Below are 48,745 nucleotides of genomic sequence, written 5' to 3' on the forward strand. Positions count from 1 at the left end.
GCAGCTGGCGTGCGGGGCGCCCCGGGGCGCCGATGCAAGAGATGTTCTGGTTGCCGAAGCGGTCGATCTGGCTCGCGCCCATCATCACGTGACGGCGCCCGCCGGTGACCGCCGTCAGATGCCGGCGATAGGGCAGCCAGCCCTCGGGCGTGCCGTCGGGGCCGACGAGCATGGCCTCGCCGTCGGTGAGCAGCAGGTCGGGCGAGAAGGTGCGCCGGGCGAGGCGGGCGGCGATGGAGGGGATCAGGCCCATGGGGCTGGCGAGCACCTCGCCGTCGCCCCGCCAGGCCTCGGCGCAGGCGATCACGCAGTACTCGGCGCGGGTCGTCCTCACGGGGTCCCTTCCTTCTGCCAGGCCTGGACGGCGCGTTGATAGGCGTGTTCGTCGCCGCTCAGGAAGCGCTCGGCGAACTCGGCGTGCCCGGTGGTCGCGTACAGCTTCTGGAAGGCCTCGTCGCGTCCGTAGTCGGGGGCGCAGGAGGTGAAGTGCGCGCCGTTCGGCGTCTCCACGACGCCCGTCACGCTCGACCGCCGGAGCAGCAGCGTCTGCGGGGCGGCCTCCTTGACGAGGTCCGCCGTGTCGACGATCCGCTCGCAGGAGACGTACGCCGCGTCCGCCGCCTCGCAGAACAGGTCGTCGAAGTACGGGTCGGGGCCCAGATACTGGCCGTTGCCCAGGCGGTCCGCGCGATTCATGTGGACCAGGGCCGCGTCGAGGCGCAGCGCGGGCATGGCGACGAACTCCTCGCGCACTCCCGTGGACGGGTCGGCGTACGGCGAGGTGACCGTCCGCAGGTCCCCGTCGACGCGCAGGACGTCCGAGCCGAGGCCCGCCCGCACCGGCAGGAACGGCAGCCGGTTCGCGGCGGCGTGCAGCCCCCACATGAACATCGCCTCGTCGACCTCCGTCAGCTCGACGGCGCCGCTCTCCCGCACCGCGCGGTAGTGCGGTTCGAGGGGGATCGAGTCGAGGGTGACGAAGGCGGTGACGAGCTTGCGGATGCGTCCGGCGGCGGCCAGCAGGCCCACGTCCGGGCCGCCGTACGACACGACGGTGAGGTCCGTGACCTCGGTACGGAGCAGGGCTCTGACCAGAGCCATCGGCTTGCGGCGTGCGCCCCAGCCGCCGATGCCCAGGGTCATCCCGCTCTCCAGACGGGCGACGGCCTGATCCGCGGACATGGTCTTGTCGGTCACTGGACGGCCTCCTTGCCGAAGGTGCCGCGGACGCGGTCGGCCACCCCGCTCAGATTGGCCTCGAAGGTGAAGCCCTGCTCGAAGCGGTAGCTGCGGCGCACGTCGACGGGGTCGATGCCGTTGATCGCGGCCTTGGCGAGGCGGATGAGCCGGCCGTCCTTGGCGGCTATCTCGCGGGCCAGCTCCAGCGCGGCGGCACGCAGCCGCTCCCGCCCGACGACCCGCCACACGGAGCCGTGCGCGTGCAGTTCGGCTGCGCTCGCCGTGCGCGAGGTGTAGTACAGCGCGCGCATGAGGTGCTGCGGGACCAGCCGGGCCAGATGCGTGGCCGCGCCGAGCGCGCCCCGGTCCAGCTCGGGGAGACCGAAGGTGGCGTCCTCGCTGGCCACGATCGCGTCCGCATTCCCCACGAGGCCTATGCCGCCGCCCAGGCAGAAGCCGTGCACCGCCGCCACGACCGGGACCTCGCACTCGTACACCGCGGCGAAGGCCTCCGCGCAGCCGCTGTTGGCGCCGAGGAGTGCGCTGTGGCCGTCCTGGTCGCGCTGCATCTCCTTGATGTCGACTCCCGCGTTGAACCCGCGTCCCTCGGCCGCCAGCACCACACAGCGATGGCCGGGGTCGCGGCCCGCCGCGCGGATCGCGTCGGCCAGGGCGAACCAGCCGCTGACCGGCAGCGCGTTCACCGGCGGGAAGTCGACCGTGACGACGGAAATCCCCTTTTCCGGGGACGAGGTGGAGACACCCATGGGCGCATCAGCTACCTTTCCACCAAACGTTTGTTAGGTGCAATCTCGAAGCTAGCAGCGAATGCATCCGCGCGGGAGGCCCTGTGGACAACCTGGATCGCGACGGCAGGACGGTCGTCGTCACCGGCGGCACCCGTGGTGTCGGGGCCGGGATCGCGCGGGCCTTCGCACGGACCGGCGCGCGGGTCGTGGTCTGCGCCCGCAGACCGCCCGAGGTCCCGCTGGAGGGCGCCGACTTCGTCCCCGTCGACCTGCGCGACACGGCCGCCGTCCACGCCTTCTTCGACGCCCTGCCGCGGCTCGACGTGCTGGTCAACAACGCGGGCGGCGCCCCCTATCGGCCGCTGGCACGAGCGGACGCGGCACGGCACGCCCGGGTGATCGAGCTCAACCTCACCGTGCCGCTCACCGCCTCGCTCGCCGCGTACGAGCACCTCAGGCGGTCCGGGGGCTCCATCGTGATGATCGGCAGCGTGAGCGGGACACGGCCGTCACCCGGCTCGGCGGCGTACGGCGCGGCCAAGGCGGGTCTGGAGAACCTCGCCCGCTCGATGGCCGTCGAATGGGCCCCCGACGTCCGGGTCAACACACTGGTCGTCGGCATGGTCCGCACCGAGCTGGCCCATCTGCACTACGGCGGTGAGGACGGGGTCGCTGCCGTCGCCGGCACCGTCCCGCTGGGCCGCCTCGCCCGGCCGTCGGACGTCGGGGAGGCCGCCGTCTTCCTCGCGTCGGACGCCGCCTCGTACATCAGCGGGGCCTCGCTCCTCGTCCACGGGGGCGGGGAGCGGCCGGCGTTCCTGGACGCCGCGACGGTCAACAAGGAGAAGGGAGACGCGCGATGAGCGAACGGCCGCTGTGCGAAGGGCGGGTCGTCGTCGTCACGGGAGCGGGCCGCGGGCTCGGGAGGGCGCACGCCCTCGCGTTCGCCGCCGAGGGTGCCCGGATCGTGGTGAACGACCTCGGAGTCGGCCTCGACGGCACACCGGGGGAGGGGGGCCCGGCCGCGCGGGTGGCCGAGGAGATCCGTGCGGCGGGCGGCGAAGCGGTGGCGCACGGCGGCGACATCGCGACCGCAGAGGGCGCCGCGTCGCTGGTCCGCACCGCCCTGGAGGCGTACGGCCGCCTCGACACCCTCGTCAACAACGCCGGGTTCCTGCGCGACCGGATGCTCGTCAACCTCGAAGAGGACGACTGGGACGCCGTGATGCGCGTCCACCTGAAGGGGCACTTCCTGCCGTTGAAGCACGCGGCGGCGTACTGGCGCACCGAGGCCAAGGCGGGACGGACCCCGTCGGCCCGCGTCGTCAACACCAGCAGCGGAGCCGGGCTGCTGGGCTCGGTCGGGCAGGGCAACTACAGCGCGGCCAAGGCGGGGATCGTCGGGCTGACCCTGGTCGCCGCCGCGGAGCTGGGGCGCTACGGCGTCCAGGTCAACGCGATCGCCCCGGCGGCCCGTACGCGGATGACCGAGCGGACGTTCGCCGAGACCATGGCCGCGCCCGGGACCGGGTTCGACGCCATGGCCCCCGAGAACGTCTCGCCGCTCGTCGTCTGGCTGGGCTCGGCCGCCGGCGCCGGGGTCACCGGCCGGGTCTTCGAGACCGAAGGCGGACGGATCACCGTGATGGAGGGCTGGCGGCCGGGCCCGAGCGCGGACAAGGGCGCGCGCCGCACCCCGTCGGAGGCGGGCGAGACGGCGCTGAAACTGCTGGCGGCGGCGGAGACGCCCGGCGCGGTGTACGGAGCGTCCTAGCCGCCCCGCGAACGCACCGCCGCCTGGGCGCGCCGCGGCCCGGTTCCCGCGGCGCGGATCCTCGCTGTCGCCCGCTACGGCCCTTCCAGGAGGGCGGCGATCTCCGCGTGGCCCGTCTCGCGGTCGTCGCCGGCGAAGGGGTGGCCCTGCGCGTCGAGGAGCTGGACCTCGACGACCGTCCGGCCGTCCTGCCGTGAGAGGTGGGTGGTGGACGGGTGTCCCGCGCCGTGGGTCAGGGTCAGCCCCGCGAGGAGCTCGGCCGCCACGTCCAGGGTGAGCTGTCGGCGGGCCTCCGCCAGCGCCTCGCGCCTGGCCCCCGCGCCTCGCGCGAGAAGGGCGCGGACGCAGCCGGGAGAGCCCCGGTGGGCGGCGGCCACCAGCGGCGCCTCGCCCTGGGGGCCGGGCCGGTCCGGGTCGGAGCCCGCGGCGAGGAGGGCCTCGGCCACCGCGGTGTGGCCGCGCCTGAGCGCCCAGGTGAGGGCGGTGAATCCGAAGGCCTCCACCGTGTCGGGCCCGGCCCCGGCCGCGAGCAGGGCGCGCGCCACCTCGGTGTGCCCGCCGCAGGCCGCGCCGCACAGCGGGGCGTCGGTGCCCTGGCTCAGCCGGTCGGGGTCGGCCCCGGCCACGAGCAGCAGCCGTACGATGCCGGGCTGGTCGCTCACCGCCGCCAGGTACAGGGCCGTCTGACCGTCCTCGTCCACAGACTCGGGGCTCGCTCCGGAGCGCAGCGACCGTACGACCGCGTCCTCGTCACCCTCGTACACAGCGGTGAAGAGACGCGCCGCGGGGTCGTTCGTGCTCATCCTTCGACCCTCGCGCGCGAAGGAGGCGCGAGGCAAAGGCTTTTGAGGTGTTCTGTCTCACCTCTCGCTCTTCCTCGCATGCGACTCACCCGTCACGTGTCGCACTCCAGCACCGTCCTGCACAGCGTGCAGCGGGCCCGTACCCGGCCGCGTACCGGGACCCTGATCCGCTGGTGGCAGGTCGGGCAGGGGAAGGAGACGCGCAGGGGACCCCGGCTGTCGGGCGTGAAGGAGTAGGGGGCGCCGGGCCGGTGGGCCGAGGAGTGGTGGTCCTGGGCGTAGCGGCGGTCCTTCGCGTAGCGGTGGCGGCCCGCCCAGCCGGCCGCGGTCAGCGGCGGCTGCTGCTCGTCGCGGCGGGCCTGCGCCATGCCCTTGGTGTACGCCGTGTAGGCCTGCGGGCTGGTGAACCAGACGGAGGGGTCCTCGCCGAAGAGGAGGGCGCGTTTGGCGAGGACGTACCCGAACTCCTCCGGGGTGAGGTAGCCGAGCTTCTGCGAGGACGCCGCGTCCTCGCGGTAGGCGTCGAGGAGGAGCCAGCCCGCGCCCAGGTAGGCCGCGGCCGTGTCGGTGAGGATCTCGTTGTCGCGGGTGCCGGGGAAGGAGAGGTCGAGACGGTGCAGATAGACGTGCATCACCTCGTGGGCGAGCGCGGCCCCGATGTCCCTGCGGTGGGTGCGGAAGCGGTCGTTGAGGTCGACGAAGTACTCGGGTCCCGCGGCGAGCTCGACGTTCGCCGCGTGGGTCATCTCGCGGAAGCCGATGATCATCCGGGCGTCGGGCAGCCGGTAGTGCCGGACCATCTCGCGGGCCACGCGCTGCGCGCCGAGGTGCAGGTCGTCGGTGTCGGCGAAGGCGACGTCCGCGGGGGCGACGCTGGCCGCGAACGTGTGGATCGTGTCGTACGAGAGCCGTCTGTAGAGCGCGGTGATCGACGCCCGCACCGTGTCCAGATGCGGGTATCCGTGCTCGACGGGACCGCCGTTCGCCACGTCCGCACCCCCTGAAGACGCCGGAACCGACTTCCACTCTAAGCGGGGTCTCCTCCCGGTGACGTGGGGTGCGCGGGCGCCCGGCGCCGTGTCTGGCCGGAATCCGGCCCTTGCCCCCGCCGTGCCCGGGTCCTCATAATCCGCACAGCTTGGCAGGAGCATGCCAGGACATTTCGGCGTGCCTTCCGCCCGGCGTTCAACCCCCCACGAAAGGAAGCGCGTTGAAGTCTCTCAAGAAGCACGGCGTCATCAGAAGACTGCTCGCCGTCGCCGCGGTGGCGCTCGCCGCCGCGTCCCTCCAGCCGCTGTCCGCCCAGGCCGCCCCCGCGCCCGTGGTCGGCGGGACCCGCGCCGCCCAGGGCGAGTTCCCGTTCATGGTCCGCCTGTCCATGGGCTGCGGCGGCGCCCTGTACACCAAGAGCATCGTCCTGACCGCCGCGCACTGCGTGGACGGCTCGGGCAACAACACCTCCATCACCGCCACCGCCGGGGTCGTCGACCTGCAGAGCAGCAGCGCGATCAAGGTCAAGTCGACGAAGGTGCTCCAGGCACCCGGCTACAACGGCAAGGGCAAGGACTGGGCCCTCATCAAGCTCGCCAGGCCGATCGAGCAGCCCACCCTGAAGATCGCCACCACCACGGCGTACAACAACGGGAACTTCACCGTCGCGGGCTGGGGCGCCACCCGCGAGGGCGGCGCCCAGCAGCGCTACCTGCGCAAGGCCACCGTCCCCTTCGTCGACGACGCCACCTGTCAGCGGGCGTACGGCAGCGATCTCGTCCCCGGTGACGAGATCTGTGCCGGGTTCGTCCAGCAGGGCGGGGTCGACACCTGCCAGGGCGACTCCGGCGGGCCCATGTTCCGCAAGGACGACACGGGCGCGTACATCCAGGTCGGGATCGTCAGCTGGGGCCAGGGCTGCGCGGAGCCGGGCTACCCCGGCGTCTACAGCGAGGTCTCCACGTTCGCGGCCGACATAGCCCGCGCGGCATCCGGGCTGTAACCGTCGTCGCACCTCGTGCGGTGCGGGCGCCCGTGACCAGGTCGCGGGCGCCCGTCCGGGAGCGAAAAGCGTTCGGCCGCCGCCCCCTCGCGCTGCGATACTCCCGGTCATGACCGCCCAGCAGCCCACCGGCCCCGCCCAGCAGCCCACCGCCACCGCCGCCGCGTCATTGGAGGTGGGAGCCAAGGACGCGGCCCTGGAACAGCGGCTCGACGACGAACTCACCGCGTTCAACGCGGAGGCGACCGGAGCCGGCACACCCCAGCCGCTCTCGGTCCGCGTCACCGACGAGGCGGGGGACCTGGCCGGCGGACTGACCGCCTGGGTCTGGGGAAGCTGCTGCGCCGTCGACATGCTCTGGGTGCGCGAGGACCAGCGGCACGCCGGCTGGGGCAGCGAGCTGCTGAGGGCCGCCGAGGAGGAGAGCGCGCGACGCGGCTGCACCGAAGTGATCGTCTCCTCCTTCACCTTCCAGGCCCCCGACTTCTACCGCGGGCACGGCTACCGCGAGACGGGCCGCACGGAAGGCATCCCGGGAGGCCATCAGGACGTGCACTTCCACAAGGTGCTGAAGGCGCCGATCGGTTAGTCCAACTCCTCTCCCTCCTTTGTCCATGGGCACGTTCACCTCACCCGGCGCAGGCTGACGGCACCGATCGCAGCCCCCAGGAGGAGTGCCTTGCAGCCCTCAGCCATGCCCTCGCCCGCATTCGCCCCCACGCGCCGCGCGGTCGTCGCGGCGGGCGCCGCCGCCGGAGTCGGGGCCGCACTCGGCGCGGCCGGACCGGCCTCCGCCGAGGCCGCCGCCCCCGGTGCGGACCTCGTCCTGCGCTCCCGCGCCCTCGACGTCCGGGTCGCCGCCGGATTCCCGCGGATCGTCTCCTACACCGACCGCGCGACCGGGGCCGTCCTGCACGCCCAGGAGGACGAGGTCACCTCCGTCCTCGTCGACGGCACCGAGCGGATCCCGACGGTCACCGCCACGGCCGGCGGGGACGCGGTCGCGTACCGCCTCGTCTTCGACGGCGGCACCACGATCGACGCCGAGATCGCCGTCACGGACCGGCGGGTGACCTGGCGGATCACGAAGATCACCGAAACCGCCGCGCTGCCCGTCGGCACCCTGCGCATCCCCGGCCTCGCCCTGCTCTCCGTCCGCAGCGATCAGCCCGGCGCACAACTCCTCGCCGCCAGGATCCAGTTGGACAAGTCCAAGAGCGGCGACACGCTCGTCACCCCGGCCCGCGACACCCCGGCGGAGGCGGCGACCGGATGCGCGTACGCCGTCGTCGCGCACCAGGGCCTCGCGGGCGCCGTCGAGACCAACACGGTCTACGACAAGCCCGACAGCACCAGTTCGTGGGAGAACGGCCGGCTGTGGCGGCAGACCGTCCGCAAGGAACCTGCGGACGGAGCCGACGGCTACGTCAAGGCCCAGCTGGTCCCCGGCGAGTGGACCCACCGGGCCGCGACGGCGACCGACACCGAGCCCCTCCCGTACGCCACCGTGATCGTCACCGGCGACCGCAACGGCGACGGCGTGATCGACTGGCAGGACGCCGCGATCGCCTTCCGGGACATCATGGTCGACCCGCTCGGTGCCGACGGCACGTACCGCCGCGTCGTGCCGCACATCCCGTTCAACTTCGCCTCACAGGCCACCCATCCGTTCCTCGCCACGCTCGACGACGTCAAGCGGATCTCCCTGGCGACCGACGGGCTCGGGCAGTTCACCCTCCTCAAGGGCTACCAGTCCGAGGGGCACGACTCCGCCCATCCCGACTACGCGGGCAACCACAACAAGCGCGCCGGCGGCCTCGCCGATCTCAACACCCTGGTCGCCGAGGGCAGGAAGTGGAACAGCGACTTCGCGGTCCACGTCAACGCCACCGAGTCCTACCCGGTCGCCCACGCCTTCTCCGAGACCCTGGTCGACAAGACCGATGAGCAGTGGGACTGGCTGGACCAGTCGTACCGGATCGACCAGCGCCGCGACCTCGTCTCCGGCGACATCGTCAAGCGCTTCGCCGACCTGCGCGCGGAGACGCACCCGGCCCTCAACTCCCTGTACATCGACGTCTTCCGCGAGTCCGGCTGGACCTCCGACCGCCTCCAGCGCGCCCTGCGCGAACAGGGCTGGCAGGTCACCTCCGAGTGGGGTCACGGCCTGGAACGCTCCAGCCTGTGGTCGCACTGGGCGACCGAGACGGACTACGGCCCGGACACCTCGCGCGGGATCAACTCCCGGCTCGTGCGCTTCGTCCGCAACCATCAGAAGGACGTCTTCGCCGACAAGTGGCCCACCCTGCTGGGCATCGCCCGCATGGGCAACTTCGAGGGCTGGACCGGCAAGACCGACTGGAACTCCTTCTACGCGCTGATCTGGACGCACTCCCTGCCCGCCAAGTACCTCCAGGCCCACCCGATCAGCACATGGGGCGAGCACACGATCACCTTCTCCGGGCCGGGCGGCACCTCGGTCTCCGACACGGACGGCGTACGCCGCATCACGACCGACGGCCGGCTCGTCTACGACGGCGGCGCCTATCTGCTGCCCTGGGACCCGAAGAAGCCCACGAAGCTCTACCACTACAACCCGGCCGGCGGCAGCGGCGAGTGGCGGTTGCCGCGCGACTGGGAAGGCCTCTCCCGGGTCGCCCTGTACCGGCTCACCGACCAGGGCCGGGTGTTCGTCGCCGACGTCCCCGTGCGCGACGGCCGGATCACCCTCGACGCCGAGCCCGCCCAGCCGTACGTCGTGTACCGCACCCGCGTGGCCCAGCCACCCGCTCCCCGCTGGGGACAGGGCACCCCGCTGTACGACCCCGGCTTCAACTCGGGCTCCCTGAAGGGCTGGACGGTCAGCGGCCCGGCCTCCGTCGTGCGGAGCGACCTCGGCGACCACGAGCTGGTGATCGGCCCCGGCGGCGCCGCCACGGTCTCCCAGCGGCTCACCCGCCTCAGGCCCGGCCAGTACGCCGCGTCCGTGCAGGTCGAGGTCGGCGAGAGCGCCGATGGCACCCGCAGGGCCTCCCTCCGGGTCCGTACCGCCGACGGCGTCACCGCCGCCAACTGGACCGACACCTCGACCGCGGGCAACTTCGTCGCCGCCGACCGCAAGCACGGGACCCGCTTCCAGCGGATGTTCACCTGGTTCACCGTGCCCGAGGGCGGCGGGCCCGTCGAGCTCGCCCTGTGCGCCGCCGCCGGGCAGGCACGGGTGCGGTTCGACAACGTCCGGGTCGTGCCCGCCCGGCGCCCGGCGAAGCGCGGGACGCTGGTCTTCGAGGACTTCGAGAACGTCCCGCAGGGCTGGGGCCCCTTCGTGAAGGGCGACGCGGGCGGGTCCACCGACCCGCGCACCCACATCGCCCAGCGGCACGCGCCGTTCACCCAGCGGAGCTGGAACGGCAAGGCGATCGACGACGTCGTCGACGGCTCCGAGTCGCTCAAGTCACGCGGCGAGAACGACGGTCTGGTCTACCGGACCGTGCCGCACACCGTCCGGTTCACGCCGGGGCGCCGCTACCGGGTCTCGTTCCGTCACGAGAACGAGAAGGCCGGCCAGTACGCCTGGATCACCGCCGTCGACCGGGGAGCGACGACCACCGAGCTCGAACGGACCGCCCTCCCCGTCGCCACCGAACCGAGGCTGCACTCCTACGAGTTCACGGCGCCCGCCGACGGCGAGGCCTGGGTGGGGCTGCGCAAGACCGGGGACGACGGCACGGCCGAGTTCGTGCTCGACTCGTTCGAGGTGAGCGAGGCCGGCTGAGCGGCCGCCTCCAGCTCCAGCACCCGCACCTCGTTCACCCCCTCCCGCAGCACGGGACCCGGCACGTACAGCGCGTGCTGCGGGCCGACGGACCAGTAGCGTCCCAGACAGAAACCGTTGACCCACACGAACCCCCGGGTCCAGCCCGGGAGTTCGAGGAAGGCGTCCCCGGCGCCGCGCACCTCGAAGGTGCCGCGGTACAGGCCGGGGGCGCCACCCGGGGGAAGCGGACCGAACGGCACCCCCTCCACGTCGTCCAGCGCGTCCAGCCGCAGACCCCGCGCCCGCACACCGTGCAGATACTGCCGCTCGTGCAGCACGCCCCCGGTGATGCCCTTCGACTCCCCCGTGCGCGGCCCGTAGTTGACCCGCCCCAGGGACTCCACCCACAGCTCCACCCGGGCGGGCCCCGCGACCGGCTCCTTCAGCTGTGCGGAGTCCTCGCCGAGCACCCCGGCCGCCACCCCGTCGACGTACGCCACCGCCAGGTCGCGCAGCCCGCGCACGGTCAGCGGGTACGGCTGCCGCGGTCCGGGCACGCTCACCTCGTACTTGACCAGCCCCTGACCGACGTCCAGGTCCTCGAACGTGGGCGGCACCGCGTACTCGCCCCCCACGCCGCCGAGCGTCTCCAGCAGCGTGTCCCGGGACGCCCACTCCCCGAGGACGACCGGTGTGGCGGCACCGAGCGGCCCGGGGGCCGGCGGCACGTCCGGCAGCGGCCCGTCCGCGTAGTCGGCGAGGATCTCCCGGAACCGCCAGAACTTCTCCGTGGGGCGCCCCAGTTCGTCGACCGGGGCGTCGTAGTCGTAGGAGGTGACGTCCGGCTCCAGCGGCCCGTCGTGCAGCGCGCCACCGCCCCGGTTGGCGCCCGCCCAGCCCGCGAAGCTGGTGCCGCCGTGCGCCATGTAGAGGTTGACCGAGGCACCGCACTCCAGGATCTCCCGCAGGGCGTCCGCCGCGTCGCCGGGATCGCGCACCACGTGCTCGGCGCCCCAGTGGTCGAACCAGCCGCACCAGAACTCCATGCACATCAGCGGACCCGTCGGCCGGTGCCGGCGCAGCGTCGCGAAGGCCTCCCGGGCGTGCGAGCCGAAGTTCGCGGTGGCCAGGACGCCCGGGACCGAGCCGCCGGTGAGCATGTGGTCCTCGGGGCCGTCCGAGGTGAACAGCGGGACGCTCACGCCCGTGGCGCGCAGCAGATCCGCGAGCCGGCGCAGATACACCTGGTCGGAGCCGTAGCTGCCGTACTCGTTCTCGACCTGCACCATCAGCACCGGGCCGCCGCGGTCGATCTGCCGGGACACGACCTGGGGCAGCAGCCGCCGGAACCAGCGCTCCACGTGCCCCAGGTACTCCTCGTCCCGGGTACGGAGCCTGCCCGTCAGCCAGTGCGGCAGCCCGCCGTTGTCCCACTCCGCGCAGATGTACGGACCGGGCCGCACGATCGCCCACAGCCCGGCCCCGGCGGCCGCGTCCAGGAAACGGCCCAGCTGCTCCACGTCCCGGTAGCCGCCGGGGCGCGGCTCGTGGAGATTCCACGGCACGTACGTCTCCACACAGTTCAGCCCCATCGCCCGCAGCATCCCCAGGCGGTGCGCCCACTGCTCCTCGTGCACCCGGAAGTAGTGCAGTGCGCCGGACAGCAGCCGCACCGGGCGGCCGTCCAGCAGGAAATCCGTGTCCCCCACCGTGAACTCGCTCATGGCCACCACGATCAGCCCTGGCGGCAGTGGCGTCCATGGACAAAGATCGTCGCTGATTGGACGCAAGAGGCGGCCGGACAGGCGGGAGGGAAGCGGATGTACCACACCTGGATGCGCTATTTCACCCCCGGCCCCGTCCACCACCGGCTCGGCCTCGCCTGCCTCGGCGTCGGCCTCCAGCACGGCGAGCTGCCCGCCGTCGGCCCCCGCACCCTCGACCATCACGTGGCGGTCGTGATCGGTGCGGGCAGCGGCTGGTACCGCACCCCCGACGGTCACCGCCATCCCGTCACCGCGCCCGCCCTGATCTGGCTCACCCCCGGAGTGCCGCACCACTACGGGCCCGACCCGAGCTGGGACGAATGCTTCGTCGACTTCACGGGACCCGCGGCGGCCACGTACACCGAACTCGGCTACATCGAACCCGGCCGGCCCGTCGTGCCCCTCTCCGACGCGGCCGCCGCCCGCGCCGTCGTGGGCCGCATCGCACGCGCCGCCCGCCGCGGCAACCCCCTGCTGGAGGTGGAGACGGGCGCGGCCGTCCACGAGCTCCTCGTCGCCCTGCGCCGCGCCCGCGCCGACCTCGCCCCCGACGGCGACGAGGTCCTCCAGGCGCTCGCCCGCGACGCGTTCAAGGCGATGTCCGTCGCCGACCACGCCGCCCGGCACGGCATGACCCCCGCCGAACTGCGCAGCGCCGTGCGCCGCGGCGCCGGATGCAGCCCCAAGGACTACCTCCTCGGCATCCGCCTGGGACGCGCCAAGGAGCTCCTCGCCGCCACCGAACTCCCGGTCGCCGCCGTCGCCCGCCGCGTCGGCTACGACGACCCCGCCTACTTCTCCCGGCTGTTCACCCGGCGCGTCGGCATGGCTCCGGTCCGCTTCCGGGCCCAGCAGGGACGGACCGTCCCCGGTGGCTGGAGCGACCGGATCCCCGACCCCGACGATCCGCCCATGATCGAGCGGCCCGAGGCCACGTAGGGTGGGACCTCATGACCACGAGCAAGCCCCAGGAAGTCGACCCCGCCGTCAGCGCCGAACTCGCCCGGCTGCGCGACAGCATCGACAACATCGACGCCGCCGTCGTGCACATGCTCGCCGAGCGTTTCAAGTGCACCCAGCAGGTCGGGCACCTCAAGGCCGCGCACCAGCTGCCGCCCGCGGACCCGTCCCGCGAGGCCCAGCAGATCGAGCGGCTGCGCAGGCTGGCCGAAAGCGCCAAACTGGATCCGGCCTTCGCCGAAAAGTTGCTGAATTTCATCATTGCCGAGGTCATCCGGCACCACGAGCGCATCGCGGACGACGCGGGAGGCGCCGCGGCGGACGCGGGGGAGTGACACCGGGCGGTCCGAACGTGCATCCTGCCTGAACACTCCGTGCCGGGTACACGCCGGGCACATGCCGGGAACAAGAGCACGCGCCGAACGCACGCCCAGCACGCCCTGCCGGGCACGCGCTGTCAGGCCACGGGCGCAGCCCGTGAGTCCGTACGGGCATAAGCTGTACGCCCAACCGAGGGGACGTCGGGCCATGCCGTCGGATGCCAAGATCCTCATCGTCGACGACCACGAAGACACGCTGTACGCCCTGGAGAGCGCCCTGGCACCGCTGTGTTACCAGGTGGCGCGGGCCACCAGCGGCGACGAGGCGCTCAAGGAGGTCCTGCGCGGCCAGGTGGGGCTGCTCCTGCTCGACGTGCGCATGCCCGGCGTCAGCGGACTCGACGTGGTGCGCTACATGCGCCGGGTGGAGCAGACCCAGCACATCCCGGTCATCCTGCTCACCGGCTTCGGCCCCGACGCCGAACTCACCTCCACCGCCTTCGGCCTCGGTGTCGCCGACCTCCTCATGAAACCCGTCGACCCCTGGGCGCTGCGCACCAAGGTCCGCTACCTGTTCGACAGCCACCGGCGCCACCGGGCCCTGGAGGAGGAGCTGCGCGAACTGCGCGCACAGGCCAAGGACGCCGGCCCGCGCGCCGCCGGCCCGGTCCTGCCCCGCCCGGACACCCGCTTCCCCGTCCAGCGCGAGCCCCGCAACGGCACGCTGGAGCAGGGCCGCACCCCGTAGGGCCCGCTCCGCGGGAGGAGGACCGCGGGGTGGAGCGGGAGGCGAGTGGTGGTGTGCATATGCCGCGTACCGGACCACCTCTGTGCCCTGTCGGAGCCATCAGGCAGCATGTCCTCATGTCCGTACTGACGCGCGACGAAGCGCAGACCCGTGCCAAGCTCCTCGACGTCCACCACTACGGGATCGAACTCGACCTGACCCGCGGGGACGAGACCTTCGACTCCCGGACCGTCATCCGGTTCACCGCCCGCGCCGACGCGGACACCTTCGTCGAGCTGAAGCCCGCCGAGCTGCGCTCCGTCACCCTCGACGGGCAGCCCCTCGACCCGGAGACCCTGGCCGAGAACCGGCTGCCCCTCAAAGGCCTGACCGCGGGCGCGCACGAACTGCGCGTCGACGCCGTCATGCGCTACTCCCGCACCGGCGAGGGCATGCACCGCTTCACCGATCCCACCGACGGCGAGACCTACGTCTACACCCAGCTGTTCATGGAGGACGTCCAGCGCGTCTTCGCGGCCTTCGACCAGCCCGACCTGAAGGCCGTCTTCGAGCTGTCCGTCACCGCCCCCGAGGGCTGGACCGTCCTCGCCAACGGCGTCACCGAGCACCTCGGCAACGGCCGCTGGACGGCCGCCCCCACGCCGCTGGTCTCCACCTACCTCGTCGCCGTCGCCGCGGGCCCCTGGCACTCCGTGCGCACCGAGCACCGCGGTCTTCCCTTCGGCATCCACTGCCGACGCTCCCTCGCCCCGTACCTGGACGCCGACGCGGACGAGATCCTCGACGTCACCCGCGCCTGCTTCGACCGCTACCACGAGAAGTTCGACGAGCCCTACCCCTTCGACTCCTACGACCAGGCGTTCGTCCCCGAGTTCAACGCCGGCGCCATGGAGAACCCCGGGCTCGTCACCTTCCGCGACGAATTCGTCTACCGCTCCGCCGTCACCGACACCGAGCGGCAGACCCGCGCCATGGTCATCGCCCACGAGATGGCCCACATGTGGTTCGGCGACCTCGTCACCCTGCGCTGGTGGGACGACATCTGGCTGAACGAGTCCTTCGCCGAGTACATGGGCTACCAGACCCTCACCGAGGCCACCCGCTTCACCGACACCTGGACCGACTTCGGCGTCGCCCGCAAGTCCTGGGGCTACGACGCGGACCAGCGCCCCTCCACCCACCCCGTCGCCCCCGACCCGGAGGCCGTCCCCGACACCGCGTCCGCCATGCTCAACTTCGACGGCATCTCCTACGCCAAGGGCGCCTCCGCCCTGCGTCAACTGGTGGCCTGGCTCGGCGAGAAGGACTTCCTCGCCGGCATCAACACCCACTTCGCCCGCCACAAGTTCGGCAACGCCACCCTCGCCGACTTCATCGACAACCTCGCCTCCGCCACCGAGCGCGACGTGCACGCCTGGGCCGACTCCTGGCTGCGCACCACCGGCGTGGACACCCTCGTCCCCACGGTCACCGCGGCGGCCGACGGCGGCCACACCCTCACCGTCGAGCACCGGGGCAGCCGCCCGCACCGCATCGCCGTCGGCCTCTACGACCCGGACCTCTCCGACGGGGGCCGTCTCACCCTCCGCGAGCGCCTCGAACTGGATGTGCCGCAGGCCGAGCCGGTGGCCATCGGCAAGCGGCCGGCCCTGCTCCTCCTGAACGACGGGGACCTCTCGTACGCCAAGGTCCGCTTCGACGCCGAGTCGTTCGGGGCCGTGCGCGGCTCCCTCTCGGGCCTGCCCGACCCGCTCACCCGCGCGGTCGTGTGGAACGCCCTGCGGGACGCCGTGCGCGACGGCGAACTGCCCGCCATGGCCTACGTCGAGGCCGCCCGCGCCCACCTCCCGCAGGAGACGGACCTCGCCCTCGTCCAGGGCGTCCTGTCGTTCGCGACCGCCCACGTCGCCGACCGGTTCGCGTCCGCCGAGGAGCGGCCCGCCGCGCTCGCCACCCTCACCGACCTGTGCCGCGACCTGATCCGCCGCACCGAGGACGGGTCCCACCCGGGGCTGCGCCTGACCGCCGTACGCCACTTCATCGACGTCGCGGCCCACCCCGACACCATCAGTGCCTGGTTCTCCGAGGGCACCGTGCCCGGCGGCCCGGAACTCGACCCGGAGCTGCGCTGGCGCATCCTCGGCCGGCTCGCCGTGCTCGGCGCCGTCGACGACGCGGTCATCGACGCCGAACTCGTCCAGGACCCGAGCGCCACCGGCCAGGAAGGCGCCGCCCGCTGCCGGGCCGCGCTGCCCGACCCGGAGGCCAAGCGCAGGGCGTGGGAGGAGATGTTCACCACCGACGACCTGTCCAACTACCTGTTCACCGCCACCGCCCAGGGCTTCTGGCAGCCCGAACAGGCCGAGCTGGTACGGGAGTACGTCGAGCGGTACTGGCCGGACGCGGTGGCCGTCGCCGCCCGTCGCGGTCCCGCGATCGCCGAGGCGGCGGGACGCTGGGCGTTCCCCGTGCACGCGATCTCCGACCGGACGCTGGCGCTGGGCGAGGCATGTCTGCGGGACGCCGAGCCCATTCCGGCGCTGCGGCGCAAGCTCGCGGACCAACTCGACGATCTCGCACGGGCGCTGCGGGTCCGCGAGGCCTGATCCCGGGAGATCCGTGCCCGCCCCCCCCGGGGGGCGGGCACGGACGCCTCGTTCCCGGGCACGGCGCTGGACGTGTCGTCCCTGGGCGCGGTGCCGGACGTTTCGCCCCGGGGCGCGGCCCTGGACGCCTCGTCCCTGGGCACGGTGCTGGACGTCTCGTGCCTGGGCGCGGTGCTGGACGTCTCGTGCCCGGGCGCGTCTCTGGACGTCTCGTGCCCGGGCGCGTCTCTGGACGTCTCGTGCCCGGGTGCCGGACGTGCCGATCCCCGGCCCCTCCAGCACCTGAGCAGCGCCGAGCACCGGACGGGCCGGCACGGCGGGCGCGCAGCGCCTGCGGGCGAACCGGGGCGGCGGGCACGCAGGGCCCACGGGCGAACCGGGGCGGCGGGGCGCACCGGGCCCGCGGGCGGACCGCGGCGCGTAGCACCCCGGCCGCCCCGACACATTTCCTCCGCACGGCAGTACCCCCTTTCGGGTCGGATCGTTGTCCCATACGGGCGCGCCGACCCGAAATGCGTACACCCTGGGAATCGCCCCGCCGCGCGCCCACCGGAGGACACCCCATGAGCACGCCGCCCCTCGCCTCAGGTCCCGAAGGTCCCGGCGCTCTGCGGCCACTGCTCGACACCGTCCTCGACGCCCTGCGCGAGGGCGCGGCGGCACGCGGGGGCCCGCTGCCCGCCGGAGGCCCGGAGGCGGTCGCGCGGCACGTGCGCGACGCGGTGGGCGAGGTGCTGCCCCGGGAGGGCCGCGACGACGCCCTGCGCGTCCTGGTGCGCGCCCTGGCGGCAGGCTCGGCCGACCCGGCCGACCCGCTGTGCGCCGCCCACCTGCACTGCCCGCCCCTCGCCGTCGCGGCCGCCGCCGACCTGGCCGCCGCCGTCCTCAACCCGTCCCTGGACTCCTGGGACCAGGCGCCGTCCGCCTCCGCGCTCGAAGCCCTCGTCACCGCGGCCCTGGCCGCGGAGGTCTACGCGGGGGCCGAGGAGCCTCCCGGACGGGCCGACGCCCTCGTCACCACCGGCGGCACCGAGTCCAACCAGCTCGCCCTTCTCCTCGCCCGTGAGGCCCGCGGAGGCGTGCGGCTGGTCTGCGGCGCCAACGCCCACCACTCCCTGCACCGCGCCGCCTGGCTGCTCGGCCTGCCCGAGCCCGTCGTCGTCCCCGCACCGGCCGGCACGATGGACCCCGCCGCCCTCGACGAGGCGCTCACCGAACTCCCCGGCCCCCGTGGCTCCCTCCTGGTGGCCGCCACCGCCGGCACCACCGACGCCGGACTCCTCGACCCGCTGGCCGACATCGCCGACCTGTGCGCGGCGCACGGCGCCCGCCTCCACATCGACGCGGCCTATGGCGGAGGCCTCCTCCTCAGCGACCGGCACCGCGCGCGGCTCGACGGGCTCCACCGCGCCGACACCGTCACGCTCGACCTGCACAAACTGGGCTGGCAGCCCGTGGCCGCGGGACTCCTCGCGGTACGGAACGCGAGCGACCTCGCCGTCCTGCAGCACAGCGCCGACTACCTGAACGCCGACGACGACACCGAGGCCGGCCTCCCCGACCTCCTCGGCCGCTCCCTGCGCACCACCCGGCGCCCCGACATCCTCAAGATCGCCGTCACCCTCGCCACGCTGGGACGGGCCGGCCTCGGCGCGCTCGTCGACCAGGTCTGCGCGCATGCCGCCGAACTGGCCGACCTGATAGCGGCGGATCCCGGCTTCGAGCTCTACGACCGGCCGGTCATCAGCACCGTCCTGTTCCGGCCCACAGGGGCGTCCGACGCCGCCGTCGCCGCGGTGCGCCGCACCCTTCTGCACGAGGGCCGCGCCGTCCTCGGCCGCGCCGCTCTCGACGGCCGCCTCTGGCTCAAGGTCACCCTCCTCAACCCTCACACCCGGCCGGGTGACCTGGCCAACCTCCTGAAACTGGTGGAAGGACACACACCACGATGAGCCAGACGCCCAACCCCCCACGTCCCGCCGCCGAAGCACCCCGCGACCTGGTGGGCATCGGCATCGGCCCGTTCAACCTCTCCCTCGCCGCCCTCGCCCACCCCCTGGCCGAACTCGACACCGTCTTCTACGAACAGCGCCCCGGCTTCGACTGGCACCCCGGCCTGCTCATCGACGGCGCCACCCTCCAAGTCCCCTTCCTGGCAGACCTGGTGACCCTCGCCGACCCGGCGAACCCGTGGTCGTTCCTCAACTACCTCAAGGACCGCGACCGCCTCTTCCCCTTCTACTTCGCCGAGCGCTTCCACATCCAGCGCGCCGAGTACGACGCCTACTGCCGGTGGGTCGCCGACAGCCTCCCCGGACTGCACTTCGGCCACCAGGTCGACGCCGTCCGCTGGAACCCCGAACGCGCCCTCTTCGAGGTCGACTTCAGCCAGCTCGACGCCGACGGGGAGGCCGAGGCGCTGGGCCGCTCGTACACGCGCAACATCGTGCTCGGCGTCGGCACCGCCCCGCACATTCCCGACCCCCTCAGACCCCTGGTCGAGGCACCCGGCGTGCCCGTCATCCACGCCGCGGACTACCTCCAGCACCGGGAGCGGTTCCTCACCGCCGAGCACATCACCGTGATCGGCGCGGGACAGTCCGGAGCCGAGGTCTTCCTCGACCTGCTGCGCAACCGTCCCGGCGGACGCGAGAAGATCCACTGGCTGGCCCGTACCGAGGCGTTCGCGCCCATGGAGTACTCCAAGCTCGGCCTGGAACACTTCACGCCCGACTACACCCGCTACTTCCATGCCCTGACCGAACCGGTCCGCGACCGGCTCGTCGCCGCGCAGTGGCAGCTCCACAAGGGCATCGACGCCGACACCATCGCCGCCATCCACGACGAGCTCTACCGCCGCACCCTGCACGGCGGCTGGCCCGACGCCGTCCTCACCCCCGGCGTCACCGTGCGCACCGCGGGTCGCGTCGCCACCACCAAGGTCGAACTCCACCTGGAGCACGTCCAGCAGGGCGCCCGTTCCCGGCTCACCACCGACGCCGTCGTCCTCGCCACCGGCTACCGCGAACGCCCGCTCGGCCGCATCCTCGCCGGACTCGACCCCTACCTGCGCCGCGACACCGCCGAGCGCCCCCGGATCGACGACCACTTCCGCCTCGTGCTGGACCCCTGCGTCACGGGCCACCTGTACGTCCAGAACGCCGAACTCCACACCCACGGTGTCGGTGCGCCCGATCTCGGCCTCGCCGCCTGGCGCAGCGCCACCATCCTCAACTCCCTCACCGGCAAGGATCCCTATCCGCTGCCCGGTCGTACCGCCTTCACCACGTTCGGGCTCGAGCCGCAGCAGGTCCCGGGCGCGCGCCGGGACGAGTTGACGCTCACCCCGCTCGTCGACGGGCGGTAGGCGAGGCGGCGCGCCCCCGCCGGAACGCCGACGGCGCCGGCGCGGAGTCCGCGCCGGCGCCGTCGGTTGCCAGGAAGCCCGGGAACGGGCCACCCGGACGTGAGGACAGGCCTCGTGGGCTAGAAGACGGGCGTGCCGTTCCGCGTCAGCTTCCAGTCCACGGAGGCGAACTCCTTCGGGTCCAGCGTGCCCTTGGCGGTCACCCACTCGGAGATCCGCGTGCGGATCTCCGTCGACTCCGACCACACCTCGGTGGCCGACGCGACGTGCGGGAAGGCGCCGCCGCCGTTCGCGCGGTAGTTGTTCACGGCGAGCACGAACTGCTGGGCGTCGTCCAGCGCGGCGCCGTTGTAGGTCAGGTTCTTGATGCGCGAACCGGCCGCCTGCGCGACGTCGATGTCGTACTGGAGCCCCGACACGTAGTCGTAGTTGTAGTCGGGGCGGTTGTTCGCGTTGGTGAGCTTCTCCACGTCGACCGGCGCGTCGGCCGCGGTCTGCACGAAGTACTCCGCCGAGTACTCCAGGTACGCCCGGATCTGAGCGCCCGTCATCACCTTGGCGACCAGGGTGTTGTCGTACACGTACAGGCTGGACAGGTCGCGGATGGTCACGTTGCCGGCCGGGATCTCGGAGGTCCGCGAGAACGGCGACGCCTGCGCGATCACGGGCAGCGAGGCGTACGAGGTGCCCGCCAGCGCCGCCTTGACGACGTCCTCCTGTACCTTGGTGATCAGGTCGATGATCGGGGCGTCCTTGTAGCGTGCCTCGACCGTCGTCAGGGTGTCGGTCGCCGTGCCGACCACCTGGTTGACGTACTCCACGACAGCCGCGTGCTCGTCCTTCAGCAGCTTGGTGATCTTCGGGTCGTCGGCGACCGAGTTCGAGTTGCGGACCGACGACGCCACCGACTCGACCTGCCACCGGCCCTTCTCGAAGACCAGCTCGATGTCGAACACGGACAGCCGCTCGGCGAAGGCCAGCGGCTCCGACAGGACGACCGTCTTCCCGGTGGCGGTGTTGGTGACCTTCAGCTCGGGGATCTCCACGTGCGCGTGGCCGACGAGGATCGCGTCGATGCCCGGCACCTGCTGGGCCACCAGGGCCGCCGAGTTCTCGACGTAGGGCAGCTGGTCACCGTACGAGGAGGTGCCGGAGGAACCGGAGTGCGCCGACACGACGACGACGTCCGCGCCCATGGAGCGCAGCTTCGGCACCCACTTGGCAGCCTGCTCCTCGAGTCCCGGGAACGTCAGCTTGCCCTGCACGTAGGCCTTGTCCCAGATCGCGATGCCCGGGTTCGTCAGACCGAGCACGGCCACCTTCACCGGCGCGGCACCCGGCACGTGGAACGTCTTGATGAAGTACGGCGGGAAGGCGGGCTTCTGGGTCTTCGCGTCGAGCGCGTTGGCGCCGAGCAGCGGGAAGCGGCACTGCGACTCGAACTTCCGCAGCGTCTCGATGCCGTAGTTGAACTCGTGGTTGCCGAGGGCCGCCGCGTCGTAGCCGATCGCGTTCATCGCCTGTGCCATCGGGTGCACCGGACCGCCCTTGGCGGTGATCGGGTCGACCTTCGCGTAGTAGTACGTCAGCGGGGTGCCCTGAATGGTGTCGCCCGCGTCGAGGAGGAGCGTGTTGCAGCGGCCCTTCTCCTCGCGGATCTGGTTCACCAGCGTCGAGATCCTGGACAGGCCCTGGGCGTTGCCCGCCGCGTCCTTGTACTCCGCGTCCTTGAAGTAGTCCCAGTTGAAGACGTGGCCGTGCAGGTCCGTCGTGCCCATCACCGTCAGGGAGTACCGCTTGGGCTTCTTGCCGCCCTCGGCCTCGGCGGCCTGCGCCGCCGGAGCCGCAGCCGCGCCGGCGAGCGCGACGCCCGCACCCGTCACGGCGGACTTCTTGAGGAACTTCCTGCGGTTCAACGGCATGTCTGTGGCTCCTGGAAAATAGGTCGACGACGCGCGTAGATTCTGGCCCACGCGCCACGGCGGCAACAGGTCCGTGAGGTTTCTTTCTGATGACCTGTGGGCGCCACAACCGGCCGCCTCGGTGACAGAGTGGGACGTATGGCCCCCAATGCAGACTCCGCCCCGGAAGAATCCCAACTCGCCGTCCCGTACGGGACGCCCGAGTCCCCGCGCATCGCCGTGCGCGGCGAGGCCCACCTGGAGGTCGACCCGGAGATCGCCCGGATCGGCGTCACCGTCGCCGCGCGCGGCAAGGACAGGCAGGAGGCGCTCGCCGACCTCACCCGCCGCAACGCCGCCGCACTCGACCTGGTGAAGTCCTACGGAGACGCCGTCGAGCGCGTGGAGACCGGCGGGTTCTCCATCGCCCCGGAACTGACCCGGCACGGCCGCGGCGAACGCGTCCACGCCTACGTCGGCCGTGTCCGGATCGACGCCGAACTCACCGACTTCACCGCGCTCGGCGAACTCACCACACGACTGGCGGACCTCCAGATCACCCGTGTCGACGGCCCGTGGTGGGGCCTGCGCCCGGATTCGCCCGAACACCGCAGGGCCAGGCAGCAGGCGGTCCGCGAGGCCGTGCAGCGCGCCCGCGAGTACGCGGAGGCCCTCGGCACCACCCTTACGGCCCTGGTGGAACTGGCGGACATCGGCGCGGAGAACGTCCAGCCGTACGGTCTCGCCGGCGCCGCGCGCTCACGGTCCGTGTACGCCGCGTCCGCGGACGAGGAAGCCGCGCCCCTCGACCTCGAACCGCAGCGCCAGCACGTCTACGCCCAGGTCAACGCCCGCTTCACGATGGCCCCGCCGCGGTTGTGACCGCCGAATGTCCGGTATTTCGAATGGAGGGGCGAAGGGTCCCTCGAATTGTTCCGGGGCGCTTCCGAATGAATGCTCATCGGAGCGCCCCGGCGCACAATTCAACACTTGTCAATAACGCTTCACGCAAGCGTTGTTGAGTAGTCACACGCGACCAATTCTCTACCCGCCGGTAAGGCCTAGGCTCGAAACATGCGCCGAGCAAAGATCGTTTGTACATTGGGCCCCGCCACCGACTCGTACGACCAGATCAAGGCACTGGTCGATGCCGGAATGGACGTAGCCCGCTTCAACCTCAGTCACGGCACCTATGCCGAGCACGAGGAGCGTTACCAGCACGTGCGGAAGGCCTCCGACGAGACCGGCCGCAGCGTCGGCATCCTCGCCGACCTTCAAGGCCCGAAGATCCGGCTCGGCCGCTTCAGCGAAGGTCCCGTACTCCTTGAACGCGGAGACAGCTTCACCATCACCGTCGAGGAAGGCTTCGAGGGCGACCGCCAGACCTGCGGTACGACCTACGGGGGTCTGGCCTCCGACGTCACGCCCGGTGAGCGCATCCTCGTCGACGACGGCAAGGTCTGCCTGGAGGTCACGGGCGTCGACGGCCCCCGTGTGCACACCACCGTCGTCGAGGGCGGCATGGTCTCCGACCACAAGGGTCTCAATCTCCCCGGTGTCGCCGTCTCCGTCCCCGCCCTCTCCGAGAAGGACGAGGCGGACCTGCGCTGGGCCCTGCGCTCCGGATTCGACGTCATCGCCCTGTCGTTCGTCCGCAGCGGCAAGGACATCGAGGACGTCCACCGGATCATGGACGAGGAGGGCCGCCGCCTCCCGGTGATCGCGAAGGTCGAGAAGCCCCAGGCCGTCGAGAACATCGACGACATCGTCGCCGCGTTCGACGGCATCATGGTCGCGCGCGGCGACCTCGGCGTCGAAATGCCGCTGGAGCAGGTGCCGATCGTCCAGAAGCGCGCCATCAAGCTGGCCAAGCGGAACGCCAAGCCGGTCATCGTCGCCACCCAGATGCTCGACTCGATGATCGACAACTCCCGGCCCACCCGCGCGGAGGCCTCCGACGTCGCCAACGCCGTCATCGACGGCACGGACGCGGTGATGCTGTCCGGCGAGACGAGCGTCGGCAAGTACCCCGTCGAGACCGTGCGCACCATGGCGCGCATCGTGGAGGCGGCGGAGGAGGACATCCTCGCCAAGGGGCTCCCGCCGCTGACCGAGCGCAACAAGCCCCGCACCCAGGGCGGTGCCGTGGCGCGCGCCGCCGCCGAGATGGGCGACTTCCTGGGCGCCCGGTTCCTCGTCGCCTTCACCCAGTCCGGGGACACGGCCCGTCGGCTGTCCCGCTACCGCTCGCCGATCCCGCTGCTGGCCTTCACCCCGGCCCAGGCGACCCGCTCCCAGCTGAACCTCACCTGGGGCGTGGAGACCTTCCTCGGCCCGCACGTCGGTTCCACCGACGCCATGGTGGAACAGGTGGACGAGCTGCTCCTGAAGTACGGCCGTTGCGAGAAGGGCGACATCGTCGTGATCACGGCGGGATCGCCGCCCGGGGTCTCCGGTTCGACCAACCTGGTCCGCGTGCACCACATCGGTGAGGACGACAGCCCCAAGTAGGCGGTACGGCGACGGGCCCCTGCGGAATCGTCCGGAGGGGCCCGTCGGTGTGCCACGACGTCACGGCCGGGTGGCGATCGGGCGGTGCTGTTCCAGGCCGGTTCGGAGCCCCAACGCACATGCGTGGTCAGTCCGGTTCATGGACGGGGGTGTGGCTGTCATGTCCTGGCGCCCGGGGCGAATGCGCCGGGGAACCCATGGTCGCGACGCGCGCAAAAGGCGCGGATGTTCATCGGAAAAGGAACATCCACTTCTGGATTGCGACCTTGGAATCGAAAGAAAAGTGCCCCGGGTCGGACTCGAACCGACACTGTATGGGTTTTGAATCCATTGCCTGCTGCCAATTGGGCTACCGGGGCCCGCTGAATCGAAGGTTTACCCCGACCCGCTGCCTGACCACCATACCGCAGCTGGGTAGGCTCTTGGGAGCAGTACCCGCGCCCTGAACGAGGAGCCCCCGTGACCGCCCCCGAGTCGCCCCAGCCCGTAGACGCGCCCGACGACGACAAGTCGCACGTGCCTCCGCTGACGACCCGTGTCGTCATCGCTGAGGACGAGGCACTGATCCGACTCGACCTCAAAGAGATGCTGGAGGAGGAGGGCTACACCGTCGTGGGCGAGGCGGGCGACGGTGAGCAGGCCGTCGAGCTGGCCCGCGAGCACAAGCCGGACCTCGTGATCCTCGACGTGAAGATGCCGAAGCTGGACGGGATCTCCGCGGCGGAGAAGATCGCCGAGGAGAGCATCGCCCCCGTCCTCATGCTGACCGCGTTCTCGCAGCGCGACCTCGTCGAGCGGGCCCGTGACGCCGGCGCGATGGCGTACCTGGTCAAGCCCTTCAGCAAGAGCGACGTGGTGCCTGCCATCGAGATGGCGGTGTCGCGCTTCACCGAGCTGAAGGCGCTGGAGAAGGAGATCGAGGATCTCACCCAGCGGCTGGAGACGCGCAAGCTCGTCGACCGGGCCAAGTCCGTTCTGCAGACGGAGTACGGGCTGACGGAGCCGGCCGCGTTCCGGTGGATCCAGAAGACGTCCATGGACCGTCGGATGTCCATGCAGCAGGTCGCCGAGGCGGTCATCCAGGACGCCGCGGAGAAGAAGGCCGCGAAGGGCTAGCCCGCCGCACCGCTGCGGCCGGTGCGCCGCCCGCGACGGCGAGCGGAGCCCGTACCGGGCGCATGCGAGAGGCCCGCACCCCGAGGGGTGCGGGCCTCTTCGCGCGTCCGGGGACGTGCCGGGCGGGGTGCCTCAGTCCTCGCCCAGGTACGCCTTCCGCACGGACTCGTCGTGCAGCAGGTCCTGACCGGTGCCGGAGAGGACGATGCTGCCGACCTCCATGACGTGCCCCTGGTCGGCGAGCGAGAGCGCCGCCTGGGCGTTCTGCTCGACGAGCAGGATCGTCGTGCCGGCGGCCTTCAGCTCGGCGATCGTCGACATGATCTTCTGCATCATGATCGGCGAGAGGCCCATGGACGGCTCGTCCAGCATGAGCAGCTTGGGCTGGGACATCAGCGCCCGGCCCATCGCCAGCATCTGCTGCTCACCGCCCGAGAGGGTTCCCGCGGCCTGCTTGCGCCGCTCGCCCAGGATGGGGAACAGGTCGTAGGCCCGCTGGATGTCCTTCTCGATGCCCGCCTTGTCGCTCCGCAGGAACGCTCCGAGCTGGAGGTTCTCCGCGATGGTCAGACGGGGGAAGATGTGCCGGCCCTCGGGGGAGTGGGCGAGTCCGAGGGCGACGATCTTGTGAGCGGGGACGTTGGCGAGGGGCTGACCGTCGAAGAGGATGCGCCCGCCGCTGGGCTTGAGGAGCCCGGAGAGGGTGCGCAGAGTCGTCGTCTTACCGGCGCCGTTGGTGCCGATGAGGGTGACGATCTGACCGGCTTCGACGGTGAAGGAGATGCCCTTGACGGCCTCGATCTTGCCGTAGGCGACCTTGAGGTCCTCGACCTCCAGCAGTGCGGTCACTGGGCGGTTCCTTCCTTGCTGGTGCTGCTCGACGCCTCGGCGGCCTCGGCAGCCTCGGCGGCTCCGGCTTCGGCGGCCTCGACCTCCGCGGCCTCCTCCTCGCCGGGGGCGCCCTCGAACGGCGTACCGAGGTAGGCGGCGATGACGCGCTCGTCGCCCTGGACGACCTCCGACGTGCCCTCGACGAGCTTCTCGCCCTGGACGAGACAGGCGACACGGTCGCTCAGGTTGAAGATGAAGCGCATGTCGTGCTCGATGACGAGCACGGCGATACCCCGGTCACGGATGGCGAAGACGAGTTCTTCCGTCGCCCGAGTCTCCTGCGGGTTCATGCCCGCGGTCGGCTCGTCGAGGAGCAGCAGACCCGGGTCGCTCGCCATGGCGCGGGCGATCTCCAGCTTGCGCTGCTCGCCGTAGGGGAGGTTGCGGGAGAGGTGGTCGGCCTTGTGGTCGAGACCGATGAACTCCAGCAGCTCCATGGCGCGTTCACGGGACGCGGCCTCGGCCTTGCGGAAGCCCGGACCACGCAGGAGCGCGGACCAGAGACCTTCCTTCGTCCGGGTGTGCCGGCCCACGAGCACGTTCTCCAGAACGGTCATGTTGGCGAACAGCCGGATGTTCTGGAAGGTACGGGCGATGCCCGCGCTGGTGACCAGGTGGGGCTTGGGCGGGAGGACCTTGCCCTTGTACGCGACCTTGCCCTCGGTGGGGACGTAGAGGCCCGTCAGGCAGTTGAAGAAGGTGGTCTTTCCCGCGCCGTTGGGTCCGATGAGGCCGACGATCTCACCCGAGTTGACCGTGAGGTCGACGCTGCGGACGGCGGTGAGACCGCCGAAGCGCATGGTGACGCCGCTGGCTTCGAGCACCGGGGTGGGGGCTGTGGTGGTGGTCATGTGGGTCACGCCCCTGCCTTCGTGACGCCGACGGTGGTGTCGGGCAGGGCCTGCTCCGGAATGTCGAGCTGGCCGGTGTCGTGGAATTCGAGCTGGCGGCGGCGGTTGGCCACGATGCCCTCGGGGCGGAAGCGCATCAGGATGATGAGCGCGAGGCCGAAGGCGAGGAGCTGGTACTCCTTCAGGAAGCCGAGCTTCTCGGGGAGGAGGTAGAGCAGCGAGGCGCCGAGGATCGGGCCGTTGACGGTGCCCATGCCGCCGAGGACGACCGCGGCGAGCAGGAAGGCGGAGTTGGGCGGCACCGAGCCGGCGAACTGATAGGGGGCCGGGTTGACGCTGTAGCCCACGTGGGCGCTGACGGTGCCGGCGAGGCCGGCGAGCGAGGCGCCCAGCGCGAAGGCGATGAGCTTGACGCGGAAGCCGTTGATGCCCATGGCGGTGGCGGCGGTCTCGTCCTCGCGGATGGCGATCCACGAGCGGCCGATACGGGAGTCGGCGGCGCGGTTGAAGACGACGACCACGATCGCCGTGATGATCAGCATCAGCAGGAAGTAGTTCGCGAACCGGCCGAGGGTGACCCCGACGACGTCGTGGCTGCTGCCGAAGTTGAACCCGAAGATGGTGAGGTCCGGGATCATGGAGATGCCGTTGGGGCCGTTGGTGAGGTTGGGCCCGGAGGAACCGTCCATGTTGTTGACGGAGATGCGGAAGATCTCTCCGAAGCCGAGGGTCACGATGGCGAGGTAGTCACCGCGCAGCCGCAGCGTCGGGGCTCCGATGAGGACACCGAAGACGAGCGACGCGGCCATGCCCGTCAGCATCGCGGCCCAGAAGGGGAACTGGACGCCGGAGAAGCGGGAGAACTCCGAGCCGGAGACGAGGGCCGCGGCGTAGGCGCCGACACCGAGGAAGGCGACGTATCCGAGGTCGAGGAGACCGGTGAGGCCGACGACGATGTTGAGGCCGAGGGCGACGGTGGCGACGACGAGGATGTTCACGCCGAGGTTCGAGTTGTGCTCGTTGTTCTCGACGAAGGGGAACAGCGCCGCGGCCAGGAACGCCATCGAGGTGGCGAAGCCCTTGTGGCGGGCGTTGAGGGCGGCGAACCGGTCGAAGAGGCCCGCGGTCATCAGCGCCCAGACGCCGAAGACGACCAGCAGCAGATAGCCGAGGAACGTTTCGCTCGCCTCGGGGTCGACGCCGACACCGTAGGCGAAGATGATCAGTGCCGCGGCGGTGGCGCCGGTGATGACGAGGCGCTCGCCCCAGACCGGGAGCTTGGCGGCCGGCGGGATGTTCTCCGGCTTGGTGACGTAGTCCTTGAAGGTGTCGCCCGGCTTGGGCAGCGCGAGCGCTCCGAGGACCGCGATCAGGGAACCGACGGCGGTGACGTAGGCACCGGGGTCCAGGGCGACGAGGCCTTTGAGGTCCACGGCGATGGCGATGGCGCTGAACCAGCTGACCGCGAAGGCGGAGCAGGACGCGAGGACGACGGGCTGGGTGGCGCCCGCCGGGTTGAGCCAGCCGAGGCCGCGCACGTTCCACAGGGTCAGCGCGAAGAGCAGGGTGACGGCGCCGGCGACGAGGTCGAGGATCTGGAGACCGGCCGGGGAGCCGTAGTACGTGAGGTCCCCGGGGAATTCGTCCGTGTACGTCCAGGACATGAACGTACTGGCGATGGTGGCGACGGCGCCGACCGCGACGAGGACGCGGGCGACGGCCTGCGGCAGTGCGATCAGCCCGCGCTCCGGGGCCGTGGTGTCGATGGATGCCATGGTGCTCACGCCCTGTCCGCGACGCGTTCGCCGACCAGGCCTTGTGGCCTGAACAGCAAGACGAGGATGAGGAGGACGAAGGCCCAGACGGAGGACCAGCCGCCGCCGCCGAGCTGCTGCATGCCCGGGATGCCGTCGATGTAGGAGGTGGCCAGGGTCTCGGCGAGGCCGAGGACGAGACCGCCGATCATGGCGCCGTAGATGTTGCCGATGCCGCCGAGGACGGCCGCGGTGAAGGCCTTGAGGCCCATCTGGAAGCCCATGTCGTACTTGATGGTGCCGTAGCGCAGGCCGTACGCGACGGCCGCGACCGCGGCGAAGAAGCCGCCGATGGCGAAGGCGATCACGATGATGCGGTTCGTGTCGATGCCCATCAGCTGCGCGGTGTCCGGGTCCTGCGCGGTGGCCTGCATGGCACGGCCGGTGCGCGAGAGACGGACGAAGAAGGCGAGGGCGGCCATGCAGATCGGGGCGGCGACGATGACGAAGAAGGAGCCGCTCTGGATGCTGACGGAACCGATGTGCCAGGGCCCGAAGGGGAGCTGCGGGAACTTGAGGTCGTTCTTGGCGTTCGGGTACCCGTTGAAGACGACCTGCTGGAGCGCCAGCGAGAGACCGATGGCGGTGATGAGCGGTGCGAGGCGTGGTGCTCCGCGCAGTGGTCGGTAGGCGAAGCGTTCCGCCCCGACGGCGATGAGGACGGAGACGAGGCCGCCGCCTATCAGCATCGCTGGGAGGGCTATCCACATGGTGGTGCCGTCGGGCAGGACATACAGGTAGACCGTGAGCGCGCCGAAGCCGCCGGTCATGAAGATCTCGCCGTGGGCGAAGTTGATGAGCTGGACGATGCCGTACACCATCGTGTAGCCGATGGCGATCAGCCCGTACATCGAGCCGAGGAACAGCCCGTTGGCCAGCTGCTGCGGCAGGGTGTTCACCGCATGGCCTCCATGTGGTGGGGAGTGTTGAGCAGGGCGTATGAAGCGGGCCGCGCGGTGACGGGTGGTCTGGCCGCGCGGCCCTTGGATGGTGCTAGCGGCAGTGTGGATCAGCCGTTGAACGTGCCGCTCTTGACGGCCTTCCACTTGCCGTCGACGACCTGGTAGACGGTGAGCTGCTTGTTCGTGGTGTCACCGAACTCGTCGAAGGAGACGGGGCCGGCGATGCCGTCGAACTTGGTCTTCTGGACCTCGGCGACGATCTTGGCGCGAGCGTCGTCCGGGACCTTGCCGTCCTTCACGACGTTGCCGATCGCCTTGATGATGGCGGTCGCGGCGTCGTAGGAGTAGCCGCCGTAGGTGCCGTAGTCGCCCTTGAGGCCGGAGGCCTTGTACTTCTTGATGAACTCGGCGGCGGAGGGCAGCGAGTCGACGGGCTGGCCGACGGAGGTCACGAGGTCGCCCTCGGACGTCTTGCCGGCGGTCTCGATGTAGGTCGGGGTGAACATGCCGTCACCACCGAACAGCGGGATCTTGGCTCCGCCGTCCTTGAGCTGCTTGGTGAGCTTCTCCGACTCGTCGTACTGGCCGCCGTAGTACACGAGGTCGGCCTTCGACTTCTTGATCTTGGTGACGAGGGCCGAGAAGTCCGTGTCGCCCGTGTTGACGTGGTCCTCGCCCGCGACCTTGCCGCCCGACTTGGTGAAGCCCGCCTTGAACAGCTTGGCGAGGCCGGCACCGTAGGTCTGCTTGTCGTCGACGACGAACACCTTGCGCTTCTTCAGCGTGTTGTAGGCGTAGTCGGCCGCGAAGCCGCCCTGGAGGGCGTCGGTGGTGGCGGTGCGGAAGTACGTCTTGAACGGACGCGACTTCGACGTCTGCCAGTTCTTGCCCTGGGTCAGCTCGGGAGCCGTGTTGGACGGCGAGATCTCGACCAGGTTGGCCGTGGCGAAGACCTGCTGCATCTGCGTGGCGACACCGGAGTTGAGCGGGCCGACGACGCCGAGGACCTTGTCGTTCTGGACCAGCTGGGTGGCGTTCGACTGGCCCTGGGCCGGGATCGCCTTGTCGTCGAGCGCCTGGACCTTGAAGGTCACGCCGGGAACGGTGTTGTTCTTGTTGGCGTCGTTGACGGCGATCTGGACGCCGCCCTGGATGCCGAGGCCGGTGGCCGAGTTCTGGCCGGTCAGCGGCGCGTCGACGCCGATGATGATCTCGGTCTTCTTGCCGCTGTCCTTGCTGTCCCCGCCGTCGTCGCGCGAGCCGCAGGCGGTCAGCGTGAGTGCTCCCGTGGTGAGCACGGAGGTGAGTATGACCAAAGAACGGTGTCGCACGTTGATTCCTCTCCCTGGCGCGGCACCCCAAGGTGGGGGCCGTGAGTCTCGCCGGGCCGTACTGGGTGAAACAGGCCGTGCAGCAGACGCGCCCGGCGGCGCGGTGACTGGCCGTGACTCTAAGCGCAGGTAGGGGGCATGGGGAGGAGCGCGGGGAAGGCTGTGACGCTCTTGTTATGCGGGGGCTGTCCCGGTGGGCGCAGGCCGGACGATCGGACTATTTGGGCGCAGCGGTCCGGGGGGCACCGTGTGTTCGCATGCTGAGAACGCCCAGTTCCGGTTCATGACGTCGACCGGACCCGGCCGAACCGGCGGGTGGCCGCCGCCTTCCGTGGGACGAGATCCGGACACGGCCGCGGCCGGGCCATTGCTTCATTACGGCAGAGGTAACCCACTGTTACCGCCGTGTGAGGTCGCGGCGGGTGTCCCGGTGGGACGAAGTGGGCGCGGGCGAACTCGGGTTGGGGAAGCAGGCGGCGTGCAGGTCGGCCCACAGGTCCCGCGGGTAGGCGCCGCCGAAGAGAAAGCTCTGCTGCTGCCGAGCGGTCCTGTTGCTGAGGAGCAGGTCGAGGTGCGGGAGGTCGAGGGCCGGCGGGAGCGCGTTGCACTTGTATACGGAGATGCGCACCGTGATCAGCCGGGGCGAGCCCGCCTTCACTGTCAGTGGCAGGCCGGGGGTCGTGGTGGCCCCCAACTCCGGCAGTCCTGCGCCCACTTGATGGACGGTGACCGGGCTGCCGCGCGAGACGTCGACCTCGAAGCGGAAGGTGGCGGGCGCCGGGCCCCGGCCCTTGTAGTACACGTTCGTGACGCCTGCCGGCCAGGGGTACGGGTTAGGGGTGTCCTGTCCGGCCGGGTCCGGGCGCAGCAGGAGGAAGGCGCCGGTGACGGTCGCGGCAACCAGAAGGGCCTGGACGAGACGCTGCCGGGAGCGCGGCAGGGCGTCCCAACGGGCGCGGGCGCGCGAGGAGTTCGACCACAGGAGGTCGGGTGGCGGGTCCTGGTGGGGGCCGTCGGGGTCATCGGGGTGGAACGGCTCGACGGGCCCGATGCCGGTCATGCCTCACGCTAAGCCGGAGCCGGTGACTCCGCCAATGGGACCCGTGGCACGAGGAGTTGGCCGCACCCGCCACCGAGCCGTCTTGGCATGCGGGCGGCATTGGTCCTTGATCGCCCCGGGTTGCTATAACGGCGGACGAGCCGGACGGACCGGGCAGCGTGCCCCGTCTCCGTACAAGGACGTCGGCGGGGGACCGCCGGCCGGGTCCCGCGCACACGAGGGGTGGGCATGGAACGGTCGGCGACCTGTGTGTTCCTCGCGGGCATCGGCAACTCCGGGCCGCAGCACTGGCAGTCCCTGTGGCGCGGTCGGCTCCCCGGCAGCGTCTGGGTGGAGCACGACATATGGGACGAACCCGACCGCGACGCGTGGGTGCGCGACCTGGACTCCGCGCTGGGCTCGATCGCGGGGCCGAAGGTCCTCGTCGCCCACAGCCTCGGCTGTTCGGTGCTGGCCGAGTGGGCCGTCGACCACGCCGACGAGGGCGTCGTCGGAGCGTTCCTGGTCGCCATGCCCGATCCGCACGGTCCCGGATTCCCCGCGGCGGCGGTCGGCTTCGACGCTCCCCGGCACGAGCCGCTGCCCTTTCCGGCCGTGCTCGTCGCCAGTGAGGACGATCCCTACGGATCCATGGAGTACGCCGTGGCGGCCGCCGGGCGGCTGGGTGCCCCGCTGGTGAACGTCGGCCCCAAGGGGCACATCAACGCGGAGTCGGGGCTGGGCGACTGGCCGGAGGGCTGGTCCCTGTTCACCGAGCGCTTCCCGGACTGATCCGCTCCGCCGGGCCGTTCGGCTCGATGGGACCGAGTCGCTCCGCCGGGCCGTTCGGCTGGATCTGGCTGATCTGCTCCACCGGACTCATCTGCTCCGTCGGACTCGTCCGCTCCAGCGGCGTGCGCCGTCGTCGCACTCCGGTGCGGCGACCCGCGCGCCGCGGGAAGAGGCGCGCCCGCCGGTGGGAAGGGGCGCGCCAGGAGACGGCGCGCCGCAGGGCCGGCCGGGCGCGCGCCAGGAAGAGGGTGCGCGCCCCTGGTCCGTCGTCGGGCGAGGGGCGCGGCCGGACGTCAGAGGCCGGGCGCGTCCTTGAGAATGCAGGTGAGCCGCGCGCTGCAGACGCGCTTGCCGTCCTCGTCCGTGATGGCGATCTCGTACGTCGCCGACGTGCGGCCCCGGTGCACGGGCGTGGCCACGCCGGTGACCAGGCCGGAGCGCACTCCGCGGTGATGCGTGCAGTTCAGGTCGACGCCCACGGCGATCTTGGTGATGCCGCCGTGCAGCATCGCGCCGACGGAGCCGATGGTCTCGGCGAGGACGGCGGAGGCGCCCCCGTGCAGCAGGCCGTAGGGCTGGGTGTTGCCCTCGACCGGCATGGTGCCGACGACCCGGTCCGCGGAGGCCTCGACGATCTGCACGCCCATCCGGGTGCCGAGGTGGCCCGCGGAGAACAGCGCGGGCAGGTCGACGCCCAGGGCGGCGTACTCGTCGATGACCTCTTGCGGGAACTTCACGGGATGCTGCTCGCCCATCGGGCCCGGCTCCGTTCGTCGTGGATCACGTCGTCGTGGATCACTGTTTCTGAGCAAACGCTCAGTCGGTTGCCGATTGTTCCAGACGGACGACGACGGACTTGCTGGCAGGGGTGTTGCTGGTGTCCGCGGTGGCGTCCAGCGGGACGAGGACGTTGGTCTCCGGGTAGTACGCCGCCGCGCAGCCCCGCGCGGTCGGATAGTGCACGACGCGGAAGCCGGGCGCGCGCCGCTCGACGCCGTCCTTCCACTCGCCGACGAGGTCCACGTACGAACCGTCGGCGAGCTTCAGCTCCCGGGCGTCCTCGGGGTTCACCAGCACCACGCGACGGCCGTTCTTTATGCCCCGATATCGGTCGTCCAGGCCGTAGATGGTCGTGTTGTACTGATCGTGCGAGCGCAGGGTCTGGAGCAGCAGGCGGCCCTCGGGGATCTCCGGGTACTCGACGGGCGCGGCCGTGAAGTTGGCCTTGCCGGTGGCCGTGGGGAAGCGGCGCTCGTCGCGCGGGGCGTGCGGGAGGGTGAATCCCCCGGGGTGCGCCACGCGCGCGTTGAAGTCCTCGAAGCCGGGGACGACGCGCGCTATGCGGTCGCGGATCGTCGCGTAGTCCTTCTCGAACTCCTCCCAGGGGGTGGCGCTGCGCTCGCCCAGCACCCGACGGGCCAGCCGGCACACGATGGCGGGCTCCGACAGCAGCCGAGGGCTCGCCGGATCCAGCCGGCCGCGCGAGGCGTGCACCATGCCCATGGAGTCCTCGACGGTCACGAACTGTTCGCCGCCGCCCTGGAGATCGCGCTCCGTGCGGCCGAGGGTGGGCAGGATCAGCGCACGCGCGCCCGTGACCACGTGCGAACGGTTCAGCTTCGTCGACACGTGCACCGTCAGCCGGGCACGGCGCATCGCCGCCTCCGTCACGTCCGTGTCGGGGGAGGCCGCGACGAAGTTGCCGCCCATCGCGAAGAACACCTTCGCCTCGCCGTCCCGCAGGGCCCGGATGGCGCGTACGACGTCGAAGCCGTGCTCGCGCGGCGGCGCGAACCCGAACTCCTTCTCCAGGGCGTCCAGGAAGGCGGGGGCGGGCCGCTCGAAGATGCCCATCGTCCGGTCGCCCTGCACGTTCGAGTGGCCGCGCACCGGGCAGACACCCGCACCGGGGCGGCCGATGTTGCCGCGCAGCAGCAGGAAGTTGACGACCTCACGGATGGTGGGGACCGAGTGCTTGTGCTGGGTGAGGCCCATCGCCCAGCACACGATGGTGCGCCGCGAGGCCAGAACCATGCGCAGGGCCTCGTCGATCCGCTCACGGGTCAGACCGGTCGCGGCGAGCGTCTCGTCCCAGTCCGCGCCGCCGGCGGCCGCGGCGAACTCCTCGTACCCGTGCGTGTGTTCCCGGACGAACTCCTCGTCGACGGCACCGTCCGTGTCCAGGATCAGCTTGTTCAGCAGGCGGAACAGCGCCTGGTCGCCGCCGAGGCGGATCTGCAGGAACAGGTCGGTGAGCGCCGCGCCCTTGAGCATGCCCTGGGGGGTCTGCGGGTTCTTGAAACGCCCCAGGCCCGCCTCGGGCAGCGGGTTGACCGTGATGATCTTCGCGCCGTTCGCCTTGGCCTTCTCCAGCGCCGAGAGCATCCGGGGGTGGTTCGTGCCGGGGTTCTGCCCGGCCACGATGATCAGATCCGCCTTGTGGAGGTCGTCGAGCAGGACACTGCCCTTGCCGATGCCTATCGTCTCGGAGAGGGCGGACCCCGACGACTCGTGGCACATGTTCGAGCAGTCCGGCAGGTTGTTCGTGCCCAGCTCACGGGCGAACAGCTGATACAGGAAAGCGGCCTCGTTGCTGGTGCGCCCGGAGGTGTAGAAGACGGCCTCGTCGGGTGAGCCGAGCGCCGTGATCTCCTCGGCGACGATGTCGAAGGCACGCTCCCAGGTCACCGGCTCGTACCGGTCGGCGCCGTCCGCCAGATACATGGGGTGGGTCAGGCGGCCCTGCTGGCCCAGCCAGTAGCCGCTGCGGGTCGCGAGATCGGCCACGGGGTGCGCGGCGAAGAAGTCGGGGGTGACCCGGCGCAGCGTGGCCTCCTCGGCGACCGCCTTCGCGCCGTTCTCGCAGAACTCCGCCGTGTGCCGGTGCTCGGGCTCGGGCCACGCGCAGCCCGGACAGTCGAAGCCGTCCTTCTGGTTGACCCTGAGGAGGGTGAGCGCGGTACGCCGCACCCCCATCTGCTGCTGCGCGACGCGCAGGGTGTGCCCGATCGCGGGCAGCCCGGCGGCCGCGTGCTTCGGCTCGGCGACCTGCGGTGCGTCCTGGACCGGATCGCTCTTCGGAGGCTTGCTGGCCATCGCCCACCCCTTCACGTGCACAGTCAGCTGTACGACACCTCGTACCTCGGCCGAAATCCTCGCATGTCGTGCCGGCAGGCCCCCCGCCGGGCCCGCGGTGTCCGGCCCCGCGGGCGCTCGCACCGGGCCGGGAGGGCTCTCGATGTCAGTGAGGCGTGGCAGGATCGGGGGCGTGGCAGAAACAGCATCGAAGAAGACCGAGAAAACCGCAGGTGCGGGTCGTCCGCGGCTGATGCTCATGGACGGGCACTCGCTGGCGTACCGCGCGTTCTTCGCGCTGCCCGCGGAGAATTTCACCACCGCGACCGGCCAGCCGACGAACGCAATCTACGGTTTCGCGTCGATGCTGGCGAACACGCTGCGCGACGAGGCGCCCACGCACTTCGCGGTGGCCTTCGACGTCTCGCGCAAGACCTGGCGCTCCGAGGAGTTCACCGAGTACAAGGCGAACAGGTCGAAGACCCCGGACGAGTTCAAGGGGCAGGTCGAGCTGATCGGCGAGCTGCTCGACGCGATGCACGTCCAGCGCTTCGCGGTCGACGGCTTCGAGGCCGACGACATCATCGCCACGCTCGCCACCCAGGCCGAGGCCGAGGGCTTCGAGGTGCTGATCGTCACCGGCGACCGCGACTCGTTCCAGCTGGTCTCCGAGCACACCACCGTGCTCTATCCGACGAAGGGCGTCTCGGAGCTGACCCGGTTCACCCCGGAGAAGGTCGTCGAGAAGTACGGGCTGACGCCGGCCCAGTACCCCGACTTCGCGGCCCTGCGCGGCGACCCGTCCGACAACCTGCCGGGCATTCCGGGCGTCGGCGAGAAGACCGCCGCGAAGTGGATCAACCAGTTCGGGTCGTTCGCGGACCTCGTCGAGCGCGTCGACGAGGTCAAGGGCAAGGCCGGACAGAACCTGCGCGACCACCTGGAAGCGGTGAAGCTCAACCGCCGCCTCACCGAGATGGTCAAGGACGTGGAGCTGTCCCGCACGGTCCCCGACCTGGAGCGCGCGGCGTACGACCGCAAGGCCGTCGCGATGGTCCTGGACACCCTGGAGATCCGCAACCCCTCGCTGCGCGAGCGGCTCCTCGCCGTCGACCCGGGGTCCGACGAGGCCGAGGCGGCCCAGCCGGTGGCCGAGGGCGTCGAGGTGGACGGCACGGTGCTGGGCGCGGGCGAGCTGAAGCCGTGGCTCGCCGAGCACGGCACGGCGGTCCTCGGCGTGGCCACCGTCGACTCGTGGGGCCTGGGCACCGGCTCCGTGGCCGAGGTCGCGCTCGCCGCCGGGGACGGTGCCGCCGCCTGGTTCGACCCCTCCCAGCTGGACGAGGCCGACGAGAACGCGTTCGCGACATGGCTCGCCGACCCCGCGAAGCCCAAGATCATGCACAACGCCAAGGGCGCGATGCGGGTCTTCGCCGAGCACGGCTGGAGCATCGAGGGCGTGTCCATGGACACCGCGCTCGCCGCCTATCTGGTCAAGCCCGGCCGTCGCTCCTTCGCACTGGACGCGCTGTCCCTGGAGTACCTGGGCCGGGAGCTCGGACCCGCCGCCGCGGCCGACGGGCAGCTCGCCTTCGGCACCGACGACCGGGCCGAGGCCGACGCGCTGATGGCACAGGCCCGCACGATTCTCGACCTGGGCGAGACGTTCGTGGGCAAGCTGGAGGAGGTCGGAGCCACCGACCTGCTGCGCGACATGGAGCTGCCCACGTCCGCGCTGCTCGCCCGCATGGAGCGCTTCGGCATCGCCGCGGACAGGGCCCATCTGGAGGCCATGGAGCAGATGTTCGCGGGCGCCGTGCAGCAGGCGGTGAAGGAGGCCCACGCCGCCGCCGGGCACGAGTTCAACCTCGGCTCGCCCAAGCAGCTGCAGGAAGTGCTCTTCGGCGAGCTGGCCCTGCCGAAGACCAAGAAGACCAAGACGGGTTACACGACGGACGCGGACGCCCTCGCGTGGCTCGCGACGCAGACCGACAACGAACTGCCCGTGATCATGCTCCGCCATCGCGAACAGGCGAAGCTGCGCTCGACGGTCGAGGGTCTGATCAAGACGGTCGCGGCGGACGGCCGCATCCACACCACGTTCAATCAGACCGTCGCGGCGACGGGCCGCCTCTCCTCCACGGACCCGAACCTCCAGAACATCCCGGTCCGCACGGACGAGGGACGCGCGATCCGCCGGGGCTTCGTGGTCGGCGAGGGCTTCGAGTCCCTGATGACCGCGGACTACAGCCAGATCGAACTGCGCGTGATGGCCCACCTGTCCGAGGACGAGGGGCTGCTGGAGGCGTTCACCTCCGGCGAGGACCTCCACACCACGGTCGCCTCCCAGGTGTTCTCCGTGGAGCGGTCCGGAGTCGACGCGGAGATGCGCCGCAAGATCAAGGCGATGTCGTACGGCCTGGCCTACGGGCTGTCGGCCTTCGGCCTCTCGCAGCAGCTGAACATCGAGGCGGGCGAGGCCCGTGCGCTGATGGACACCTACTTCGAGCGCTTCGGCGGGGTGCGGGACTATCTGCGCCGGGTGGTCGACGAGGCGCGCGCGACGGGATACACGGCGACGCTCTTCGGCCGCCGCCGCTACCTGCCGGACCTCAACAGCGACAACCGGCAGCGCCGCGAGGCGGCCGAGCGGATGGCGCTGAACGCCCCGATCCAGGGCACGGCGGCGGACATCGTCAAGATCGCCATGCTGAATGTGGACCGGGCGCTGCGCGAGGCGGACCTGAAGTCCCGCATGCTCCTCCAGGTGCACGACGAAATCGTCCTGGAGGTCGCCCCGGGCGAGCGCGAGCGGACCGAGGAGCTGCTGCGCCGCGAGATGGCGTCGGCGGTGCAGCTCCGGGCTCCCCTCGACGTGTCCGTCGGCACGGGCACGGACTGGGAGTCGGCGGCGCACTAGAGCCGTTCCCCGGCATCCCCGCCGGGCTTCGGCGGGGATGCCGGGCCTTTCCGGCGGAGGCGCTCCGCTCATCGGGCGGCCGCCGGGCCTCGGAGGGGGTGCTGTCTCCGGGGTGCTGCCTCCGGGCGAGCCGGTCCTCGGGGGCCGGTCCGAGGGGGCTTGGTCCGAGGGGGCCGGTCCGAGGGGGCTTGGTCCTGGAGGGCCGGTCACCGGGAGGGCCGGTAGGGGGGAAGCGCGGCCCGGTGGGCCGGTGCAGGAAGAGGCCGCCGGCAAGGCCGGTGCAGGAAGGTGCCGCCGGCAGGACCGGCGCGGGCAGGCCCCGCCGGGAAGCCCGTGCTGGATGGCCCGCCGGGAGGGCCGGCACCCTGAGGACAGGCCCGGCAGGGCAGCCGCGGGGACCGCGTCGACTCCGGGGCCGTCACCCGCGTGGCCCCCGCAAAGACGCCCCCGGGCCGGAGCGGCCGCAAGGATGCGGGCATGGGTATACGCATGCTCCACCGCCGTACGGTCATGGCCACCGCCGTCGTCTGTGCGGCCACGGCCGTCGTCCCGGCGCTGCTCGCGCCGATGCCCGCTGTCGCCGCGGGAGCCGGTACCGCTCAGGTGCCCGCCGCGTACCGCACCCCCCGGGACCCCGAACGCGCCGCCCGGAAGTCCCGCGACATCCCGGCGGCGCCGGCGTCCCGCACAGGCACCGTCCCGGCAGCGGTCCACGAGGACCACACCGGGCTCAGTTGCGCCCGCGCGAGCGAGCGGCAGTGCGACGAGGCGAGCGGCGCCCGGGGCGTGCTCATGGAGGCCGTCCTGCGCCTCGCGGAGACACGGCTGCCGGGAGTCCTCACCGACGCCCGTTCCTTCCTGAAGACCCGCACCCACGGACTGATGCCGCTCGGCCGGATCGGCGGCGACGGACGGCGCCTGCCCTCCGGCACGGCGCGTCGGCAGGCGACACACCCCGAGGACGGCCCGCTGCTCAGGGCCCGGCACGGGTGGCGGGTGCACGGCGTCGGCGCGTTCAAGGGCACCCACCGCACCTACCGCATGATCGTCCTGACCCGAGACAACCCGACGACGCCCTACCAGGTCCGCACCATCGGACGGATCGCGACCATCGGACGCATCGCGCAGGCCGTGCACCGCGGCCTCAACCAGGGCCGCGGCCTGATCCAGGGACTCAGCCCGCAGAGCGTGATCGGTCAGGATCCGGGCGGCCCGGCTTCGTACGAACCGCTGCCGGGCCGGGACGACCCGGAGCAGGACGCCACACCCTGATCGCGGCCGCGTACAGCGCGAGGCCGAGCACCAGCCCCGCACCCCCGCCGAAGCACACCGTCGGGATCAATTCCCAGGGCTTCGCGGTGGAACCCCAGTAGGCCCACCAGCGCGAGGCCCGCTGCACCGCACCCAGCAGTGCGCAGCACCCGAGCACGGCGGCGGCGAGCCACCGGTCGGACGAGGACAGCACGGGCACCCCCACGGGCTCGCCGGGGGGCGTCCGGCGCAGCGCGACGACCACGAAGGCGACGAGCACGACCGCCGCCACGGCCGAACTGCCGTACTGCGCGTACCAGAACAGCGGCGAGCCGCCCACGTCACGTCCCAGGACGGGGAAGAGCCGCACGCCCCACCGGTCGTGGTGCGTGAACGCGTCCCACACGACATGGGTCAGCCCGCCGAGCACCGCGGAGACGTACCACCACAGGGCTGTCGACCACTGGGGACGCGTACGGGCCGTGCCACAGCGCAGCAGCCGGGCCGGACGCCCCTGCGCGGCGGCCGGCAGCAGCGCCACCAGCGGTTCGCGGAGCACCAGCCAGGCGGCCACGAGTGCCCACGCGACGAGCACGTCGAAGGAGAGGACACCGGGCAACGAGTGCGTGAACGTGCCGAAATCCATCGCCCCGGGCAGCACACTCGCCGCGTAGTAGGTCATGTCGGGAGCGAACGAGCCGGCCACCAGTACGGCGGGGACCAGTCGGCCGCGCCCCGTCCCGTCGCCGCGCACGCCCGGCAGCACCGCGGCGGCGTGGCTGAGAGTGAAGGGCAAGTCGTCCCCCTGCGACTAGGGTTGGCCGAGCATGCCCGGCACCGTGATCACCGACGCCCAGTATGAGGGACGGCGGGACATGGCCAACCGGTGAAAATCGGGCGCGAACGGGTGCCCGCGCGACGGAAGTTGTCGTAGGGTCACCTGGGTTGCCGTGCTGGGGACACGGGAACGTCGAACATCAGAGCAAAAGTGCGAAGCGGCCCACGGGGAACCGCGAAGCACAAGAGAATCTCTGAATACAAGAGAATCGCACAGCACAACCGCACAGACGCACAACCGCACAGCGGACCACAGGTGTACGGGCGGTCGTCCACGGGAGGGGTTCACTCGATGTCGGCGCAGGCGCATTTCGGCAGGAGGCTGCGCAAGGGAGCGGCCACCACCGCTGTGGCCGCGGTCGCGGTCGCGGCTCTGGCCGCGTCCCAGGCCCCGGGAGTGACGACCGACAATCGCGGCAGACAGACGACCGGCTCCGATTCCACGCCGAGCCCGGACAACGACGACACCGCGACCGGCAACTCGCGCTACTACACGGACCTTCCGCCGCTGGACAGCCCCAGCCCGTCGCCGACCGTCGGCACCCCGGTGTCCCGGGGCGAGGCCGAGGCCGGCATCCCCGCGACCGTCCTCGACGCCTACAAGAAGGCCGAGGCGTCCCTGCGCGAGTCCAAGCCCGGCTGCAACCTGCCCTGGCAGCTGCTCGCCGCCATCGGCAAGGTCGAGTCGGGCCAGGCCCGCGGCGGCCGGGTCGACGCCTCCGGCACCACGTACTCGCCGATCCTCGGCCCCGTCCTGAACGGCAACGGCTTCGCGAACATCAGCGACACCGACAACGGCGCGTACGACGGCGACAGCACGCACGACCGCGCGGTGGGCCCGATGCAGTTCATCCCGTCCACCTGGGAGTGGGCGGGCCGCGACGGCAACGCCGACGGCAAGAAGGACCCCAACAACATCTACGACGCGGCGCTCGCCGCCGGGCACTACCTGTGCCGCTTCGACCACGACATGTCGGTCCAGGCGCAGATGAACGCGTCGATCCTCAGCTACAACAACTCGACGGCCTACCTCAACACCGTCCTGTCCTGGCTGGAGTACTACCGCAAGGGCACGCACGAGGTGCCGGACGGCACCGGCACGCTGCCGTCGCACAACAGCGACGACGGCTCCGGGACCCTCCCGACGCCGACTCCGCCCGCCACCCAGGCGCCGCCGTCCAAGCCCGCCGAGCCGTCCGAGCCCGGCAAGCCGGGCAAGCCGAAGCCGGGCGACGGCTCGTCGAGCCCGACCCCGCCCACCTCGCCGCCGTCGACCACCCCGCCTCCGACCACGCCCACCCCGACGCCGACGCAGACGGTGGACCACCTGGAGGACGCGGGCACCGGGAAGCTCACCGCCATGGCGGGCGACGCCTTCGACCGGAAGGTCGCCGTGCGGACCGAGACCGAGGACGGCAAGGCCGTGGCGAAGGTCCGGGTGCGGTTCACCATCGTCGGTGACGCCACGGACGCCACGTTCAGCGGCGGAGAGACGGTCGCCACGGTGGTCACCGACAAGCTGGGCACGGCGACCGCGCCCGCGCTGGTGGCCGGCGAGAAGACCGGTGACTTCACGGTCCGCGCCACCGTGGTCGGCCGCGTCATGTCCGGCCTCGACTACACGGCGACCGTCACCGCGCGCCAGGCCGACACCCTCACCCGCACCGGCGACGCCGCGCTCACCTGCGTGCCGGGCGGCGAGTTCGCCGAGCAGGTCGAGGTGAAGGCCACGTACAAGGGTGCCGTCGCGGACAAGGTCGCGGCCACCGCGACCCTCGTCAAGTCGGCCGACGACGCCACCGCGAACGACAAGGGCCCCTACTTCAAGGACGCGGACGGCAAGACCGTACGCACCTTCACGGGCCTGACCACGGACGCCGACGGCGTGCTCAAGCTCCCCAAGCTGTACGCGGACGACACCACTGGCACCTTCCTGCTCCGCATCGACACCGCGGGCGGCGCGACGCTGACCGTCGAGCTGAAGGTGGCGGCGGCCGCCTCGTAGGACCCGTTGCACCGCGGCGCCCCTCCGGTTTCCTCCGGAGGGGCGCCGCCGTGTGTGTGCGACGTGTTCTCATCTCGCCCCGCCGTTGCTACGGTGCCGGACCTGACGGTGTATCAGCTCATGGTTCCCGGGAGGCCCGTATGCGTGCCCTCATCGCCGCCGCGACCGGTCTCGCCGTGGCCCTCGCCCTGGTGCTGACCATCACGGCCATGGGCTCGCCGGCCGGCAGCACCTCACCGAAGCCGATGCTGACGACCGTGCCCGCACACCCGTAGCCCGCGGCCCGCGCCCGAGGCCCGCCTTCGGGCCACGAGGCCCGTGCCGGCCCGTCCGCAACACCCAGGGAGGGACGCCGAGATGCGCCGCAAGGCAAGCCTGATCCTGCTCGCCTTCGCCGTGTTCTTCACGGCGCTGTCCCCGCTGCTGCGCTGGTACGCCTTCCCGCGCCTGGCGAAGATCCCCGCCGGCCAGTACCAGGACATGGTCCTGGAGGCGAAGGACGCGACCCTCCTCGACTACGACACGATGAAGGCAAGGAAGGTCCCCAAGGTCACCATCGTGCAGACCCTGAGGGGCAACGTCGAGGCGTCCGAGAAGATAGAGCGGACCGCGGGCCGCGACGTCGTGGTCTGGGACTCCCTCTCCTACGTCCAGGGCCCCGACGGGAAGATGGTCTCCAAGCTGCCCGAGCGCTACATCTTCGACGCGCACAGCCAGGAACCCGTCCACGCCACCGGCGAATCCGTCGACGGCGACCCCGTCACCCGCCGGGGCATCGAGTTCAAGTGGCCCTTCCGGACGGAGAAGCGGGACTACGAGTACTTCGACGCGCAGACCCGGACCTCGGCCCCCATCCACTACAAGGGCACCCGGACCTTCCGCGGCGTCGAGGTCTACTACTTCGAGCAGACCATCCCCTGGACCAAGGTCAAGTTCCCCAAGATCATGCCGGTCGAGGGCATCACCCCCGAGTCGGTCGCCAAGACTGGCACCACTCGCTGGTACACCACGGTCCGCAAGTTCTGGGTGGAACCGGTCACCGGAGCGCCCGTGTACGCCGAGGAGATCCACAAGGAGGAACTCCGCGGCGGCACCCTGCTCGGCGACCGCGACAAGGTGACGGCGTTCGCCGGGCACGTGAAGATGCGCGAGGACTACATCGAGTACACGGTCGACCTGGTCGAATCCAACCGCACCCTGGTCCTCCTGATGACCTCCTACCTCCCGTGGGGCTTCCTCGCACTCGGCGCCGGGCTGCTGTCCCTCTCCCTCTGGCTGGAGGCCCGCGGTCGGCGGCCGGGGGACCCGGAACCCGCCGGGGTCACCGAACCGGAGCCGGTCGGCGTCTGACCGGTCACGTCAGCCGGTCGGCGTCTGTGACCGGCCCCGTCAAGCCGGTCGGCGTCTGACCGGTCACGTCCTGCGCAGTCGGGCGTTCGTGTGCCGGGTCGGCTCCGCCTTCGCCGGGTCCTCCGGCCACGGGTGCTTGGGGTACCGCCCCCGCAGCTCGGCCCGCACCGCCCGGTAGCCGTCCTTCCAGAAGGAGGCGAGGTCGGCCGTGACGGCGGCGGGACGGCCGGCGGGGGAGAGGAGGTGCACGAGCAGGGGCACACCGGCGATCCGGGGCGTCTCGGCCAGGCCGAACATCTCCTGGAGCTTCACCGCCAGGACCGGACGCTCAGGGTCGGCGTAGTCGATCCGGATTCCGGACCCACTGGGGACCTCGACGCGCTCCGGCGCGAGCTCGTCCAGCCGCGCGGCGTCCCCGCTCGCCCACGGAAGCAGCCGGGTGAGGCCCTGCCCCGCGTCGATCCGTCCCAGATCGGCGCGCCGACGCGCCCGGCCGAGCTCCGGCTCCAGCCACTCGTCCACGCGCGCGTGCAGGGCGTCGTCGGACACGTCGGGCCAGGGATCGCCCAGGTGCGCGTGCAGGAAGGCCAGGCGCTGCCGCAGCGTCTCGGCGTCCCGCGTCCACCGCAGCAGCCCGAACCCCTCGGTGCGCAGCCCCTGCACCAGCGCCTCGCGTACGAGTCCGGAGCCGGCGTCCCGGACCGGACGTACCGCCAGCTCCACCGCCCCGAGCCGTTCGACCCGGCGCGCGACGACGTCGCCGTCGGCCCAGCCGACCTCGTCGCCCTCGGCGTACAGGTGCGCCGCCGCCCGCCGGGCCGTCTCCTCGTCGATGACGGCGCCGAGCCGCACGCGCGCGTGCCCGGCGCCCACCGGCCTGTCGGCCACGGCGACAGCGAGCCAGGGAGCGGCCCGCAGACCCGTGCCGTCCCCCAGCTCGGCCCGGGTCCCGGACGCCATCAGATAGGAGCCGCCGTGCGAGCGTGCGACGCGCTCGGGGAAGGCGAGGGCGGCGACGAGGCCCGCGACGTGATCGTCCCCGGTCCGCGCCGCGACGCCCCGCCCGGCAGCGGAGGACGACGACAGCGCCGGCGACGGCCGGGCGGATCCGTCCCGGGCGGGTCCCGGCGCCTGCCGGGTGGCCGCCTCCGGGGTGAGCTCTTGCGACGGTCGGGAGGACCTTTCCGGGATGGGACCCGGCTGCGAGGGTCCCGGTGCCGACATGGTCCGCAGGCGCTTCGCCTCCGCCCGCCACCGGCCGGCGTAGGCGTCACCGCCACGCCGGGCGGCACGCCAGGCCGCGGCGAGATCGTCGCCGTACTCCCTCGGTGGCTCCTCGCTCAGCAGGGCGACGACCTCGGCGGCACGGGCCACGCCGACGTCGGGCGCCGCGTCCAGCAGGGCGCGGGCGAGCCGGGGGTGCAGCCCGAGCCGGGACATGCGGGCACCCCGGTCCGTCGCCCGCCCGGAATCGTCCACCGCGCCCACCGCCGACAGCACCGCGCGCGCCGCGGCCATCGCCCCGCCCGGCGGCGCGTCGAGGAGAGCCAGTCCCGTCGCGTCCGGGTCGCCCCAGCAGGCCGCCTGGAGGGCGAACGCCGTCAGGTCCGCCACCTTGATCTCCGGTGCGGGGAAGCGGGCCAGCCGCCCGTCCTCCGCCTCCGTCCAGCACCGGTACACCGCTCCGGGGGCCTCACGTCCGGCCCGTCCGGCCCGCTGCCGCCCGGCCGCCTGCGAGGCCCGTACGGTCGTCAGGGCGCTCAGCCCGCGCGCGTGGTCCACACGCGGCTCCCGCGCCAGCCCGGAGTCGACCACCACCCGCACACCGGGCACCGTCAGCGAGGACTCGGCGACCGAGGTCGCGAGAACCACCCGTCGCCGCGCCCCGGGGGAGAGCACGGCGTCCTGCACGGCGGCCGGCGCCCGCCCGTGCACCTGGAGCACGTCCACGTCACCCCGGCCCGTCGGATCCCCCAGCTGCCCGGCGACCCGCGCGATCTCCCCCACCCCTGGGAGGAAGCACAGGACGTCCCCCTCGCGCTCGGCCAGCGCCCGCCGCACCACCGAGGCCACGTGCGTCAGGAGCGCCGGGTCCACCCGCATGCCGTGCGGCGGGCGGACGGGGCGGGCGGGTGGCGCCCAGACCACCTCGACCGGATACGACACGCCCTGGGCCTCGACCACCGGCGCGTCGCCCAGCAGCCGGGCCCACCCCTGCGCGTCCGTCGTCGCCGAGGCCGCCACCAGCCGCAGCTCCGGCCGCAGGGCGGCCCGCACGTCCCACAGGAAGGCCGCCACCGTGTCGGCGTCCAGATGCCGCTCGTGGCACTCGTCCAGCACGACCACGTCGACGTCCGCCAGCTCCTGGTCCCGCTGGAGCCGCTGCAACAGCACACCGGTCGTGACGACCTCCACGCGCGCGTGAGGGCCGACCACCCGCTCCCCGCGCACCGTGTAGCCGACGCTCTCGCCGACCTTCTCACCGAGCAGCCACGCCATGCGCCGCGCGGCGGCCCGGGCCGCGATCCGCCGAGGCTCCGCGACGACGACCCGGCGCGCCGGCCGCCCGTCGTCCAGGAGACCGGCGAGCACGAGCGGCACCAGGGTCGTCTTGCCGGTGCCGGGCGGCGCGACGAGCACCGCGGTGCCGTGGCCCTCCAGGGCGTCGTCCAGGCCGGGCAGGGCGCCGCGCACGGGCAGCGCGTCCAGAGCGTCGTAGCGGATCACGCCCCCCAGTCTCGTACGCGGGTGGAAGCGGCCTCCACGCGCGCGTGCCGCACCGCGGCACAGGCGGCCGGCGCCCGTGTCAGTCGCGCTCGCAGACGAAGATCGCCGTCCCGGGGATGAGGTTCCCGCGCAGCGGTGACCAGCCGCCCCACTCCTGGGTGTTCCAGGCGGGCCACTGCGGCTCGACGAGGTCGACCAGCCGGAAGCCGCCGGCCACCACGTCACGGACGCGGTCCCCGATCGTCCGGTGGTGCTCGACGTACACCGCGCGGCCCTCCTCGTCCTGCTCAACGTACGGAGTGCGGTCGAAGTACGAGGCGGAGACGCTCAGCCCCTCCGGGCCCGGCTCGTCGGGGAACGCCCAGCGGATCGGGTGCGTCACGGAGAAGACGAAGCGGCCGCCCGGCCGCAGCACCCGGCGCACCTCCCGCAGGACCCGCACCGGGTCGGCGACGAAAGGCAGCGCCCCGTAGGCCGAGCACGCCAGGTCGAAGGAGCCGTCCGCGAAGGGCAGGGCGCCCGCGTCGGCCTCCACCAGCGGCACGCCGCCACCTATGCGCAGCGCGTGCTGGAGCTGGCGGTGGGAGAGGTCCAGGGCCACGGGCCGCGCCCCCTGCCCGGCCAGCCAGCGAGAGCACTGGGCCGCGCCGGCGCCGATCTCCAGGACGTCCTTGTCCTTGAGATCCTCCGGCGGCCCGAGGAGCTCGGCCTCCACCTCGTCGAGGCCCTCGGGCCCCCATACGAACCGGTCATCGCCGAGGAACGTGCCGTGTTCGACCTGGTACTCGTCCGCGTTCCGGTCCCACCAGCCGCGGTTCGCGCGCGAGCTCTCCGCGGCGTCCGCGGTACGACGGGTTGCTTCCGGTTCGAACGCTTCGGGCTCTTGGATGATCGGCTCCCTCGTAATAGTCTGCGGGCCACCGTCCGACCCGCCTCGGGGGTGTCACGACAGGGGTGCCCCAGGGCCCGCGTGGCCTCGTGTGACAGGTTTTGTGCCGGGTATGCGGCGATCCGCCCCGGGTGTGCGCCTTCGCGCATTGACCCTGCCCGGCTGCCCCCGTATGCTACAAGTTGCGCTGCGGGCCTGCGCTCCTCAGACGTAGCAGGCTGCGCTCGCATCTGTATGTATGTCCCCTCGGTTGTCGAGGCGCCCCCCGGGTCACCGGTTTCGGCGCTTCCTTGGCTGTCCGGCTTCTGCAGAGCGAAACAGGCTCCCGGCGCAAGCAGTACCTACGACTCAATGTCCGTACCGGAGCCCTTTCCCACATGACGAGCAGCACCGAGACCACCGCCACCACCCCGCAGGTTGCGGTCAACGACATCGGTAACGAGGAAGCCTTCCTCGCCGCGATCGACGAGACGATCAAGTACTTCAACGACGGCGACATCGTCGACGGCGTCATCGTGAAG

38 protein-coding genes and 1 tRNA gene (1 of these 39 running past the window's edge) are annotated in these 48,745 nt (G+C 71.7%); 20 read left to right on the plus strand and 19 right to left on the minus strand.

Annotated features, from left to right (window positions below; genetic code table 11):
* The 3 genes in view from ABEB03_RS08775 to ABEB03_RS08785 are tightly spaced (each overlapping or abutting the next) and all read right to left on the minus strand, a layout consistent with a single transcriptional unit that may run on beyond the window.
* Positions 1-334: the 5' end (the start) of a CoA-transferase subunit beta gene (locus ABEB03_RS08775; protein WP_345643889.1), read on the minus strand. It extends 416 nt beyond the left edge of the window; the window shows 334 of its 750 coding nt (coding positions 1-334); its start codon is at positions 332-334; its stop codon lies beyond the left edge, outside the window.
* Positions 331-1,197: a CoA transferase subunit A gene (locus ABEB03_RS08780; protein WP_345643892.1), complete on the minus strand. Its 867-nt coding sequence runs from the start codon at positions 1,195-1,197 to the stop codon at positions 331-333. Before ABEB03_RS08780 ends, ABEB03_RS08775 begins: the two co-directional genes overlap by 4 nt.
* A complete protein-coding gene (locus tag ABEB03_RS08785; protein WP_345643894.1) occupies positions 1,194-1,946 on the minus strand; it encodes an enoyl-CoA hydratase family protein in 753 nt (250 codons plus the stop codon). The genes ABEB03_RS08780 and ABEB03_RS08785 overlap by 4 nt, the downstream gene beginning before the upstream one ends.
* Positions 1,947-2,038: 92 nt before the next feature.
* On the opposite strand from ABEB03_RS08785, the gene ABEB03_RS08790 reads away from it, so the two are divergent.
* A complete protein-coding gene (locus ABEB03_RS08790; RefSeq protein WP_345644191.1) occupies positions 2,039-2,791 on the plus strand; it encodes an SDR family oxidoreductase in 753 nt (250 codons plus the stop codon).
* The gene (locus ABEB03_RS08795) at positions 2,788-3,702 is read left to right on the plus strand and encodes an SDR family oxidoreductase (RefSeq protein WP_345643898.1); all 915 of its coding nucleotides are present in this window, start codon (positions 2,788-2,790) and stop codon (positions 3,700-3,702) included. The genes ABEB03_RS08790 and ABEB03_RS08795 overlap by 4 nt, the downstream gene beginning before the upstream one ends.
* Positions 3,703-3,776: 74 nt before the next feature.
* Here ABEB03_RS08795 and ABEB03_RS08800 read toward each other — a convergent pair whose 3' ends face one another.
* Positions 3,777-4,505 (minus strand): ankyrin repeat domain-containing protein, encoded by a 729-nt coding sequence (locus ABEB03_RS08800; RefSeq protein ID WP_345643901.1) that lies wholly within the window; start codon positions 4,503-4,505, stop codon positions 3,777-3,779.
* A gap of 92 nt (positions 4,506-4,597) precedes the next feature.
* Entirely contained in the window at positions 4,598-5,494 is an 897-nt protein-coding gene (locus tag ABEB03_RS08805) for a hypothetical protein (RefSeq protein WP_345643904.1), read from the minus strand.
* A gap of 221 nt (positions 5,495-5,715) precedes the next feature.
* Between ABEB03_RS08805 and ABEB03_RS08810 the strand changes: the two genes are divergently transcribed.
* The 3 genes from ABEB03_RS08810 to ABEB03_RS08820 all read left to right on the plus strand — a co-directional run bounded on the left by ABEB03_RS08810 (position 5,716) and on the right by ABEB03_RS08820 (position 10,273).
* Complete coding sequence (locus ABEB03_RS08810; protein ID WP_345643907.1) at positions 5,716-6,498, plus strand: S1 family peptidase; 783 nt, start codon at positions 5,716-5,718, stop codon at positions 6,496-6,498.
* A gap of 109 nt (positions 6,499-6,607) precedes the next feature.
* Entirely contained in the window at positions 6,608-7,087 is a 480-nt protein-coding gene (locus ABEB03_RS08815) for a GNAT family N-acetyltransferase (RefSeq protein ID WP_345643910.1), read from the plus strand.
* 105 nt (positions 7,088-7,192) lie between these two features.
* The gene (locus ABEB03_RS08820) at positions 7,193-10,273 is read left to right on the plus strand and encodes an endo-alpha-N-acetylgalactosaminidase family protein (RefSeq protein WP_345643913.1); all 3,081 of its coding nucleotides are present in this window, start codon (positions 7,193-7,195) and stop codon (positions 10,271-10,273) included.
* Here the strand turns inward: ABEB03_RS08820 and ABEB03_RS08825 are convergent.
* Complete coding sequence (locus ABEB03_RS08825; RefSeq protein WP_345643916.1) at positions 10,159-11,979, minus strand: glycoside hydrolase family 35 protein; 1,821 nt, start codon at positions 11,977-11,979, stop codon at positions 10,159-10,161. The genes ABEB03_RS08820 and ABEB03_RS08825 overlap by 115 nt on opposite strands.
* A 96-nt stretch (positions 11,980-12,075) precedes the next feature.
* On the opposite strand from ABEB03_RS08825, the gene ABEB03_RS08830 reads away from it, so the two are divergent.
* The 6 genes from ABEB03_RS08830 to ABEB03_RS08855 all read left to right on the plus strand — a co-directional run bounded on the left by ABEB03_RS08830 (position 12,076) and on the right by ABEB03_RS08855 (position 20,022).
* Entirely contained in the window at positions 12,076-12,960 is an 885-nt protein-coding gene (locus tag ABEB03_RS08830) for a helix-turn-helix domain-containing protein (protein ID WP_345643919.1), read from the plus strand.
* A gap of 11 nt (positions 12,961-12,971) precedes the next feature.
* Positions 12,972-13,316 (plus strand): chorismate mutase, encoded by a 345-nt coding sequence (locus tag ABEB03_RS08835; RefSeq protein ID WP_095933631.1) that lies wholly within the window; start codon positions 12,972-12,974, stop codon positions 13,314-13,316.
* 193 nt (positions 13,317-13,509) lie between these two features.
* Complete coding sequence (locus ABEB03_RS08840) at positions 13,510-14,049, plus strand: response regulator (protein WP_345643924.1); 540 nt, start codon at positions 13,510-13,512, stop codon at positions 14,047-14,049.
* 116 nt (positions 14,050-14,165) lie between these two features.
* Positions 14,166-16,655, plus strand: coding sequence for an aminopeptidase N (pepN, locus tag ABEB03_RS08845; protein WP_345643927.1), 2,490 nt, complete (start codon positions 14,166-14,168; stop codon positions 16,653-16,655).
* Between the two features lie 563 nt (positions 16,656-17,218).
* Positions 17,219-18,607, plus strand: a complete 1,389-nt coding sequence (locus ABEB03_RS08850) for a pyridoxal phosphate-dependent decarboxylase family protein (protein ID WP_345643930.1) — start codon at positions 17,219-17,221, stop codon at positions 18,605-18,607.
* Complete coding sequence (locus ABEB03_RS08855; protein ID WP_345643933.1) at positions 18,604-20,022, plus strand: lysine N(6)-hydroxylase/L-ornithine N(5)-oxygenase family protein; 1,419 nt, start codon at positions 18,604-18,606, stop codon at positions 20,020-20,022. The genes ABEB03_RS08850 and ABEB03_RS08855 overlap by 4 nt, the downstream gene beginning before the upstream one ends.
* 119 nt (positions 20,023-20,141) lie before the next feature.
* Here the strand turns inward: ABEB03_RS08855 and ABEB03_RS08860 are convergent, their stop codons facing one another.
* Positions 20,142-21,944: a bifunctional metallophosphatase/5'-nucleotidase gene (locus ABEB03_RS08860; protein ID WP_345643936.1), complete on the minus strand. Its 1,803-nt coding sequence runs from the start codon at positions 21,942-21,944 to the stop codon at positions 20,142-20,144.
* Positions 21,945-22,082: 138 nt separating this feature from the next.
* On the opposite strand from ABEB03_RS08860, the gene ABEB03_RS08865 reads away from it, so the two are divergent.
* Positions 22,083-22,805 (plus strand): SIMPL domain-containing protein, encoded by a 723-nt coding sequence (locus ABEB03_RS08865; RefSeq protein ID WP_345643939.1) that lies wholly within the window; start codon positions 22,083-22,085, stop codon positions 22,803-22,805.
* A 192-nt stretch (positions 22,806-22,997) separates the two neighbouring features.
* Positions 22,998-24,434: a pyruvate kinase gene (gene pyk / locus ABEB03_RS08870; RefSeq protein WP_345643942.1), complete on the plus strand. Its 1,437-nt coding sequence runs from the start codon at positions 22,998-23,000 to the stop codon at positions 24,432-24,434.
* A gap of 284 nt (positions 24,435-24,718) precedes the next feature.
* Here pyk and ABEB03_RS08875 read toward each other — a convergent pair.
* Positions 24,719-24,793 (minus strand) — tRNA-Leu (locus ABEB03_RS08875).
* Positions 24,794-24,893: 100 nt separating this feature from the next.
* On the opposite strand from ABEB03_RS08875, the gene ABEB03_RS08880 reads away from it, so the two are divergent.
* Positions 24,894-25,550: an ANTAR domain-containing response regulator gene (locus tag ABEB03_RS08880; RefSeq protein ID WP_028803101.1), complete on the plus strand. Its 657-nt coding sequence runs from the start codon at positions 24,894-24,896 to the stop codon at positions 25,548-25,550.
* A gap of 132 nt (positions 25,551-25,682) precedes the next feature.
* Here the strand turns inward: ABEB03_RS08880 and ABEB03_RS08885 are convergent, their stop codons facing one another.
* The 6 genes from ABEB03_RS08885 to ABEB03_RS08910 form a co-directional block, all read right to left on the minus strand.
* Positions 25,683-26,399, minus strand: a complete 717-nt coding sequence (locus tag ABEB03_RS08885) for an ABC transporter ATP-binding protein (protein ID WP_028803100.1) — start codon at positions 26,397-26,399, stop codon at positions 25,683-25,685.
* Entirely contained in the window at positions 26,396-27,292 is an 897-nt protein-coding gene (locus ABEB03_RS08890) for an ABC transporter ATP-binding protein (protein WP_037765489.1), read from the minus strand. Before ABEB03_RS08890 ends, ABEB03_RS08885 begins: the two co-directional genes overlap by 4 nt.
* 5 nt (positions 27,293-27,297) lie before the next feature.
* Positions 27,298-29,067 (minus strand): branched-chain amino acid ABC transporter permease, encoded by a 1,770-nt coding sequence (locus tag ABEB03_RS08895; RefSeq protein ID WP_345644193.1) that lies wholly within the window; start codon positions 29,065-29,067, stop codon positions 27,298-27,300.
* A 5-nt stretch (positions 29,068-29,072) separates the two neighbouring features.
* Complete coding sequence (locus ABEB03_RS08900) at positions 29,073-30,005, minus strand: branched-chain amino acid ABC transporter permease (RefSeq protein ID WP_028803097.1); 933 nt, start codon at positions 30,003-30,005, stop codon at positions 29,073-29,075.
* A gap of 110 nt (positions 30,006-30,115) precedes the next feature.
* Positions 30,116-31,339, minus strand: coding sequence for a branched-chain amino acid ABC transporter substrate-binding protein (locus ABEB03_RS08905; RefSeq protein ID WP_199791461.1), 1,224 nt, complete (start codon positions 31,337-31,339; stop codon positions 30,116-30,118).
* Between the two features lie 397 nt (positions 31,340-31,736).
* Positions 31,737-32,399 carry a hypothetical protein gene (locus ABEB03_RS08910; protein ID WP_345643958.1) on the minus strand — a complete coding sequence of 221 codons (663 nt, stop codon included), beginning with the start codon at positions 32,397-32,399 and terminating at the stop codon, positions 31,737-31,739.
* A gap of 228 nt (positions 32,400-32,627) precedes the next feature.
* On the opposite strand from ABEB03_RS08910, the gene ABEB03_RS08915 reads away from it, so the two are divergent.
* On the plus strand, positions 32,628-33,170 hold the full coding sequence (locus ABEB03_RS08915; RefSeq protein WP_345643961.1) for an RBBP9/YdeN family alpha/beta hydrolase: 543 nt from the start codon (positions 32,628-32,630) through the stop codon (positions 33,168-33,170).
* A 293-nt stretch (positions 33,171-33,463) separates the two neighbouring features.
* On the opposite strand, the gene ABEB03_RS08920 is transcribed toward ABEB03_RS08915, so the two are convergent.
* Both ABEB03_RS08920 and ABEB03_RS08925 read right to left on the minus strand, forming a co-directional pair.
* Positions 33,464-33,925 carry a PaaI family thioesterase gene (locus tag ABEB03_RS08920; RefSeq protein WP_345643964.1) on the minus strand — a complete coding sequence of 154 codons (462 nt, stop codon included), beginning with the start codon at positions 33,923-33,925 and terminating at the stop codon, positions 33,464-33,466.
* Between the two features lie 61 nt (positions 33,926-33,986).
* Positions 33,987-36,266, minus strand: a complete 2,280-nt coding sequence (locus ABEB03_RS08925) for an FdhF/YdeP family oxidoreductase (protein ID WP_345643967.1) — start codon at positions 36,264-36,266, stop codon at positions 33,987-33,989.
* A 172-nt stretch (positions 36,267-36,438) separates the two neighbouring features.
* Between ABEB03_RS08925 and polA the strand changes: the two genes are divergently transcribed.
* Together polA and ABEB03_RS08935 are read left to right on the plus strand one after the other, a co-directional pair.
* Positions 36,439-39,165 (plus strand): DNA polymerase I, encoded by a 2,727-nt coding sequence (polA, locus tag ABEB03_RS08930; RefSeq protein ID WP_345643970.1) that lies wholly within the window; start codon positions 36,439-36,441, stop codon positions 39,163-39,165.
* 477 nt (positions 39,166-39,642) lie between these two features.
* Positions 39,643-40,437 (plus strand): hypothetical protein, encoded by a 795-nt coding sequence (locus ABEB03_RS08935; protein WP_345643973.1) that lies wholly within the window; start codon positions 39,643-39,645, stop codon positions 40,435-40,437.
* Here ABEB03_RS08935 and ABEB03_RS08940 read toward each other — a convergent pair.
* Positions 40,340-41,212 carry a DUF4184 family protein gene (locus ABEB03_RS08940; protein ID WP_345643976.1) on the minus strand — a complete coding sequence of 291 codons (873 nt, stop codon included), beginning with the start codon at positions 41,210-41,212 and terminating at the stop codon, positions 40,340-40,342. The genes ABEB03_RS08935 and ABEB03_RS08940 overlap by 98 nt on opposite strands.
* Before the next feature lie 333 nt (positions 41,213-41,545).
* Between ABEB03_RS08940 and ABEB03_RS08945 the strand changes: the two genes are divergently transcribed.
* From ABEB03_RS08945 to ABEB03_RS08955, 3 genes are all read left to right on the plus strand, one after another.
* Complete coding sequence (locus ABEB03_RS08945) at positions 41,546-43,258, plus strand: lytic transglycosylase domain-containing protein (RefSeq protein ID WP_345643979.1); 1,713 nt, start codon at positions 41,546-41,548, stop codon at positions 43,256-43,258.
* Positions 43,259-43,398: 140 nt separating this feature from the next.
* A complete protein-coding gene (locus ABEB03_RS08950) occupies positions 43,399-43,533 on the plus strand; it encodes an SPW_0924 family protein (protein ID WP_345643982.1) in 135 nt (44 codons plus the stop codon).
* 82 nt (positions 43,534-43,615) lie between these two features.
* Complete coding sequence (locus ABEB03_RS08955; RefSeq protein ID WP_345643985.1) at positions 43,616-44,608, plus strand: PorA family protein; 993 nt, start codon at positions 43,616-43,618, stop codon at positions 44,606-44,608.
* Between the two features lie 63 nt (positions 44,609-44,671).
* Here the strand turns inward: ABEB03_RS08955 and ABEB03_RS08960 are convergent, their stop codons facing one another.
* A complete protein-coding gene (locus ABEB03_RS08960) occupies positions 44,672-47,335 on the minus strand; it encodes an ATP-dependent RNA helicase (protein ID WP_345643988.1) in 2,664 nt (887 codons plus the stop codon).
* 79 nt (positions 47,336-47,414) lie between these two features.
* A complete protein-coding gene (locus tag ABEB03_RS08965) occupies positions 47,415-48,242 on the minus strand; it encodes a class I SAM-dependent methyltransferase (RefSeq protein WP_425589207.1) in 828 nt (275 codons plus the stop codon).
* Between the last annotated feature and the right edge of the window lie 503 nt (positions 48,243-48,745).

The sequence above is a fragment of the Streptomyces siamensis genome, from assembly GCF_039543605.1.
GTDB lineage: Bacteria > Actinomycetota > Actinomycetes > Streptomycetales > Streptomycetaceae > Streptomyces > Streptomyces siamensis.

Bases quoted from the DNA above. Each gene is read 5' to 3' on its own strand.
- ABEB03_RS08925 (WP_345643967.1), bottom strand. From the start codon at position 36,266: ATGGCCAGCAAGCCTCCGAAGAGCGATCCGGTCCAGGACGCACCGCAG.
- ABEB03_RS08785 (WP_345643894.1), bottom strand. From the start codon at position 1,946: ATGGGTGTCTCCACCTCGTCCCCGGAAAAGGGGATTTCCGTCGTCACG.
- ABEB03_RS08935 (WP_345643973.1), top strand. From the start codon at position 39,643: ATGGGTATACGCATGCTCCACCGCCGTACGGTCATGGCCACCGCCGTC.
- ABEB03_RS08910 (WP_345643958.1), bottom strand. From the start codon at position 32,399: ATGACCGGCATCGGGCCCGTCGAGCCGTTCCACCCCGATGACCCCGAC.
- ABEB03_RS08825 (WP_345643916.1), bottom strand. From the start codon at position 11,979: ATGAGCGAGTTCACGGTGGGGGACACGGATTTCCTGCTGGACGGCCGC.
- ABEB03_RS08795 (WP_345643898.1), top strand. From the start codon at position 2,788: ATGAGCGAACGGCCGCTGTGCGAAGGGCGGGTCGTCGTCGTCACGGGA.
- pyk (WP_345643942.1), top strand. From the start codon at position 22,998: ATGCGCCGAGCAAAGATCGTTTGTACATTGGGCCCCGCCACCGACTCG.
- ABEB03_RS08840 (WP_345643924.1), top strand. From the start codon at position 13,510: ATGCCGTCGGATGCCAAGATCCTCATCGTCGACGACCACGAAGACACG.
- ABEB03_RS08915 (WP_345643961.1), top strand. From the start codon at position 32,628: ATGGAACGGTCGGCGACCTGTGTGTTCCTCGCGGGCATCGGCAACTCC.
- ABEB03_RS08855 (WP_345643933.1), top strand. From the start codon at position 18,604: ATGAGCCAGACGCCCAACCCCCCACGTCCCGCCGCCGAAGCACCCCGC.
- ABEB03_RS08850 (WP_345643930.1), top strand. From the start codon at position 17,219: ATGAGCACGCCGCCCCTCGCCTCAGGTCCCGAAGGTCCCGGCGCTCTG.
- ABEB03_RS08950 (WP_345643982.1), top strand. From the start codon at position 43,399: ATGCGTGCCCTCATCGCCGCCGCGACCGGTCTCGCCGTGGCCCTCGCC.
- ABEB03_RS08830 (WP_345643919.1), top strand. From the start codon at position 12,076: ATGTACCACACCTGGATGCGCTATTTCACCCCCGGCCCCGTCCACCAC.
- ABEB03_RS08865 (WP_345643939.1), top strand. From the start codon at position 22,083: ATGGCCCCCAATGCAGACTCCGCCCCGGAAGAATCCCAACTCGCCGTC.
- ABEB03_RS08800 (WP_345643901.1), bottom strand. From the start codon at position 4,505: ATGAGCACGAACGACCCCGCGGCGCGTCTCTTCACCGCTGTGTACGAG.
- ABEB03_RS08835 (WP_095933631.1), top strand. From the start codon at position 12,972: ATGACCACGAGCAAGCCCCAGGAAGTCGACCCCGCCGTCAGCGCCGAA.
- ABEB03_RS08890 (WP_037765489.1), bottom strand. From the start codon at position 27,292: ATGACCACCACCACAGCCCCCACCCCGGTGCTCGAAGCCAGCGGCGTC.
- ABEB03_RS08820 (WP_345643913.1), top strand. From the start codon at position 7,193: ATGCCCTCGCCCGCATTCGCCCCCACGCGCCGCGCGGTCGTCGCGGCG.
- ABEB03_RS08860 (WP_345643936.1), bottom strand. From the start codon at position 21,944: ATGCCGTTGAACCGCAGGAAGTTCCTCAAGAAGTCCGCCGTGACGGGT.
- ABEB03_RS08945 (WP_345643979.1), top strand. From the start codon at position 41,546: ATGTCGGCGCAGGCGCATTTCGGCAGGAGGCTGCGCAAGGGAGCGGCC.
- ABEB03_RS08895 (WP_345644193.1), bottom strand. From the start codon at position 29,067: ATGGCATCCATCGACACCACGGCCCCGGAGCGCGGGCTGATCGCACTG.
- ABEB03_RS08955 (WP_345643985.1), top strand. From the start codon at position 43,616: ATGCGCCGCAAGGCAAGCCTGATCCTGCTCGCCTTCGCCGTGTTCTTC.
- ABEB03_RS08815 (WP_345643910.1), top strand. From the start codon at position 6,608: ATGACCGCCCAGCAGCCCACCGGCCCCGCCCAGCAGCCCACCGCCACC.
- ABEB03_RS08920 (WP_345643964.1), bottom strand. From the start codon at position 33,925: ATGGGCGAGCAGCATCCCGTGAAGTTCCCGCAAGAGGTCATCGACGAG.
- pepN (WP_345643927.1), top strand. From the start codon at position 14,166: ATGTCCGTACTGACGCGCGACGAAGCGCAGACCCGTGCCAAGCTCCTC.